General features: G+C 43.9%; 53 protein-coding genes (1 of these 53 running past the window's edge). 31 read left to right on the forward strand and 22 right to left on the reverse strand.

Annotated elements, in window-relative coordinates; all coding sequences use genetic code 11:
* Both ACYVGZ_RS10255 and ACYVGZ_RS10260 read left to right on the forward strand, forming a co-directional pair.
* On the forward strand, positions 1-412 hold a 412-nt coding region (locus tag ACYVGZ_RS10255), incomplete at its 5' end, for a methyl-accepting chemotaxis protein (RefSeq protein ID WP_460753758.1).
* Between the two features lie 269 nt (positions 413-681).
* Positions 682-2,571: a methyl-accepting chemotaxis protein gene (locus tag ACYVGZ_RS10260; RefSeq protein WP_460754900.1), complete on the forward strand. Its 1,890-nt coding sequence runs from the start codon at positions 682-684 to the stop codon at positions 2,569-2,571.
* A gap of 64 nt (positions 2,572-2,635) precedes the next feature.
* Here ACYVGZ_RS10260 and gltX read toward each other — a convergent pair whose 3' ends face one another.
* Together gltX and xni are read right to left on the reverse strand one after the other, a co-directional pair.
* On the reverse strand, positions 2,636-4,117 hold the full coding sequence (gltX, locus tag ACYVGZ_RS10265; protein WP_460754903.1) for a glutamate--tRNA ligase: 1,482 nt from the start codon (positions 4,115-4,117) through the stop codon (positions 2,636-2,638).
* 114 nt (positions 4,118-4,231) lie between these two features.
* Positions 4,232-5,014, reverse strand: coding sequence for a flap endonuclease Xni (gene xni, locus ACYVGZ_RS10270; RefSeq protein WP_460754906.1), 783 nt, complete (start codon positions 5,012-5,014; stop codon positions 4,232-4,234).
* 85 nt (positions 5,015-5,099) lie between these two features.
* Here xni and ACYVGZ_RS10275 point away from each other — a divergent pair, with 85 nt between their 5' ends.
* Both ACYVGZ_RS10275 and ACYVGZ_RS10280 read left to right on the forward strand, forming a co-directional pair.
* Positions 5,100-6,341, forward strand: a complete 1,242-nt coding sequence (locus ACYVGZ_RS10275; RefSeq protein WP_460754908.1) for a hypothetical protein — start codon at positions 5,100-5,102, stop codon at positions 6,339-6,341.
* A 173-nt stretch (positions 6,342-6,514) separates the two neighbouring features.
* The gene (locus ACYVGZ_RS10280) at positions 6,515-7,840 is read left to right on the forward strand and encodes a TolC family outer membrane protein (protein ID WP_460754912.1); all 1,326 of its coding nucleotides are present in this window, start codon (positions 6,515-6,517) and stop codon (positions 7,838-7,840) included.
* Positions 7,841-7,921: 81 nt separating this feature from the next.
* On the opposite strand, the gene ACYVGZ_RS10285 is transcribed toward ACYVGZ_RS10280, so the two are convergent.
* Positions 7,922-9,220, reverse strand: a complete 1,299-nt coding sequence (locus ACYVGZ_RS10285; RefSeq protein WP_460754915.1) for a M18 family aminopeptidase — start codon at positions 9,218-9,220, stop codon at positions 7,922-7,924.
* 124 nt (positions 9,221-9,344) lie between these two features.
* On the opposite strand from ACYVGZ_RS10285, the gene ACYVGZ_RS10290 reads away from it, so the two are divergent.
* The 5 genes from ACYVGZ_RS10290 (at position 9,345) to ACYVGZ_RS10310 (ending at position 14,497) form a co-directional block, all read left to right on the forward strand.
* On the forward strand, positions 9,345-11,378 hold the full coding sequence (locus ACYVGZ_RS10290; protein ID WP_460754918.1) for a carboxy terminal-processing peptidase: 2,034 nt from the start codon (positions 9,345-9,347) through the stop codon (positions 11,376-11,378).
* Between the two features lie 64 nt (positions 11,379-11,442).
* Positions 11,443-11,772 (forward strand): LexA regulated protein, encoded by a 330-nt coding sequence (gene ybfE, locus ACYVGZ_RS10295; RefSeq protein WP_460754921.1) that lies wholly within the window; start codon positions 11,443-11,445, stop codon positions 11,770-11,772.
* 39 nt (positions 11,773-11,811) lie between these two features.
* Positions 11,812-12,390 (forward strand): thymidine kinase, encoded by a 579-nt coding sequence (locus tag ACYVGZ_RS10300; protein ID WP_460754923.1) that lies wholly within the window; start codon positions 11,812-11,814, stop codon positions 12,388-12,390.
* Between the two features lie 2 nt (positions 12,391-12,392).
* The gene (locus ACYVGZ_RS10305; RefSeq protein WP_460754926.1) at positions 12,393-13,304 is read left to right on the forward strand and encodes a recombination-associated protein RdgC; all 912 of its coding nucleotides are present in this window, start codon (positions 12,393-12,395) and stop codon (positions 13,302-13,304) included.
* Between the two features lie 17 nt (positions 13,305-13,321).
* Positions 13,322-14,497, forward strand: coding sequence for a cation diffusion facilitator family transporter (locus ACYVGZ_RS10310; RefSeq protein ID WP_460754928.1), 1,176 nt, complete (start codon positions 13,322-13,324; stop codon positions 14,495-14,497).
* A 4-nt stretch (positions 14,498-14,501) separates the two neighbouring features.
* On the opposite strand, the gene ACYVGZ_RS10315 is transcribed toward ACYVGZ_RS10310, so the two are convergent.
* A complete protein-coding gene (locus ACYVGZ_RS10315; RefSeq protein WP_460754931.1) occupies positions 14,502-15,809 on the reverse strand; it encodes a DNA recombination protein RmuC in 1,308 nt (435 codons plus the stop codon).
* A gap of 61 nt (positions 15,810-15,870) precedes the next feature.
* Between ACYVGZ_RS10315 and ACYVGZ_RS10320 the strand changes: the two genes are divergently transcribed.
* The 4 genes from ACYVGZ_RS10320 (at position 15,871) to ACYVGZ_RS10335 (ending at position 21,826) form a co-directional block, all read left to right on the forward strand.
* Entirely contained in the window at positions 15,871-16,488 is a 618-nt protein-coding gene (locus ACYVGZ_RS10320) for a YigZ family protein (protein ID WP_460754934.1), read from the forward strand.
* On the forward strand, positions 16,481-19,318 hold the full coding sequence (gene rapA, locus ACYVGZ_RS10325) for an RNA polymerase-associated protein RapA (RefSeq protein WP_460754937.1): 2,838 nt from the start codon (positions 16,481-16,483) through the stop codon (positions 19,316-19,318). Before ACYVGZ_RS10320 ends, rapA begins: the two co-directional genes overlap by 8 nt.
* Positions 19,319-19,324: 6 nt before the next feature.
* Positions 19,325-19,981: an RluA family pseudouridine synthase gene (locus tag ACYVGZ_RS10330; RefSeq protein WP_460754939.1), complete on the forward strand. Its 657-nt coding sequence runs from the start codon at positions 19,325-19,327 to the stop codon at positions 19,979-19,981.
* A gap of 174 nt (positions 19,982-20,155) precedes the next feature.
* Positions 20,156-21,826, forward strand: a complete 1,671-nt coding sequence (locus ACYVGZ_RS10335) for a methyl-accepting chemotaxis protein (RefSeq protein WP_460754942.1) — start codon at positions 20,156-20,158, stop codon at positions 21,824-21,826.
* A gap of 49 nt (positions 21,827-21,875) precedes the next feature.
* Here ACYVGZ_RS10335 and ACYVGZ_RS10340 read toward each other — a convergent pair whose 3' ends face one another.
* Both ACYVGZ_RS10340 and ACYVGZ_RS10345 read right to left on the reverse strand, forming a co-directional pair.
* A complete protein-coding gene (locus ACYVGZ_RS10340; protein WP_460754945.1) occupies positions 21,876-22,802 on the reverse strand; it encodes a histone deacetylase family protein in 927 nt (308 codons plus the stop codon).
* Entirely contained in the window at positions 22,803-23,903 is a 1,101-nt protein-coding gene (locus ACYVGZ_RS10345) for an HD-GYP domain-containing protein (RefSeq protein WP_460754947.1), read from the reverse strand.
* A gap of 134 nt (positions 23,904-24,037) precedes the next feature.
* Between ACYVGZ_RS10345 and ACYVGZ_RS10350 the strand changes: the two genes are divergently transcribed.
* Complete coding sequence (locus ACYVGZ_RS10350) at positions 24,038-24,496, forward strand: EVE domain-containing protein (RefSeq protein WP_460754950.1); 459 nt, start codon at positions 24,038-24,040, stop codon at positions 24,494-24,496.
* A gap of 5 nt (positions 24,497-24,501) precedes the next feature.
* On the opposite strand, the gene ACYVGZ_RS10355 is transcribed toward ACYVGZ_RS10350, so the two are convergent.
* Positions 24,502-25,185 (reverse strand): hypothetical protein, encoded by a 684-nt coding sequence (locus tag ACYVGZ_RS10355; RefSeq protein WP_460754953.1) that lies wholly within the window; start codon positions 25,183-25,185, stop codon positions 24,502-24,504.
* Positions 25,186-25,398: 213 nt separating this feature from the next.
* Between ACYVGZ_RS10355 and miaB the strand changes: the two genes are divergently transcribed.
* Genes miaB through lnt form a run of 5 tightly spaced genes read left to right on the forward strand, consistent with a single transcriptional unit; the run spans position 25,399 to position 30,712 of the window.
* Entirely contained in the window at positions 25,399-26,754 is a 1,356-nt protein-coding gene (gene miaB, locus ACYVGZ_RS10360) for a tRNA (N6-isopentenyl adenosine(37)-C2)-methylthiotransferase MiaB (RefSeq protein WP_460754955.1), read from the forward strand.
* Between the two features lie 12 nt (positions 26,755-26,766).
* A complete protein-coding gene (locus ACYVGZ_RS10365; RefSeq protein ID WP_460754957.1) occupies positions 26,767-27,807 on the forward strand; it encodes a PhoH family protein in 1,041 nt (346 codons plus the stop codon).
* On the forward strand, positions 27,804-28,268 hold the full coding sequence (ybeY, locus tag ACYVGZ_RS10370; protein WP_460754960.1) for an rRNA maturation RNase YbeY: 465 nt from the start codon (positions 27,804-27,806) through the stop codon (positions 28,266-28,268). The genes ACYVGZ_RS10365 and ybeY overlap by 4 nt, the downstream gene beginning before the upstream one ends.
* Before the next feature lie 12 nt (positions 28,269-28,280).
* Positions 28,281-29,147: an HlyC/CorC family transporter gene (locus ACYVGZ_RS10375; protein ID WP_460754962.1), complete on the forward strand. Its 867-nt coding sequence runs from the start codon at positions 28,281-28,283 to the stop codon at positions 29,145-29,147.
* 5 nt (positions 29,148-29,152) lie between these two features.
* Entirely contained in the window at positions 29,153-30,712 is a 1,560-nt protein-coding gene (gene lnt / locus ACYVGZ_RS10380; protein ID WP_460754965.1) for an apolipoprotein N-acyltransferase, read from the forward strand.
* Here lnt and ACYVGZ_RS10385 read toward each other — a convergent pair.
* Positions 30,698-31,147, reverse strand: a complete 450-nt coding sequence (locus tag ACYVGZ_RS10385) for a zinc ribbon-containing protein (RefSeq protein WP_460754967.1) — start codon at positions 31,145-31,147, stop codon at positions 30,698-30,700. The two genes, lnt and ACYVGZ_RS10385, sit on opposite strands and share 15 nt — an antisense overlap.
* Before the next feature lie 136 nt (positions 31,148-31,283).
* On the opposite strand from ACYVGZ_RS10385, the gene leuS reads away from it, so the two are divergent.
* The 7 genes from leuS (at position 31,284) to ACYVGZ_RS10420 (ending at position 40,343) form a co-directional block, all read left to right on the forward strand.
* Complete coding sequence (gene leuS, locus ACYVGZ_RS10390) at positions 31,284-33,731, forward strand: leucine--tRNA ligase (RefSeq protein WP_460754970.1); 2,448 nt, start codon at positions 31,284-31,286, stop codon at positions 33,729-33,731.
* 59 nt (positions 33,732-33,790) lie between these two features.
* The gene (locus ACYVGZ_RS10395) at positions 33,791-34,303 is read left to right on the forward strand and encodes an LPS-assembly lipoprotein LptE (RefSeq protein WP_460754973.1); all 513 of its coding nucleotides are present in this window, start codon (positions 33,791-33,793) and stop codon (positions 34,301-34,303) included.
* Between the two features lie 2 nt (positions 34,304-34,305).
* Positions 34,306-35,343 carry a DNA polymerase III subunit delta gene (holA, locus tag ACYVGZ_RS10400; RefSeq protein ID WP_460754976.1) on the forward strand — a complete coding sequence of 346 codons (1,038 nt, stop codon included), beginning with the start codon at positions 34,306-34,308 and terminating at the stop codon, positions 35,341-35,343.
* 27 nt (positions 35,344-35,370) lie between these two features.
* Positions 35,371-36,024, forward strand: a complete 654-nt coding sequence (locus tag ACYVGZ_RS10405) for a TIGR02466 family protein (RefSeq protein ID WP_460754978.1) — start codon at positions 35,371-35,373, stop codon at positions 36,022-36,024.
* A 118-nt stretch (positions 36,025-36,142) separates the two neighbouring features.
* Complete coding sequence (locus ACYVGZ_RS10410; protein WP_460754981.1) at positions 36,143-36,751, forward strand: flavin reductase family protein; 609 nt, start codon at positions 36,143-36,145, stop codon at positions 36,749-36,751.
* 27 nt (positions 36,752-36,778) lie between these two features.
* Entirely contained in the window at positions 36,779-39,394 is a 2,616-nt protein-coding gene (locus tag ACYVGZ_RS10415) for a cyclic nucleotide-binding domain-containing protein (RefSeq protein WP_460754983.1), read from the forward strand.
* A 16-nt stretch (positions 39,395-39,410) separates the two neighbouring features.
* Positions 39,411-40,343, forward strand: coding sequence for an exopolyphosphatase (locus ACYVGZ_RS10420; RefSeq protein ID WP_460754986.1), 933 nt, complete (start codon positions 39,411-39,413; stop codon positions 40,341-40,343).
* Positions 40,344-40,416: 73 nt separating this feature from the next.
* Here ACYVGZ_RS10420 and ACYVGZ_RS10425 read toward each other — a convergent pair whose 3' ends face one another.
* On the reverse strand, positions 40,417-41,028 hold the full coding sequence (locus tag ACYVGZ_RS10425) for a LysE family translocator (RefSeq protein ID WP_460754989.1): 612 nt from the start codon (positions 41,026-41,028) through the stop codon (positions 40,417-40,419).
* Between the two features lie 321 nt (positions 41,029-41,349).
* Between ACYVGZ_RS10425 and dapA the strand changes: the two genes are divergently transcribed.
* Both dapA and ACYVGZ_RS10435 read left to right on the forward strand, forming a co-directional pair.
* Positions 41,350-42,222: a 4-hydroxy-tetrahydrodipicolinate synthase gene (gene dapA / locus ACYVGZ_RS10430; RefSeq protein WP_460754992.1), complete on the forward strand. Its 873-nt coding sequence runs from the start codon at positions 41,350-41,352 to the stop codon at positions 42,220-42,222.
* Positions 42,223-42,314: 92 nt separating this feature from the next.
* Entirely contained in the window at positions 42,315-43,001 is a 687-nt protein-coding gene (locus tag ACYVGZ_RS10435) for a P-loop NTPase family protein (protein ID WP_460754994.1), read from the forward strand.
* A gap of 61 nt (positions 43,002-43,062) precedes the next feature.
* Here ACYVGZ_RS10435 and ACYVGZ_RS10440 read toward each other — a convergent pair whose 3' ends face one another.
* On the reverse strand, positions 43,063-43,926 hold the full coding sequence (locus ACYVGZ_RS10440; RefSeq protein ID WP_460754998.1) for an isocitrate lyase/PEP mutase family protein: 864 nt from the start codon (positions 43,924-43,926) through the stop codon (positions 43,063-43,065).
* A gap of 409 nt (positions 43,927-44,335) precedes the next feature.
* On the opposite strand from ACYVGZ_RS10440, the gene ACYVGZ_RS10445 reads away from it, so the two are divergent.
* On the forward strand, positions 44,336-45,625 hold the full coding sequence (locus tag ACYVGZ_RS10445; RefSeq protein ID WP_460755001.1) for a cation:proton antiporter: 1,290 nt from the start codon (positions 44,336-44,338) through the stop codon (positions 45,623-45,625).
* A gap of 35 nt (positions 45,626-45,660) precedes the next feature.
* Here the strand turns inward: ACYVGZ_RS10445 and ACYVGZ_RS10450 are convergent, their stop codons facing one another.
* The 5 genes from ACYVGZ_RS10450 to ACYVGZ_RS10470 all read right to left on the reverse strand — a co-directional run bounded on the left by ACYVGZ_RS10450 (position 45,661) and on the right by ACYVGZ_RS10470 (position 50,267).
* Entirely contained in the window at positions 45,661-46,149 is a 489-nt protein-coding gene (locus tag ACYVGZ_RS10450; protein WP_460755004.1) for a CBS domain-containing protein, read from the reverse strand.
* Between the two features lie 37 nt (positions 46,150-46,186).
* Complete coding sequence (locus tag ACYVGZ_RS10455) at positions 46,187-46,804, reverse strand: PqiC family protein (protein WP_460755007.1); 618 nt, start codon at positions 46,802-46,804, stop codon at positions 46,187-46,189.
* Positions 46,801-48,438, reverse strand: a complete 1,638-nt coding sequence (gene pqiB, locus ACYVGZ_RS10460; protein WP_460755691.1) for an intermembrane transport protein PqiB — start codon at positions 48,436-48,438, stop codon at positions 46,801-46,803. The genes ACYVGZ_RS10455 and pqiB overlap by 4 nt, the downstream gene beginning before the upstream one ends.
* Position 48,439: 1 nt before the next feature.
* Positions 48,440-49,702: a PqiA/YebS family transporter subunit gene (locus tag ACYVGZ_RS10465; RefSeq protein WP_460755010.1), complete on the reverse strand. Its 1,263-nt coding sequence runs from the start codon at positions 49,700-49,702 to the stop codon at positions 48,440-48,442.
* Between the two features lie 103 nt (positions 49,703-49,805).
* Positions 49,806-50,267, reverse strand: a complete 462-nt coding sequence (locus tag ACYVGZ_RS10470) for an HPP family protein (RefSeq protein WP_460755013.1) — start codon at positions 50,265-50,267, stop codon at positions 49,806-49,808.
* A gap of 99 nt (positions 50,268-50,366) precedes the next feature.
* On the opposite strand from ACYVGZ_RS10470, the gene ACYVGZ_RS10475 reads away from it, so the two are divergent.
* Entirely contained in the window at positions 50,367-50,927 is a 561-nt protein-coding gene (locus tag ACYVGZ_RS10475) for a TetR/AcrR family transcriptional regulator (protein ID WP_460755016.1), read from the forward strand.
* A 67-nt stretch (positions 50,928-50,994) separates the two neighbouring features.
* On the forward strand, positions 50,995-51,825 hold the full coding sequence (locus ACYVGZ_RS10480; protein WP_460755019.1) for a mechanosensitive ion channel family protein: 831 nt from the start codon (positions 50,995-50,997) through the stop codon (positions 51,823-51,825).
* A gap of 115 nt (positions 51,826-51,940) precedes the next feature.
* On the opposite strand, the gene rluF is transcribed toward ACYVGZ_RS10480, so the two are convergent.
* The 7 genes from rluF to phnD all read right to left on the reverse strand — a co-directional run.
* Positions 51,941-52,981: a 23S rRNA pseudouridine(2604) synthase RluF gene (gene rluF / locus ACYVGZ_RS10485; RefSeq protein ID WP_460755021.1), complete on the reverse strand. Its 1,041-nt coding sequence runs from the start codon at positions 52,979-52,981 to the stop codon at positions 51,941-51,943.
* A gap of 149 nt (positions 52,982-53,130) precedes the next feature.
* Positions 53,131-53,490, reverse strand: a complete 360-nt coding sequence (locus ACYVGZ_RS10490) for a ribbon-helix-helix domain-containing protein (protein ID WP_460755024.1) — start codon at positions 53,488-53,490, stop codon at positions 53,131-53,133.
* Between the two features lie 113 nt (positions 53,491-53,603).
* Positions 53,604-54,170, reverse strand: a complete 567-nt coding sequence (locus tag ACYVGZ_RS10495; RefSeq protein WP_460755027.1) for a DJ-1/PfpI family protein — start codon at positions 54,168-54,170, stop codon at positions 53,604-53,606.
* A gap of 315 nt (positions 54,171-54,485) precedes the next feature.
* On the reverse strand, positions 54,486-55,286 hold the full coding sequence (phnE, locus tag ACYVGZ_RS10500; RefSeq protein WP_460755030.1) for a phosphonate ABC transporter, permease protein PhnE: 801 nt from the start codon (positions 55,284-55,286) through the stop codon (positions 54,486-54,488).
* A 17-nt stretch (positions 55,287-55,303) separates the two neighbouring features.
* The gene (gene phnE / locus ACYVGZ_RS10505; RefSeq protein WP_460755032.1) at positions 55,304-56,098 is read right to left on the reverse strand and encodes a phosphonate ABC transporter, permease protein PhnE; all 795 of its coding nucleotides are present in this window, start codon (positions 56,096-56,098) and stop codon (positions 55,304-55,306) included.
* Positions 56,086-56,859 (reverse strand): phosphonate ABC transporter ATP-binding protein, encoded by a 774-nt coding sequence (gene phnC / locus ACYVGZ_RS10510; RefSeq protein ID WP_445976741.1) that lies wholly within the window; start codon positions 56,857-56,859, stop codon positions 56,086-56,088. Before phnC ends, phnE (ACYVGZ_RS10505) begins: the two co-directional genes overlap by 13 nt.
* A 99-nt stretch (positions 56,860-56,958) precedes the next feature.
* Positions 56,959-57,671 carry the 3' portion of a phosphate/phosphite/phosphonate ABC transporter substrate-binding protein gene (gene phnD / locus ACYVGZ_RS10515; protein WP_460755035.1) on the reverse strand. The gene runs 325 nt beyond the window's last position, so 713 of the gene's 1,038 nt are visible here — the last part of the coding sequence; its start codon lies off the right edge, out of view; the stop codon is at positions 56,959-56,961.

The raw sequence follows: 57,671 nt of genomic DNA on the forward strand, positions 1-57,671 counted from the left end.
CTCAGTTGTTGCAGACGAAGTTCGTTCATTAGCAGAGAAAACGGTGGATGCAACAGGCAAAATCACCGACATCGTTAGCACTATCCAAACTTCAACCCAAACAGCAATCAGCACCATGAAAGAAGGCCAAGAAAGCTTACAAAATATTGAAGAGTATAGTGAAAAAGCTGACCTTGCTATCCAAGAAATTGAACAAAATGCACAGACTAGCTCTTCCTCTTCTGTAGAAATGGCCCGTTCAATTCAAGAAGTAGCAAAAACAGCCATTCACATGAGCGAAGAAATGGATAAAATTGCTCAGCAGCTTCAAAACGATAATAGCAGTATTAACAGTATTGAAGGCAACACTCGCCATATCCATGATCAGGTAAGCAGTTTAGACAGTAAAACCAACGTCTTTACAACCAAGTAAGCCCTCTACCCCATCACTAAAAAGCCCTTCATCTAATTAGGTGAAGGGCTTTTTAATGTTCATTCTAAAATGCTTTTGCTTCAATCTAGTGCAGTTTTAATATGCTTTTACAATGAATGACCTGTAAAATTCATCAAGACACATAATAAGCATGTAAAATTTAGTTCACTCCTTCTTATATTCAGAAAAAGCACTCTTATAAGTACTGGTATAGATTTTGCTTACAAAACACTACATTCATCATTATATTTAGTGTTTTAAGGTCTAACATGCTAAAAAACCTCAGCTTTCGAGCCAAGCTTCTACTGATTCTGTGCTCATCCATCATTGGCTTTATCGTCGTTAGCTTAATTGCTTTCAAGGGGCTGAATAGCCAAAACAGCGCTTTTGAGAAATTTCAAACTCTCAGTGAAGTAGATAAAAATCTAACTAACCTGACCCTATACATGGTTGAAAGCTATGAAAGCCTTAATCAAATAAACGATGCAAACAAGGAAACATTTGAAAACGAGCTTTTATCCACTAACAATAAACTGTTAACTGATCTAGTCCATTCCAGCCATGCTAGCCAGAGCCCTGAAGTCATTGAGGCCACCAAACAAGTTGAGGAAAACGTCCAGCAATACAACAATTCACTGATCGAACTCATTGATCAGACGAGCATTATTGGTTTTAACAACGACTCAGGTCTTAAAGGCCTGATTGCACAACTTAGTAACCAGGTGACGGAACAAATTGCTATCCTGTCTTTTATCAAAGAAGGCTTCGCTCCTTTAAGAGAAGCAGAAAAAAAATATCTTTTCGAACCGACTAGTGACCACTTCCAAGCTTTTGAAGCCAGCTTCGAAACTTTTTATAAACAAGTTACCGCTTTTCGTTTAGAAGACAAATTTGGCCCTTTATTAGATGAATATCAACAAAGCGTACAGCAGTTCAATAAGGCTAACCAAGCTTTAAGCGTCGCGACTGAACGTTTTTATACGCAAAAAGAAGCTTTAAAAAACAACCGCATCCTTGCCTCCGAGTTGATGCAAAAGATTATCGGCAATGCTCGATCGCAAGCTCAAGCACACTCTGAGCAAGCTAGTATTAGCTTAATTACAGGCAGTATTTTGGTCGCGATTTTGGTGGCTTTAAACATGCTTTGGGTCGGTAAAAGTGTAAATAGTACACTGGCTCAAATCATTCATGACCTCAATAAAGTTAAAAGTGGCGATCTCACGGCACTCTTGATGGTTAATCAAAAGCGTAATGACGAATTTGACTCTTTATGTACTTCGGTCAATGAAATGACCCAAGGACTTGGGTCCGTAATAAGCGACGTAGTCCATACCTCGAAAGAAGCCAATAAAATGGTAACCGAGCTAAATCAGTCCGTAGGAAATATTGCCGATAACAATCGGGCCGCAAGCGAGCAAACCACCTCTATCGCCACGGCAACAGAGGAAATTTCAGTTACAATCAGTAGTATATCCAATACAACGGAAGAGCTTAGTCAGCAATCCCAAAACACTTATGAATCGGCCAGAGTGGGTGCACAAACGATTAACAGCACGTTAACGAGCTTGGCAGATACCATCAACATTGTGACCAAAACAGGTCAGCAATTAGACACCCTTGGGCAACTATCAAAAGACATCGATAATGTGATTGGCATGATCAATGATTTAGCCAATCAAACCAATCTTTTGGCTTTAAATGCTGCCATTGAAGCGGCTCGTGCAGGGGAAGCGGGTAGAGGTTTTTCGGTTGTTGCAGATGAAGTTCGTTCTTTGGCTGAAAAAACCGTTGATGCCACCAGCAAAATCACACATATCGTTGACACCATTCAAACGTCGACTCAATCAGCCATCGCGACCATGAAAGAAGGACAAGATAGCCTACACAATATAGAGCAATTCAGCGAAAAAGCTGAGCTTGCCATAAAAGATATAGAACGTAATGCCCACACAAGTTCAACCTCTTCCATTGATATGGCCCGCTCCATACAAGAAGTCGCAAAAACGGCAGCTCATATGAGTGAAGACATGGATAAAATTGCCCAGCAATTGAAAACTGACAACTTAAACATTGAAAGCATTGCCAGAAATACCAACCTCATTCATAACCAGGTAGATGAGTTGGACCGCAAGACTCGTATTTTCAAGACCAGCAGCTAAGCTGTGAAAAATAGTAGGCTAAAAAAACCGCCATATGAGGCGGTTTTTTCTATAGAACCCAGGGTTACAAGGTTTGGTATTCTTTTTCCCAGCGCTTCGCTTCTTTTTTAGAAGGCCCACCTAATACGTTAACCGCTACACGTAACCTTGCTCGAGAAATATCAGACCCCAAAATAGCCATTGCATCAAACACTGAGACAGACGCACTGCTTCCAGATATAGCGACAAACAAAGGTGCAAAGAAGTCCTTCGGCTTAATTTCCATTGCCTGCGCTAGGGCTTTAAGCTCTGCAAATATGGCGTCTTTATTCCACTGATTAAGTGCTTCTAAACGCCACAAAGAAAACTGCATAGCCTTACGCAATGTCTCTTCTTCCATTTTTACCGATGAGAAATCCTCTTTAGTAATTGGCAACATCCCCTTCAAGAAGAAACCCGCCACATCAGCTACATCGGAAAAAGTTTCCACTCGTGGCATAACCAAAGGCAAAATCTGCATTAGGTATTCAGGGTTAAGAGCCCATTCAACGTATTTTTGCGCAAAGCTTTCAGGGCTAAGATTCTCACGAATCCACATGCCATTAAGCCAGCTAAGCTTCTCAACATCGAACACAGGCCCGCCAAGAGAAACTCGTTGGATATCAAAGTGTTCAATCATTTCGTCTAGGGAGAACTTTTCACGTTCATCCGGCATAGACCAGCCCATACGACCAAGGTAGTTAATTACCGCTTCTGACATGTATCCCATACGCTGATAGTACAGAATACTAGTTGGGTTTTTACGCTTAGACAGCTTGGATTTATCTGGATTACGCAACAACGGCATGTGACATAAAGTTGGCATATCCCAGCCGAAGTATTGATACAGCAGAATGTGCTTAGGCGCTGAGTTGATCCATTCTTCTCCGCGGATAACATGGGTGATCTTCATGAGGTGATCATCGACCACATTCGCTAGATGGTAAGTTGGCATACCATCAGCTTTAAGCAGAACCTGCATATCCACTTGAGCCCAATCGATTTCTATTGTGCCGCGTAGCATGTCTTGTACAACACAGACACCTTCTTCAGGCACTTTCATTCGAATTACATAAGGCTCATTAGCAGCAAGCTTTGCTTGTACTTCATCATCAGTTAATTTTAATGCGCGTCCATCATACTTTTGAGGCAAACCTTGCTCTTTTTGCTCAGCACGCATTTGATCCAATTCTTCTGGTGTTTCAAAAGCGTAGAAAGCATGTCCTTTTTCAACAAGTTCTTTAGCGTATTGAGCATAAATGTCACCCCGCTCGCTTTGACGGTAAGGCCCATATTCACCACCGACATCTGGGCCCTCTGCCCAATCTAGCCCTAACCAACGCAATGCATCTAAAATCATTTTTTCAGATTCTGGAGTACTACGAGTTTGGTCGGTATCTTCAATTCGTAGAATAAACTTACCGCCCATTTTACGCGCAAACGCCATGTTAAATAAGGCAATGTAAGCTGTTCCGACGTGGGGGTCACCCGTTGGAGATGGTGCGATTCGTGTTCTTACCTCAGACATATTTCTCTCATCTATCCGTTTTACAATTGGTGGGTATTATAGACGTCTCTCTGATTAGGAGTAAGGGGATAAGGCATTCTTTTAAGCTTTATTAGTCCTATATTATCCGCCTTGTTATTTTGCTTGGTACCTAAGTTGTGACAGTTTAATCCCAAGTTCTACATCTGTTCTTAGCGTGACAAGGTGGCGCGACTGCAGAGCTTGTTGCTGACCGCCATTAAGCAATTTTTGCAAACGCTCAGGAAAGTCAGTTAAGTGACCATAAATACCCTCAATGGTTGAATGTTGTTGCATAATATCGACGGCGGTTTTAGGTCCAATTCCTTTAACACCAGGAATACGATTCGTGGTGTCCCCAACTAACGCCCAATAATCATTTAGCTGCTCCGCTTGAACACCGTATTTTCCTGGCACCCAAGCGTTGTCATAACCAAGCTTTGCAAAATAATCATACTGTAATATCAAGGGGTTATGTAACAACTGGGTAAAGCCCTTATCTGTAGACACAACATAAGCTTTCACTCCATTACTGGCCGCTTTGACCGCTAAGGTCGCTATTAAATCATCGGCTTCCCAGCCAGCCATACGCAGACAGGGAAAGCCATTAAAACGAAACTGTTTGGCAAATGCTTCTAGGGAGTCAAGCAACACATCATCCATGGGAACTCGCCCCAATTTATATTCAGGATAAAGTTCATGACGCCAAGTCAACCCGCTGGAATCAAATACCACTACCGCATAGCTTGGAGAGAACTGCGTAGACAACTTGGCAAGGGCTTCAATGGTAATGCTTTGCGTGCGCTCAATTCTTCTTTCCGAGTCTTGTTCTGACTGCAAGGCAGCATATAGACGACGAATTAAATTTAAGCCGTCTACAATCAGTAGTTTTTTTTCCACGTATTACCCTTACATTTATCACAATGATTTGTTATTTAATGAAGTCATATTGGACACCCACTATTCTCAGATGTAAGGATGACATATGAAACCTACTCACTTTATCGCATTATTCGCCCTAAGTATTACCGCACCAGCTTTTGCGGCCCCCTTGCAGGCTGTCATTGGCCTAAACAGCAGCACCATTTTTGAACAAACAGTCAGTCAAACAGGCCCACAATTAAAGCCTATCCCAGCCAGTTTAGCTTCTTTGTCAGCCCAGCATACTGCCATAAGCCTACCACAAGATACTCCTTATCGTCCTTGGTTAGAGGCTTTGTTACAGAAGGTCAAAGTTGACCACAAGCAAGGTGACATAAGCTACCTAGGGAAACTCATCCATGTTGACAACCAATTAGCGCAGTTCTCTCTACAAACTGAACTGGGCACCATGCAGCTGCCAATCGCGGACTTTTATCTTTTACCTCTTGAGGGCAGTCAAAATAAACATCAGTCATCTTCTTATGGCCACTTCCCGGAGCAAGTTTATTACCAAACTAATCAACTTAGTTGGTCACCACAATTACGCTTAATCATTCAAGAGGATACGGTCACCATCTATCAAAACGCACTACTTCATAATAATTCAGACAAAAACATTATGATTGACCAAGGAATATTACATTTGTCTCATGACAATCCGATTCGACCCGTATCGCGTAAACTAGCCCTTGAATCAGCAGCAGACATGAGTCCGATACAATATTCAAATAATGAAATCAGCTATTCGTTGGAAACCAGTAAGCTCACGCTTGCAGCTTTCAGCGACCTAGTCTACCCATTACGAACCAGCCAAAATCCAATCACGGATAGACAACATAGAGCTCGTTTACCAGCCTATGGACAAAGAGGCTATAAACAGCCAATTCCTTTTAATAGTTATTTAACTGTCAGCCTTATAGAAGACACCATGCCTGGCGAGTATCAAACTTTTTGGCGCAGGGGAACACTACTGCTACCAGCTAACCACAATGTGTTATCGCATGCGCGCCAAGGCCAATCCATTGAAATTCAAACAGCTAAAAGCCAAGACATAAAAGGCACATTAACCTTAGTCGACAGCAGTTCAAATCGACTGCCCAGTACACAAACTTGGGAACTAGAGTTGACTAACCTTTCTGACCAACCTCAGCACTATGCCCTAACTCAGCAAACTCAAGGGGTTATTAAACAACTGATAGCAAAACAAGAGGTTAAAAAGCAGACCGCAAACAGTCTCAATCTCGAGGGAACTTTAAAGGCAAATGAGGTAAAACGAGTACGTTATAAAATCGAGCTAGAGCAATAAAAATGAAAAAATGTGGAAACCCCTTCACCCCAGCTCTAGAAAGGGTCAAATAAAGACAATCTGGGTTATGATATTGTCAATAATCATAACAGATATAGCTGGTTAATTAGTGCCGTGTACCCCGACTTCAGGGTATTATAACTTTAATTCATACTGAGAGCAGACAACTATCCATGAAAAAGCATATTATCGCATCACTAGTTTCGGCTTCCGCTGTACTAGGCAGTAGCGCTTCTCTAGCAGAAGGCTTATACGACGTATACAAACTAGCTAAAGCAAACGACCCAGGGCTTAGAGCTGCTGCTGCTACACTTGAAGCGGAGAAAGAAGGCGTTAATGTTTCTAAGGGCAACCTCTACCCTAGCATTACCTTTTCTGGAAGCTTAGGCTATGACAAAACGGATAGTCCTGCAGTAGACGACACTGGTGTCTCTAATTCCCTATCTCTTGATATGGATTATCCGATCTATTCCCCCGCTCTTAACTATGCAGTTGACGCCGTGGAGCTAATCTCTGAGAGCGCCTTCATTGATTACGAAAACACAGAAGAAGATTTAGCACTCACAACACTAACGGAGTACTTTGCCTTACTCACAGCTCAAGCCACATTAAAAACGACTCAAGCGCAAGTTAAAGCCACCGCAAGCCAACTTGACCGTGCTAAGAAACAATACGAAGTTGGTCTAGCTTCCATTACCGATTTACAAGACACCCAAGCTGAATATGATGCAGTACGAGTGACAGAGCTCAGCGCCCAATCTGATGTGGCCTACGCTCAGCAAGCCCTTTATCAGCGCACAGGTAAGGTCATCAGCAGCATTCCTGAGCTCGCTGATAACTTCCCTATTCAACTTGATCCAAACATGACAATTGAGTCTTTGCTTAACAAAGCACAACGTAACAACAAAGACTTACAGGTTTTAGATGTTGCCGTGAAGAGCGCTGAGAACAACATTAACATTCAAAAAGCCAGCGGTCGCACCCCCACAGTGGCCTTAACGGGTTCCCTATCAAGAACCAATTACGATTACAGCCCAAGTCGCACAGGGACAGATGGCGATACTAATTACGCATCCATTGCCTTAGGTGTTAGCATTCCTCTCTACAGTGGTGGTGCGATTGACGCATCGGTTCGTCAAGCGACGGCTTCCGCAACCTCAGCCAAGGAGCAAAGAGCGAGCGCCTTACAAGCAATTGAATTGAATGTTCGTTCCCTCTACCTTGACCTACAAACATCCGTTGCCCAAATTGCCGCTCAGCAGCAATTAATTGAATCCCGTAACAGTGCTCTAGAAGCGACCAAAGCCGGATATGATGTTGGAACACGCAACCTAGTAGAGCTGCTCGACGCCCAGTCTAATCTGTATGATGCGCAAAATACCTACGAAACCTTGCGCTACAACTTCTTAGTACAGCGTCTTAGCTTACTTGAAGCGATTGGCGAGTTAACCGAAGCGGAAATCAAAGATCTAGATCAATGGTTAGTCGCTAGCAATTAACCCTTAGTTCTTCACTAAAAAAATAGCCACTTCTTTGAAGTGGCTATTTTGTTTTAGACTTAGTTAGGCTAATCCATGCTTTTAGTGAGCAATGAGTTGCGCCCTCTGCGTAAAGCGTTTCAGGACTTTATAAAGTCCAAACGCATCTTCACTTCCTGCTAATTCTCTTATTGAGTGCATAGCAAACGTTGGCAAACCTATATCAATTGTCGGCACCCCAATTTCACCCGACGTAATAGGTCCAATCGTACTACCACAGCCCATATCACTTCGAACCACAAAACACTGTACCTGATAGTTTTCTTCGGCGGCAATATCTCGATAAATACTGGCTGTTTCGCTGTTGGTTGCGTAGCGCTGGTTTGCATTGACCTTAATAACCGCTCCTTGGTTGATCGTTGGAGCATGCAATTTATCGTGTTTAGATGCGTAATTTGGATGCAAGGCATGAGCATTGTCTGCCGAGACCAGCATAGACTTTTGTACCATTTGCACATATTGCTCGGGATTAGGGCAAAGACGGCGTAAAACATCATCTAAAAATGGGCCATTGGCACCACAAGCAGATAAACTGCCGATTTCTTCGTGGTCTGTACAAATCAGCAGGCTTGGTCGCTCAGCCGGAGCATCTAATAAAGCTTGTAGACCAACATAGCAGCTTAGCAGGTTATCTAAACGCGCCGAGCACAAATATTCCTCATTTAAACCAACCAGAGCGGGTGGTTGGGTATCGTAAAGGCTGATTTCAAAGTCCAAAACTTTATCCAATTCTAACTCTGGGTATTCCGTTAATAATTGCTTAGCCAATAACTCGTGCAATTCGAATTGATCATTGGCACCACTGATGATTGGCAATATTTCTTCTTGCGGATTGACCGAGAAGCCATCATTAACGCCGCGATTCAAATGAATAGCCAAATTAGGAATCACCGCTATGGGCGCTTTAAAATCGATTAGACGACTGCTTACGCTCCCTTTTTGTGTTTTATAGGTTACTCGTCCTGCTAAGGATAAATCACGATCCAACCAAGTGTGTAACAACACACCACCGTACACTTCCACACCTAATTGTTGATAACCAAAACGACTGACACTCGCATTAGGTTTGAGTTTTAAGCACGGGCTGTCCGTATGAGCACCAATCATGCGCATGCCAGTTTGGCTAAACTGAAGTTGCGGCGTAGTGAAAGCAATAATGGATGAGGCGTTACGAGTAACAAAATACTTGCCACCTTCTTCGATCACCCAATCATCTTGTTCAAACAGCTCCATATAGCCTGCTGCTAACAAGGCTTCACTCATGCTCTTAGTTGCATGAAAAGGCGTAGGAGAGTTTTGTAAAAAGGACAGTAAACCTTTATTAAAGCTTGAGTTATCCATAGTACCCTTATTGTCAATTTATTTAAAAAACATGACTTTCTTGTCAGTTCTGCTAGCTATCAGCCGCTGTGTCTAATATGATTTTACCTATGATTGATTCACAGACCAAGAGAACCCTTAACGGATGAAGTATAAACGTCTATTTATTTATCTTGTATCAGGCTATTTTTTTCTAACAACTCCCGCCTCTGCTTTTCAAGAATTACACCCTGATGCTGAATACGCCGATGTATCGAAAGAAGTTGTTGAGATGCTAGAAGGCATTCATTACAACAAGCCTCTAATTGATGATGCCATTTCTATACAGGCTTTTGATTATTATATCGACTCGTTAGATCCTACTAAGAGCTTTTTCTTGCAAAGTGACATTGACAATCTTTCTCAATACAAAGAGAAGCTCGATGACGCATTGCGCAGCGGCAATAGCGAAATAGCCTATACCATTTACAATCTTTATTTAGAACGAGTAGAAACTCGGCTCGAAAACATCGAAAGCCACCTACCTGAACTACTAGACAGCCTAGACTTTAGCCGAGATGAAACCATTAACCTTGACCCTGACTCAAGACAGTGGGCTCAAACTCAAGAAGAGCTAGACGATAACTGGCGCAAGCGTTTAAAAAATAGAGCCATTGTTTTAAAGCTTAACGGCGATACCGACGAAGAGATAGAAAAAGTCCTTACCAGTCGTTTCAAAAATCAGCTAAAACGAATTCATCAAACCAATGCCGTAGACGTATACCAAACCTTTGTTAATGCTATTGCGGCAGCCATTGACCCCCATACCACCTATTTTGCTCCACGGGCATCGGAAACCTTTAATATTAATATGAGTCTTTCCCTAGAAGGCATTGGTGCTGTATTACAAATGGAAGACGATTACACCAAAGTGGTACGTCTGATTCCAGGTGGCCCAGCCGACAAGCAAGGCATGTTAGCGCCTAATGATAAGATCGTTGGTGTCGGCCAAGAGGGTAAAGAGCCTGTTAATGTTATTGGTATGCGCCTTGACGACGTTGTGGACATGATACGAGGCGAACGCGGCACCACTGTCAATTTAGACATCATCCCTAGCAAGGGCTCCAGTCAGACCAAAAAGACCATCGAGATCGTTCGTGAAAAAGTAAAATTAGAAGACCAATCCGCCAAAAAAGAAATTGTAGAAGTAGAGCGTGGTGGAGAAACCTATAAGATTGGCGTCATTGAACTGCCTACCTTCTATTCAGACTTTGCCGCTTTACAAGCAGGCGATAAAGACTACAAAAGCTCCACCAGAGATACCAAACGCCTCATTGAGGAACTGCGTGAAGAAGGGATCGTTGCCCTCATATTGGACTTGAGAAATAACGGTGGTGGCTCACTTCAAGAAGCGAACAGTCTTACTGGACTGTTTATCCCGGCTGGCCCTACTGTGCAAATTCGAGATCAAAGTGGCCGAGTAACACCTTTAGGTGACCGTGACAGCAGTATTGTATACAGCGGCCCTATGGCGGTCCTAACCAACCGTATGAGCGCCTCTGCGTCTGAAATTGTCGCGGGAGCATTGCAAGATTATGGTCGAGCTTTGATTTTAGGAGACCAAACCTTTGGTAAGGGTACAGTGCAAGTACTGCAACCTGTAGACAAAGGCCAATTAAAAATCACTCAGGCAAAATTTTATCGAGTTTCAGGTGAAAGTACCCAGCATAAAGGAGTGGTTCCTGACATCAGTTTTCCATCCGCCATAGACAAAGATGAAGTCGGCGAAAGCGCGTTAGAGAACCCTCTGGTCTGGGATAAGATACATGAAACTCGTTACCCAGTGTATTGGGACATTCCAGCCTATCTTCCAATTTTAGAGCCACGCCACCAAGCTCGCATGGAGAAAGATCCGGATTTCATCGCCTTAGAAGGACAAATTCAATCTTTTAGTGAACAAGCTGAACGTTATAAAAACTTATCCTTAAACGAACAAGTTCGCCGTGCTGAACAAGAGCAGTTAGAACAACAAGAGCTTGACCGAGAAAACACACGCCGGGCGGCATTGGATCTTGAACCGATTGACTCCGTTGATGACATAGAGCCAACCGATAAACTGGTTTACTCTAAAGAAGCGGCTGAGATCTTGTTAGACTTCATTGCCACTAACCAGCACTTGGAACAAGAAAAAGCACAATAAGCATTCATTAACTGGCAGTATTCTCTATACTGCCAGTTTTTCATTTATCAGTAAGAAAGTTTTCATGGCTAAAGCGTCCTCAGACAGAAACACAATAGATCTATTTAATCGCCCAGTTGGGCGCCCTCGCAGTCAATCCTTACCAAGAAAAGATCAATTAAAGCGTAATAAAAGACTACAACGAGAGAAAGAAAAAGCACTGGGCCTACGTAGGCTTGAGTTACTAGTGGATCAAGAAACACTCGATAAACTTGATATGCTATGCGAGCAACAGGACATAAAGCGAGCTCAATGGGTCACTATGCAAGTTGCCTTAGCCTTCTCCAAACAACGGCTAAAAAAAGATCGTAAAAACACGAAAACGGCACCGCAAAAAAACGCCACTTTGTTATAATCTAGCGCTTTCATTTCTACTATGAGCAGCTTTTAAGCTATGGCTAAACTTTATTTTTATTATTCTGCCATGAATGCGGGCAAGTCTACTGTCTTATTGCAATCTGCCCACAACTATCAAGAGCGCGGTATGAACACCTTATTGATGACTGCTGCCTTAGACGATCGTTATGGACAAGGGCAAATTACCTCTCGTATTGGCATTCATGCTCCGGCCAGCTTATTTAATGCTGACACAAATATTCTAGCCATGGTAAAAGCAGAGCAAGCCAACAATCCGGTTCATTGCATTTTGCTCGACGAGGCTCAGTTCTTAACCAAGCAGCAGGTTTACGACTTATCCGAAGTGGTCGATCAACTGAATATTCCCGTATTAGCCTTTGGCATTCGAACGGACTTCCAAGGTGAGCTGTTTGCTGGTAGTCAAGCATTGCTGGCCTTGTCAGACAAGCTCATCGAACTCAAAACAGTATGCCATTGTGGTAGCAAAGCCACTATGGTCATTCGTTTAGATAGCCAAGGCGAACCGGTTAAAGAAGGCGCTCAAGTCGAAATTGGCGGCAATGATCGATACATTTCGGTATGCCGAAAACACTTTAAAGAAGCAGTGAGAACCTAATCATGTGGTTTACTAACGCGCAAATATTTCAGCTTAAAGATACAGAATCTCTGGATACCAACTTATTAGTAGATAGCTTGGCGAAATACCCACTAAAAGAATGTGGTTCCCAAGATGAATTTTCTTTTGGTTGGCTCCCCTTAATACGTAACAGCGAGCAATGGAGTTTAATAAACAACCGTTGCATACTGCTTCGTGCTGGTAAGGAAGAGAAAGTACTGCCTTCCGCCGTAGTACGAGAAGAACTGGAAAGCAAAATTGCTGAAATCGAATTGGTAGAAGGTCGCAAGGTCGGTCGTAAAGAAAAAAGCGATCTTAAAGACGAATTGGTTTTCACACTCCGCCCTAAGGCCTTTTCTAAGCGCACCGACATTTGGGCTTATCTTGATCTAGAAGCAAAAATCATGGTGCTCAATAGCACTAACGCCAGCATGACAGAGGCCCTTTTCAAGCATCTGCAAACAACCTTAGGCAGCTTTCAAATGACGCCGCTGCAAGCACAGGTTTCCCCAGGCGCTTTGATGACGGAATGGCTGGTTAACAACGAAGTTCCAGCCAGCTTAGAGACCGGTGATGAATGTGAAATCCAAGATGGCTCTGAAGACAAAGCCAAAATCCGTTTTAAATCGTTAGAGCCACTATCAGAAGATGTTACCCGCCACCTGGCGGATGGCATGACTGTTAAGAATTTAGCATTGCGCTGGGCTGACAAAATCAGCTTTGTACTCCATGAAGACCTGACACTGCGCAAAATAAAGTTCGACGACACCCTAAAAGACTCAGCCTTCAACGACTCGCAAGGTGGTGGTTTATCGGATATGGACGCTAATTTTGCCCTCATGTCATTAACGCTTAGAGAGTTATTTGCCAGTTACGCCCTCTGGTTTGAAATCAACACAAGTCAACATAACTAGCCCTAAATGGAAAGAACATGCCAGACTTAAAGCAAGAGCAACAGATCGCCCAACGTGTTACTTTAGTCGGCGCTGGTGCCGATGCAGCATTGGGTCTGGCTAAGATCTTAGCGGGTTACGCCTCTCATTCACAAGCCCTAATCGCTGATGGCATTCACTCCCTTTCAGACCTGGTGACGGATGTGTTTGTTTATATCGCGGCAAACAATGCTCGCCAAGGGCCCGATAAAAACCACCCTTACGGGCATTTAAGGTTTGAGACCTTAACCACTGTTCTATTAGGCATGGTGCTCATTCTAGTCGCGCTAGGCATTGGTTATGACGCCATTACCTCAGACAGTGAAGCTCAGTTCACCTGGTATGGCACCTTTGCTTTGGTGCTGACTATCTTAGTGAAAGAAGGCCTTTTCCATTACACCAAAAGAGCTGGTGAAAAAATCAGTAGCCCGCTACTTATTGCTAACGCCTGGCACAGCAGGACGGATGCTTTATCCTCTATCGCCGTATTAATAGGCTTAATAGGGGTATATTTTGGTGTCAGCTGGGCAGACACCCTAGCCTCTCTTGTTGTGGCTTTGCTTATAGGTAAAATGGCAATCAGCATGATGTGGGACAACCTAGCAGAATTAGTGGACACGGCCCCTGACCCAGAACTGATCGAACAGATCAAAGAAACCGCCAACAGTTTAAAAAACGTCGCCGCCCCCCACGATGTAAGGGCTCGCTCGATGGCGGGAAAAATTTATTTAGACATGCACATTCACGTTCCCAGCCACGGCAGTGTGAGTGAAGGGCACTATTTAAGCGACCTTGTGTCTTACACCATCAAACACGCCCACCCCCAAGTGGCAGACGTGATGATACATGTGGATACCGATGATAGAATCCAAAAAGATTCTATTGGACAAGAACAATCCACCAGCAAGCCTGATCACCTTAAGCTTCCAACAAGAGACCAGGTTCTAGCCGACTTTGGTTTTCTGTTAAGGCTACACAATGGTTATCTAGATTTACCTATGACCAAATTGCACTATCTTGGTAAACAGCTTTATGTAGAACTCATTGCAGACCCTGAACAGCTGCCATCTTCCCTCAGTATCAAACAGGCCACATACGCCATACAAACGGACCTACAAAGTGCCCACTATATTAGCCAAGTCGATGTATTCTGGCGCATTAAAGGCCAGATATAACATTCTATTCTGGGTCTTTATCTAGGGCATTTTCAAGGTGCGAAGGGGGCAAACTTTTATTCGTTTTCGCCCCCATTAACTTAAGTTTCTCTGCCCGGGCCATTAAGTTACCCCGCCCGACTGTTAGCTTCTTAACTGCGGCCTCATGAGTACGATTAACCGCATCTAACTTATTGCCAATGTCATCCATATCCTGCACAAAGCCCGCAAACTTATCGTACATAGCCCCTGCTTGGCGGGCTATCTCAATGGCATTTTGACTTTGTTTTTCATTGCGCCAAATATTCTGAATAGTACGCAAGGTAGCCAACAAGTTAGATGGTCCAACAATAATAATATTATGCTCAAATGCTTCACTAAAGAGCCCATTATCAGCTTGTAAGGCCAGACCGAACGCCGCTTCTATTGGTATAAACAGGAGTACAAAATCCAACGAAGTCACGCCCGGTATGTCATGGTAAGCCTTAGCGCTCAGGTCTTTCATATGACGCCGGACTGCATCAAGGTGTTGCTTTAAGGCTCGTGACTTATCCTCTTCTGTTTGCGCCTCCATATAAGCCAGGTAGCTCACCAGCACCATTTTTGAGTCAACAATGACTTGTTTTCCTTCAGGTAATTGGATAACCACATCAGGCTGAAGGCGGCGACCCGCTTCTGTTTGATAGGCTTCTTGCACCTGATATTCCTGCCCTTTCGTGAGCCCAGAGCGCTCTAAAATCCGCTCTAGAATAACTTCTCCCCAGCCACCTTGTAGCTTATTTTGCCCCTTTAAAGCCTGGGTTAGATTAAGGGCATCGTCACTTATTTTTTGGTTTAGCTGCTGTAACCCTTTAATCTCCTTCACCAACGAAAACCGTTCTCGCGCTTCCTCTTGGTAGCTTTTCTCTACACTTTCTTGGAATTTCTGAATTTGGCTTCCTAGCGGTGTTAACAAACTACCTAGTTGACGCTCATTTTCTTGTGCTAAGCGCGCTCCTTGCTGAGCCAATATTTCTTGAGCAAGTTGCTTAAACTCGGCCTCATTCTGGCGTTTTTGCGTCTGATATAAGGACTCTTTTTCTTGCCAAACTTGCTGGGCTGAGGAAAACTGCTGCTCTAAAATCAGCACTTCTTTCTCCAGTTCATGCTTGTGCTGGTTTACAGATTGAACAACTTGCTGCAATTGCTCCATTTCTTGCTGCATTTTTTGCTCTGCAAGGTGCCACTTACGGCGTATAGCCTGTACAATAAAGGCCGCTATGATGGCCAGTAATAGCGCACCAAAAGCAAAACCTGATAACACATAAACAGCTTGCCATTGCCAATCTATCATAGTTTCAAAACCCATTTTTATTAGTGAAATCAATCACTCTAGAAGAAAGTTACCAGTTTACATGGATTATTATCTAAGCCCAACACACACTCAACGCTTTGATCTAGAGATTAAGAACAGCCAATTTATAACCCATGTGGCACGCACCCAAGGCCGTGAACAGGCAAAAGCTTTTATCGAACAAATGAAACAACAATACCCCGACGCCAATCACAACTGCTGGGCTTTTGTGGCTGGTGTGCCTAACAACGCTCATTTATGGGATCAAAGCGACGACGGAGAGCCAAAAGGTACCGCCGGAAAGCCCATGCTTAATGTACTTCAGCATTCGGGTTTTGGAGAAACCTGTGTGGTGGTCACACGCTACTTCGGGGGCATAAAACTCGGGGCGGGAGGGCTAGTTAGAGCCTATAGCCAAGCGGTGCAGGAAGCATTAAGCCAAGTTAAATTTGAAAATATTTACCCTCGTACTGCCATTCAAATAAAAATTGCCTACTCTTTATTAGGTAAGGTGGAGTATTGGCTCGAACAGAGTGACATTGAAATAACCCACAAAGAATACAGTGACAGCATTATCTTAGATCTTGCTGTTATCGAACGCACTTGGCCCGAACATAAAACAAGTTTAACAAACCTCTGCCAAGGTAGCTTAACCATAATACAAGCGGACAATGAATAACATGTATACCACAGGACAACGATGGAGCAGCCGGAACGAACCCGATTTGGGAGTCGGCATTATTATTGAAACTCAGGGTAAGTCTTTCACCCTGCACTTTCCTGATACAGAAACAGATAGACAATACGCTAACACACAAACTAGCTTAGTAAGACGTACATTAACCGTCGGAGACCAACTCCACTACGACGAGGCAACTTACCAAGTATTGGAAGTTGAAGAAATTGCAGGCCTCATCGAATACCGCATCAGCGAAGACGATGACTGGCTTGAAGAGTCTATTATTCAGTTTCCTCGTAACGACAAAAACGAGTTAGACTCTATTTTAGCATTATCCCCTGCACGTAGAATGTGGTTCGACTTACGTAGACATACGTTAGAGCACCAGGCATCACATGCGGCAAGTGAAGTTCGTGGTCTTATGGGACTTAAGGCTGAACTACTGCCTCATCAAATATACCTAGCCCACGACATTGCTAACCGCCCTAAAGCCAGAGCCCTACTGTGTGATGAGGTGGGCATGGGTAAAACCTTAGAAGCCGGCTTAATCTTGCACCATAGGTTGCTCAATGGTTTAAGTAAGCGCGCTTTAATTCTTACTCCTACCAACCTTCAACACCAATGGCTGGTGGAAATGTTGCGCCGCTTCCATCAACCTTTCACCTTGATAAACGACACTGTTTATGAAGATTTCATGGAAGGAGATGACAACCCATTTGAACAACAGCCTTTTGTCATCGCACCAATCGATTGGGCCAGCCAGCACCCTCATGCTACCCGTCACATGCTAGAAGCGTCTTGGGATATGGTGATCGTTGACGAAGCCCATCACTTAAGCTGGAACCCAGATACACCAAGCATTGGCTACCAAGTTGTGGCCAAATTAGCCAGTGCCAGCGAGTCCTTGTTACTTCTTAGTGCTACGCCTGAGCAAACAGGAGAGAGAGAACACTTCTCCCGTTTACAGCTCATTGACCCAGACCATTACCATGATTTTGAACGCTATCAAGCTCAGCAACTTGAGTTTAAACAGGCTGCTGAACTGGCTGAGCATTTATTGCCGTTCACAGACGATCAAAGCCACTCAACTAAACAGGACTGGGCAACACTGTTCAACTGCTATTTAGACGAAGTCAAAGGGAAAGATTGGTATCACAACTTGCAAAGTGATCATTCCGAAGAGTTACAACAAGCGGCAAGCGAGGCCATCAGCTGGCTCATTGACCGCCACGGTACTGGTCGTGAGATGTTCCGTAACACTCGAGCTGCGGTGGGCGGTTTTCCAAACAGGCATTTACACAGCTACCCTCTTGATAACAATGAAATTTTCGCATCTGCTAGTCACCATGTATTACCTGAAGCGGAAGTTCAAGAAGGAAACTGGGAGCAAGATCCACGCTGGTTCTGGCTTAAAGAGTTTTTAGAATGCCAAGCCAATAAAGTCTTAGTGATTTGCCATACTGCTGATATGGCCCAATGGCTAAATGATCAACTGACTTTTGCTGGCTTTCAAAGTGCCGATTTCCATGAAAGAATGCCGCTCATTCATCGTGATCGTGCAGCGGCTTATTTTGCAGATGAAGAAGGCGCACAAATTCTTGTTTGTTCTGAAATTGGTAGCGAAGGCCGTAACTTCCAGTTCAGTCATCACCTAGTAATGTATGACCTACCAGAACACCCTGATTTACTTGAGCAACGCATTGGTCGACTTGACCGACTTGGCCAAATTAACGATGTGCAAATCCATGTCCCCTACTTGCAGGGCAGCGTGCAGCAACGCCTATTCCATTGGTATCACGATGGACTGAATGCTTTTTGTCGCACCACTGGCGCTGGCGATAAGGTAGAAGAAGCCTTTCGCGAGAGTCTACACGCTTATTTACATGGTCAAGATGATGATCAAACCTTGCTTGAAGAAGCCAACCTTTACCATGAAGCGCTCTTGAAGCAAATGGATGAGGGCCGTAACCGTCTCCTAGAAATGAGCTCTTGTCGCCCAGATAAAGCACAACAGTTGATCACACAAATCAACCAAGAAGCTACTCAAGGACTGCATCATTACATTGAACAAGTCACTCATGCTTTCAATATTTATGCGGATTGCATTTCAGACGACGAGCATAAAGCTGCTTGGTTTATCCGCCCTTCCAGCGACATGATGCTAGAAGCTCTGCCCGGGGTTGAAGAAGAAGGTAAAATGCTGATGCTTGACAGACGCCAAGCGAGTCAGCGCGAAGACGTCGCCTTTGCGACTTGGGAACATCCTTTAATCACCATGCTAATGGACGAAGTTCAAGGCTTTGATTCAGGCAAACTCACCTCTGCGATTCTACCTATCTCAGCCCTTCCCGAAGGAACTGTATTAGTGGAAAGCATGTTTGTTATTGAGGCTGCGGCACACCCAAGGCTGAAATTGGCCCAATCTCTACCTATGACACCTATGTGGCAACTGTCAGATTCAAATGGTAAGTTTTTACACCAACAATTTACCCCTGAAAAATGGGCAGAAAAACTTAAGGGCGTCCCTAATCGTGTGGCCGAACAATGGGTAGCAGCCTTGCGCAAGAATTTGATCGAGGTACTACAAGCTCACCAACTGAATGCTCAAGACCAAGCTCGCCCGATAGTACAAGCTGCGAAATCGTCTTATCAGCATCGTTGTCAAAGTGAAATTGAACGCCTAAGTGAACTTAAAACCTTCAACTCTGCGATCACAGAAGCTGACATTGAACGCTTAGAAACAAATATGCAAGAAGGCTTAGTGCGCATTGATGAGCATCAAATCCGCTTGGATGCGATCCGCATCATTCTCACTACGAAGCCGGAATAACCACTCGTGCCTACGCCATCACATAAACGAGCACCCAGTGGGACGCTAGAGATACTCTATGAAGACGACTGGTTTGTTGTGATCAACAAACCAGCGAATTGTTTGTCTGTGCCCGGTCGCGGCCCAGACAAACAAGATTCAATCTTGTATCGTGCTGAGCAAGAGTTTGGCGAAGCCTACGCCATCCACCGATTGGACGAAGCCACATCAGGGCTGATTCTGGTGGCAAAAACCCATGAATGCCAAAAGCGTATGTATGCGCATTTTCGTGAGCGTGAAGTCAAAAAAGAATACCGCGCCTTGTTGCGCGGTAAATTATTAGGACAGCGAGGTGAAGTGCGAAAACCGATGCGCTGTGACTGGCCTAATCGACCGAGACAAATCGTCTGCACTGATGAATGGAGTAAAGACTCTATCACTTTTTGGGAACCCATTGCCTATGAGGGCAACATTACCCGTGTTCGACTCACCCCTTACACAGGTCGCTCCCATCAACTGCGCGTACACATGCAAAGTATCGGTCACTCTATTATTGGCGATGAATTTTACGACCCAGATTACAGTGAAGCAGACCAAAGGCTGCTGCTACATGCCTATCGACTGGAGTTCCGCCACCCTTTCACTAAAGCTTGGCTCGCTTTTGTCGCTCCCTGCCCTTTTTAAGCCGAAGCATTTCAGGATTGTTTAATACAAAGACATATTCTTTACATTTCTTTATAATTCTTGGGCTCAAAAAATCCCTAATGAGATACACTCAAAAAGTGTTTTTCAATAATGTTCTATACAGACAAGCCCCAGCGAATCAGGATCACCTAAAAGGATAAAAGGCGACATACCATGTTTAAATCCCTAACCATTCGAATTTATTTATTAACCTTTTTACCGTTTTTGATCATTGCGGTCATTAGTGCATTGGTACAAACCAGCACCGTATCTCAAGTTAGCCAAGGGGTGTCAAGCGTCATTTCTGATGCCACTATTGAAATTGAACAGAAGCGTTTAAAATCAGTAATAGATACCTCAATGAGCCTGGTCGCTAAAGAACTTGCTCTACCTAACAAGGAAGGCATGGAAGAAGCACTTAACATTCTCAATGAGGTGCGCTTTGATCAGGGACAAGGCTACCTTTATGTTTATGACACCCAAGGCGTACGATTAATGCATGGTGCTGGCGCCCCTTTAGGTGGAAACTTTTGGGCTGCTAAAGACAAAGCAGGCAACCTATTTATTCAAGACATCATCAATAGCGCAGTGAAAGGAGATGGCTATAGCACCTTCTTTTTTCCTAAACCTGGTGAAACTCAAGCCTCAGAAAAGTACGGATACGGGCTTTATATTGATAAATGGGACCTTGTTGTGGGCACAGGATTCTACATTGATAGCACCAAACAAGTTATTTCTCGCATTGACCAATCAATTGGCGAAATTCAAAGCGAAAGCTTAATGGGAGATCTTATAATCTGCCTAATTGTACTTGCCGTACTCATTCCAACTGTTTTGATTTCAATCCGGAGCATTCTTAAACCGTTGCAATCACTGCAAGGTTCGGTGAACTTACTTGCAAAAGGTCAAGGCGACCTAACCACCACCTTACCTTCTAACAAAATTGATATTCTAAATAACATCGCTGTCGGCTTTAACACCTTTATTGGCTCAATGGCTGATGACATCCGCGCATTAAAATCATCAAGCAACGACCTCCACACTATCTCAGAAGTCGCTAACAATCAAAAAGACCAACTCGCTCAAGTTGCGAGCAAGCAAATTGATGAAACCAACATGGTCGCGGCTGCAATCGAAGAAATGGCATCCAACTCTATTGAAATTGCCCACAATGCTCAAATTACAAAGCAAACCGCCCAAGACACTGAAACTGAGATACAAGAAGTCGTTAACCAAGTACAACTTTCCAGTGAACAACTAACACACTTAAGCACCACCCTAGAAAAAGTAGAAAGCTCTGTGCTTTTAGTGGGTGAAAATGTCGAAGAAATTAACCTTGCCCTTGGTGTGATACAAAGTATCTCTGAGCAAACCAATTTACTTGCTCTAAATGCTGCCATTGAAGCAGCACGTGCTGGTGAGCAAGGACGAGGTTTTGCCGTTGTTGCCGACGAGGTACGAGGCTTAGCTCAGCGCAGCCAAGAAAGCACCATAGAAATCAAAGACATTCTAGATAAGCTTCAAGCCAGTGCATCACAGACTATCGATGATATGCAAAGCTCTATCTCGCAACGGGAAGAAGTAAATCAAGCGATGGCCAGAATTAATAGCATCATCGCTTCGAGCACGGAGTCAATTAAGTCACTCACTAGTATGAATGTGGAAGTCGCCAACTCAGCAAACGAGCAATCTGATGTTGCCAACAGCATTTCCAAAAACGTTTCCGGCATTGCTCACCTAGCCGAAGCCATTGGTAACGATACAAACAAAACGGCAGAACAAATGAACAACCTTAAACAACAATCTTCGCTGATCAAGAAGATTACCGATAAGTTTACGGTTTAATAAATGAGGCCAGCTTACCCAGAGCTGGCCTCATTTATTATGACAACCATTAACTATAACGCTTTTGCCACACAGCATGAGCGGCCTGATGTAAAAGGGAGTGTCGTTTCGCAACGTTAAGCTCTTGCCTATCATAGCCCCCACCAATTACACAGGCTATTGGAGCTTTGTATGACATGACAGTCTCAATTACATATTGATCTCGCTCAAATACACCTAGATCAGTCAGCTCTAAATAGCCCAACCTGTCGTCTTCATGCACATCCACACCAGCGTCATAAAAAACAAAATCAGGCTTATGCTCTTGCAATAGATTAGGCAAGGTTTTCTTTAACAGAGCTAAATAATCTTGATCATTGGTCCCTTTAGGGACGGGTATGTTTATCCCACTTGCTTGCTTAATACTTGGATAGTTTTCCTCGCAATGCCAAGACACAGGGATTATGTATTGGTTGTCAGCAAAAAAAGCGCAAGTGCCGTCCCCTTGATGCACATCGCAATCAAGAATCAGCACCTTCTTGGCTTTACCCGAATTTACCAAAGCCAACGCAGCCACCGCCAAATCATTAAAAATACAGAAACCCGCGCCATGGGAAGGATGCGCATGGTGCGTGCCTCCAGCAAGATGACACGCCAAACCATGCTGCAATGCTAATTCGCTGGTTAAAATAGTACCGGAGACAGCACGCAGTGTCCGCTCAACAAGCCATTCAGACCAAGGAAGCCCAATATCTTTTTGTTCTTGCTCAGTCAGCTGGCCGCGAATAAAACGTGATACATAATTTTTATCGTGAGCCTGCATTAGCACGCTAAGAGACAAGGGGCCAGGTCGATACTCGTTTTCTGAGGTGAGTATTCCTAATTCTTTTAAATGGCACGCAAGTAGAGCAAACTTTGCCATCGGAAAACGATGCCCTTGGGGAAATGGAATGCTGTAATGAGGGTGATACACTAAGGGCAGTTTATTTTTATGCATTTACGCGTTACTAAGCTCGTCTCCTGCCTTATGAACCAGCAATTGCTTGATTGCTCGGTTAAATCGATCAATTAAATAAGGAGGAAATGCCTTACCTCTTTCTAGATTAATGGCCTTAACAGCGTGCAAGGCACTACGGCTATATTCTTTACCTTGCTTACCACACACCATATCAATAAAAATGAGTGACATGGAAATAATAAAACTCCCTTGGGGGATGCTTTCACCTTTCTTTCCCAATGGAAATCCTGTGCCATCAAAACGCTCCTGATGACACAAAACAATGTCAGCCGCTTCCTGAAAGCCTGGATACCTTGCCAAAATATCAGCCCCTAATTTAGGGTACAGATGAACAGGGTATGACTGACTGCCCACTTGCTTTTTCAACACCACCGCATGCCCCATATTATGCATATAAACCGCGGCAGCCAATTGTGAGCTAGAAGCTTTTTCATCACAATAAGTATTAATTAGCAAACTTAGTTGAAGCAGTTTTTCATTGCGCTTGGGCGTATAACCAAGCAAAGGGTTTAACTTATAACTCAAAGCAATGAAAGAATCTAAGCTTGGATTTCGTACGTCACTGTCTTTATCCAAACTAGGCTCTTGGACCTTTACAGCCTGAAGGCTATCTCCCTTCAGATAACCCAGTAAATGTTGAGCATACCCAACCCTTACTGATTCTTGATCTTGCTTGAAGACGTGATCCAAGCCTTGCTTAATTTGGCTCAACACAGAAGAGTCTATAGCTTGTTCGTGGCGCACTTGCTGTAGCACAAAACCCAGCTGTTCCAGCACCAAGCTAGACAACTCAACATAACAGTCATCGTAACTTATGTGATCTTGCCGAATGGCATCAATAATTTCTTCCATACAGTGCAGAACATCAACAAAAGGATCTAAAAAACACACTGCACAATTGCCTTTGATACTATGCAACGTGCGAAAGAGCTGGTCTAGTATCTCTTTTGAAAAGCCATTATGTTTAATATGAACAATGACGGCCTCAACCTCTTGCTGAGCATCAACTAATGACTCAAGCATGTCACTTTTCAATTCGGCTTCAAGAGCCAGAAATTCATTACAAGCAATGTACGTCATAAATCCCTCACGACCTTCACCAAGCTCCCTCTCCAACTTCCTTGAGTGCGCTTGCTCTTTTTTTTTGCATTAGTTTAAAAGTAAAGACAATTACATTCTTTTACAAAATGCATACTAAGGCAAGTATTATATCCATGAAAAATTACTGGTTGATGAAATCGGAACCGGACGCCTTCTCTATTGATGACCTAGCAAGGATGAAAATATCACCTTGGGATGGGGTTCGTAATTACCAAGCAAGAAATTTTATGCAACAGATGGCGGTGGGTGACCTAATCCTGTTTTATCACTCCAGATGCAAAAAGGTGGGAATAGCAGGTACAGCTGAAGTTGTTAAATCCGCTTATCCAGACTACACCAGTTGGGATAGCACTTCGCCTTACTTTGACCCTAAATCTTCCCCGGAATCACCCCGTTGGTTTATGGTGGATATAGAGTTTCAAGAGAAATGGCCGCAAGTATTAACCTTAGCGGAGCTCAAACAACAACCAGAGCTAGAGGGTTTTGCTTTATTAAGGAAAGGCAACCGCTTATCCGTCATGCCCGTTAGTGAATCTGTATGGTTGAAAATTGAGCACCTAAGGCCGGTTTAAGTGCCTTAATGATATGCTCTATCACGATCTTGCAAGCTGTAGGCGTGATCAAAGTAATACTCTCCAACAATACCAAAGTAACTAAAGCGATTTCCTTTACGCCCTATTAAGCCAATACTAGCTCGCTGCTGAAATGACTCAGGCTGAAAATAACTCTCAATTCGCCACCCTTCCCTATCATCAAAGCGCTCTTTAAAAACAGACAACCTGTGATTTTCTGTCCAGTAGTAACCTAGCCCCAACTTGGTACTTGCCAAATTGCTTAAGGTACGATCAGCTGAAGTGTAATTGGCCATGACAGAAAAATCCTTAATAAAGAGATCTAAGAGAACTCGCCCAGTAACACTTCGTTCGGTCACTAAGCGCTCATTTTTAGGTTCCAGCTCTGTGACACCCAAACCTAGCCCGACACGACCGTATTCATTAAACAAAAACCAATTAGAAGCAAATTCAGATTGAGCAAAGCTGTCTTTATCAGAACCGGTAATATAGTAATTACTGTTCAGATACACTTGGGTAGCCGTATGCTCGCTTAGCGTCATGTTGATTTTAAAATCAATATTGAGCAAGGATTTTTGCTCTAACAGCCCATAACCTAAGCCAAACTCAAAATTAGCGGATTCAGGTTCCTCAGCAAAGGCTCCAACACTAGCAGTTAACATCAGCCAAATTACAATAAACCTACGCAAACCAGAACATCCCTTTTACTCGCCAGAAGACAACGTTTGCCTCCTATTGTGACGGCTTAACAAACAAAGCTCCAGACTTGCAGGTTAAAAACACCAATTAAGACTTTTTTTAGATAAAAGGCAGGTTAACAAAGACAAGTCTGGGCTTCACACGAAAAGCCAAATATAATACCCCCAAAGTCATAAAGACAATTTTTTAGGTAATAGAGTTAAATGACAAAGAAATTATTTATACAAACTCATGGCTGCCAGATGAATGAGTATGACTCATCACGCATGGCCGACTTACTAGGTGAAAGCCATGAGATGGAAATAACTGACAATGCAGACGAAGCAGATGTACTACTTTTAAACACCTGCTCCATTCGAGAGAAAGCACAAGATAAAGTATTTCATCAGCTGGGTCGTTGGAAAAAACTAAAGCAGAAAAATCCCGACCTTGTGATTGGCGTTGGTGGTTGTGTAGCCAGCCAAGAAGGCGATACTATTCGTAAGCGTGCCAAGCACGTCGATATGATTTTTGGGCCTCAAACCCTGCATAAGCTACCAGAAATGGTTAACGCAGCGGCACAACACATCCCGATCACAGACGTCACTTTTCCGGAGATTGAGAAGTTTGACCACCTTCCTGCGCCGCGCGTTGAAGGGGCAGAAGCATTTGTTTCTGTCATGGAAGGTTGCAGTAAATACTGTACTTTCTGTGTTGTACCTTACACACGAGGTGAAGAAGTCAGCCGTCCATTCGACAGCATTATTACTGAAGTTGCCCAACTGGCAGAACAAGGCGTTCGTGAGATCCATTTACTAGGGCAAAACGTAAACGCCTACCGCGGTGAGACGGAGTCGGGTGATGAAGCTGACCTAGCAGATATTATCCACGCCGTAGCACTGATTGATGGCGTTGAAAGAATTCGTTTCACCACGTCGCACCCTGTTGAATTTACCGACAGTTTAATCGAGGCGTTTAGAACCGAACCTAAACTGGTAAGCCATTTACACTTACCCGTTCAAAGTGGTGCCGACACGGTTTTAGCCAATATGAAACGTGGCCACGATCGTCAATACTATATTGATAAGATTAATCGAATTAAAGAAGCTCGCCCAGGTATTAGTTTGTCCTCTGATTTCATCATAGGTTTCCCAGGTGAAACCGATGACGACTTTATTGATACCATGAATCTGATTAAAGAAATTGGTTTTGATCATTCATTCAGCTTTGTTTATAGCCAACGACCAGGTACACCTGCGGCCAACCTAGAAGACGACACCCCTGAAGAGGTGAAAAAAGAGCGTCTAGCTATTCTACAACGTCGAATCAGCCAACAAGCCTATGACATCAGTTTAGCAATGGTAGGCAATATAGAGCGTATCCTCATTAGTGGTTACTCGCCCAGAGACCCAGGACAACTGCAGGGACGTACCGAAAACAACCGCATTGTAAACTTCAGCGCCATTGATCCCCAGCTTATCGGTAAATTTGCCGATGTAGTGATCACAGATGCCTACCCTAACTCCTTGTTAGGTGAATTGATTAGCTCTGAGCTTGATTCTGACTTTGTACTTCATTAAGTAAGGTAACTTTTGGAAACGACAATTACTTCTCAACAAATCCGCCTTTCTCCCGCTGACGCAAATGCGTTAGCGGCTTTATGCGGCCAACTGGACGAAAACCTCAAACTAATCGAAAAAAGACTTGAGGTAAACATTCAATATCGTGGCGAGTTATTCGACATTAGCGGTGAAAGCACTGATTACGTAGCAGCCAGCAAGATCTTGTTGGAGAACTTGTACCGTGAAGCGCAAGCAGGCACCGCCATTACACCTGAGACCATTCACCTGTATTTACAAGAGTCCACCATTGAGTCCTTAACAGAAAACCATAAGGGCAAACACGACCAGCTGGTGATCAAAACGCGTAAAGCCTTTATTAAACCTAAAGGCAAAAATCAGCAGAACTATGTAAAACAAGTTCGCAAACACGATATTAACTTTGGTATTGGCCCTGCTGGTACGGGCAAAACTTATTTGGCCGTGGCTTGTGCTGTAGAAGCCTTAGAAGCGGATCGCGTTGAGCGTATTATGTTGGTTCGTCCTGCGGTTGAAGCAGGAGAAAAACTAGGCTTCTTGCCGGGGGATTTATCCCAAAAAATCGACCCTTACTTACGTCCTTTGTACGATGCATTGTATGAAATGCTTGGCTTTGAATTAGTCGACAAACTGATTGAAAAGAACGTGATTGAAATCGCCCCTCTTGCTTTCATGCGCGGTCGCACGCTCAACAACTCTTTCATAATTCTTGACGAAAGCCAGAACACCACTCGTGAGCAGATGAAGATGTTCCTAACTCGTATCGGGTTTGGCTCCACCGCAGTCATTACGGGTGACACTACCCAAATTGACTTACCACGGGGCACCTCTTCCGGCCTTGCTCACGCCATGCACGTTCTAAAAAATGTAAATGGCATCAGCATGACACACTTTAGTTCCGCTGATGTGGTTCGTCACCCATTAGTACAACGGATTGTTGAAGCTTACGACCAATTCGATATTGAAGCCGAGCAAGAAAAGAAAGCTCGTATTCAGGCGCGCCTTAACTCAGAGAAAGCGGAAAGCAAAGCGTGAGCCTTTTAGACCTTGACTTACAAATAGCTTGCGAGAATACCGAGCGCCTTCCTAGCCTAGATGATTTTCAGCTCTGGGCTGAGCAGGCTCTCCCAGACGGTGATACCTCTTATGAGGTGACCATTCGTTTGGTCGATGTAGAAGAAAGCCATGAGCTAAATCACCAATATCGAGGAAAAGACAAACCAACCAACGTTTTGTCCTTTCCTTTTGAAGTCCCAGAAGGCATTGAACTGCCACTACTAGGCGATTTAGTCGTTTGCAAACAAGTGGTGGAAGAAGAAGCCATTGCTCAACAAAAAAACCTCCTGCATCATTGGGCCCATATGATCATTCACGGCATCTTGCATTTACGTGGTTATGATCATATAAAGGAAGATGAAGCAGAAGAAATGGAAGGCATTGAAACCCAGCTACTTGCTGAGTTGTCTATTCCAGACCCCTATACGATAAAAGAGTGAGTCCCAAACCTAATGAGTGAAGACCGATCGAGTAGCTCCAACGATCAGCAAAAATCCTGGTTCGAGCGCCTAACACAAGCCTTCAATGATGAACCTCGAAGTCGTAACGACATAGTCGAGTTGCTTGAAACAGCTGTAGACTCTGAAATAATTGATCAAGATGCCTCTAAAATCGCCCAAGGTGCCCTAGAAGTATCTGAGGTCCAGGCTCGCGACATCATGATTCCCCCTTCGCAGATGGTGATAATTAAGTCTGAAGACGACCCTAAAACATCGATCCGAAAAGTCATTGAATCTTCCCATTCGCGCTTTCCCGTGGTTGGGGAAGATTCTGACGAAATCCTTGGGGTGCTCTTAGCAAAAGATTTACTGCCTTTACTGTTTAAAGAAGGTGACCTCACTATTGACGACCTATTAAGCCGCCTGCGCCCTGCTAACTTTATTCCAGAGAGCAAGCGCCTCAACGTCCTATTAAACGAGTTCCGCACTAAACGCTATCATATGGCAATAGTACTAGACGAATATGGCAGTGTGTCTGGCTTGGTTACCATTGAAGATGTACTGGAACAGATCGTTGGTGAAATCGAAGATGAAACAGACCGTTTAGACAGCAAAGACATTCAAAGCACCGAGAACCCTGGCATATACTCTGTTTCCGCTTTATGTAGCGTAGAAGATTTCAATGAATTTTTTAAAGTCTCATTAAGTGAAGAAGAGTTCGACACCATTGGCGGCATCTTAGTCCAACAGTTTGGCCGAGTACCATTACGTGACGAAGCCATAAGCTTTGAAGGGTTGCACTTCTTGGTCATCAAATCAGATGGACGACGTGTAAAAACCATACAAGTTTCTCACTCTCCGCTCCAAGCCGAAGGCTAACAAAGATGCATTCCGCCCCCGACTTAACGCCTCACCATAAGCTGGGGCGAGTCAATTTACTCGCCAAAGGGTTCGTGCACCTTCCAAAACCCATCCAGCTACTATGTACACTTTTACTTGGTGCCTTTGGTGTATTAAGCTTTGCTCCATTCCACTTTTGGCCAGCTCTTCTGGTTACTCTAATGGCCTTTTTTGTCCTACTAGAAACCAGCGCTCACGCCAAACAAGCTTTTTGGCGAAGCTTCTGTATTGGGCTGGGATTCTTTGGTGCAGGTGTGTCATGGATCTTTATCAGTATTGATGAATATGGCCAAACAGGCTCTGTGCTTGCAGCTATTATCACATTCGCTTTTGTTAGTCTATTAGCCTTGTTTTGGGGAGTTGCTGGTTCACTTTCTCACATAGTGACTGGCAAAGTTAAGAGCCTACCCAGAGCTCTACTTGCGCCTCTCGCTTTACTATTAGCTGAATATACACGCAGTCATATCTTTACCGGTTTTCCTTGGCTCCTTGCAGGGTACGGCACCCAACACACCTGGTTATTCGAGTTATTACCCATAGGCGGTATCTGGTTAGTCAGTATTGTTTACACCCTAAGCGCAGCAGTGATGGCTCATTTTTTAATGGGTCGCCATTTTATAAAACCACTAACAGGCATTCTTATTATCATTTGGCTTACCAGTGGATACTTAAATTACCAACACCAAGAGTTGGTAACTCAAACGGGGGAACTAAAAGCCACTTTAATTCAAGGCAATGTAAAACAAGATGAAAAATGGCTTGCAGACACAGCCCGCACATCCTTAGCCTACTATCAACAAGAAACCATTGCCCATTTAGACAGCGATTTAGTGGTTTGGCCAGAAACAGCCATTACTTATCTGTACCCACAAATACAACCTCACCTAACCAGCTTTAGCCAAGAGCTTGCCGAGCACAACACCACCTTAATCACAGGCATACCAGATCAAGACCCAGCCACAGGCCAATACTTCAATGCCATTTGGGCGACAGGAGATGGCTTTGGCCTCTATTATAAGCAGCGGCTAGTACCCTTCGGCGAATACATCCCATTGGCTTCCTTGGTTGGCCCTCTATTGGACATTTTTAACATGCCCATTTCTGGTTTCGTACCAGGTGATGACAATCAGCCTGCTCTACAAGTACGAGAGTGGGCCGCCGCGCCTTTTATTTGTTATGAGATCGTCTATTCAGAACAGGTGCGTAATATGGTGCGAGACAGTGATTTTTTAATCACCATTAGTAATGACGGCTGGTTCGGAGCTTCCATTGGACCTTGGCAACATTTACAAATAGCTCAATTTAGGGCTAAAGAAGCCGGGCGTTATGTCGTAAGAGCCACCAACACAGGCTTAACGGCAATTATCAACGAGCAAGGCCTAATTGATGCCCAAGCCCCTCAATTTAAGCAAACAAGCCTGACAGCCCAAGTAAAAACCTTCACGGGCCTTACACCCTACGTGCAATGGGGCAATTACGTCAGCCTTGTATTGCTGCTATTCTGCTTGCTTGTTTGTCAATTGAACTTTTTAATACGCCGCTGAATTGTCGGCCAAGTCATGACTCGATAAAATACCAAAGTGGCACACAGCACAGGCTGGCAAGTCCTGCGGTTCATTTAAAGTCATCTCATAGCCACAAGAAAGGCAATGATACTCTCCCTGCTCTACAAGTTCTCCTACCGTATGACAATTTTCTAAAGGCACGGGGTTGTTGTTAGCATGGTTTATTAACCACAATAAAGCTTGATCTTCTTTGTCATCTAATTCATCTAACCACTCTTCTCCTCCCTCTAACACCAGATGCCAGTTGGCATCTACCCAAGCTTCCATATACCCCATTTTATCATGCCAATACGCTCCCATTAGAGCCACATCCTCTAACAACCAGTCTTTAGCGCCGACAAGTGTTTTCTTTGCCTCGTCGAGTAAATCTTTGTCTGTTGACCGCTTAGATGAAACTTTTTTCATTGTTTTCATAACTCCTCCAACAAGTACCTTCTCATTAGGGCCGCATCTATATAAAATAGCGTATATTTTCTTTTAAACTCAGCTTGAGTTAAAAATTTTAACAAGATCGGCCAACACAACGCCACTTATGGGACCAATACAAAGCATGCAAGAACAATATAACCCGCAGCAAATAGAACAGTCTGCACAATCTTTTTGGGATGAAAACCAAGTTTTTAAAGCCGTTGCTGATACCAACAAAGAAAAATTCTACTGCCTCTCAATGTTCCCATACCCAAGTGGACGCCTTCACATGGGGCACGTTCGTAACTACACCATTGGCGATGTCATTTCTCGTTATCAAAGAATGCAGGGTAAAAATGTACTTCAACCTATGGGCTGGGACGCCTTCGGTATGCCTGCTGAAAATGCGGCTATCAAGAACAAAACTGCGCCAGCCAAATGGACCGATGAAAATGTCGCCTACATGAAAGGTCAGCTAAAGAAATTAGGCTTTGCTTACGATTGGGAACGTGAAATCGCGACTTGTAAGCCAGAATATTACAAGTGGGAGCAATGGTTCTTCACTCAACTTGTCGAAAAAGGGCTAGCATACAAGAAAACCGCTGCCGTTAACTGGGACCCTGTAGATCAAACTGTATTGGCCAACGAACAAGTTATTGATGGCTGTGGCTGGCGTTCTGGCGCACCTGTCGTACGCAAAGAAATTCCACAGTGGTTCATCAAAATCACGGATTATGCTGAAGAGTTATTGAATGACCTTGATCAGCTTGATGGCTGGCCTGAGCACGTGAAAGCCATGCAACGAAACTGGATTGGCCGTTCAGAAGGTCTTGAATTCAGCTTTGAAGTGGTAGGCAAAACTGAACGTTTATCTGTTTACACTACGCGCCCAGACACACTTATGGGCGTTACTTATGTGGCCGTTGCCGCTACTCACCCTCTTGCCTTAGAAGCGGCTCAAAACAATACCGAGCTTGCAGCCTTTATTGAAGAAAGCAAACAGACTTCAACCACCGAAGCAGATCTTGCTACCGTTGAGAAAAAAGGCATGGATACGGGCTTTAAAGCCATTCACCCGGTCACCGGTGAAAGTGTTCCTGTTTACACCGCTAACTTTGTATTAATGGAATACGGCTCAGGTGCTGTGATGTCAGTACCCGCTCACGACCAGCGCGATTACGAGTTTGCCACCAAGTACAACTTACCAATTAAGCAAGTATTACAACCCGCTGGCGACGAGACCATTAATCTAGAAAAAGAGGCTTTCACAGCAAAAGGCGTGCTGTGTAACTCAGCACAATTTGATGGTTTGGATTTTGATAAAGCATTCGATGCCATTGCCACTTTCATGACTGACAAAGGCATTGGCGAGCGCAAAGTTAACTACCGCCTGCGTGACTGGGGTGTGAGCCGCCAGCGTTACTGGGGAACCCCTATTCCAACCATTAACCTACAAGATGGCTCAGTCGTCACTGTCCCTGCAGATCAACTACCTGTTGAATTGCCAACCGATGTTGTAATGGACGGAGTAAACTCCCCGATCAAAAACAACCCCGAGTTTTCGGCTATTGAATTTAATGGTGAAGCGGCTGAGCGTGAAACCGACACCTTTGACACCTTCATGGAATCCTCTTGGTATTTCGCTCGTTACTGTTGCCCAGATGCTACCGACAGCATGTTAACAGAAGAAGCCAACTATTGGCTTCCAGTAGACCAGTACATTGGCGGTGTTGAGCACGCGATTCTGCACTTACTTTACTCGCGTTTCTTCCACAAACTATTGCGTGATGCTGGCCTAGTCACCTCTGACGAGCCATTCAAACGTTTGTTAACCCAAGGTATGGTTAACAAAGATGGCACTAAGATGTCTAAATCCAAAGGCAACACGGTTGATCCACAAGAAATGATTGAACGCTACGGCGCGGATACCGTTCGTCTGTTCATCATGTTTACTGCACCGCCAGAGCAATCCCTTGAGTGGAACGATGCGGGTGTTGACGGTGCTTCACGTTTCTTACGCCGCCTATGGGCCTTGGCGCACCGTCATGTGAATGCAGGCGAAGCAGCACCTTTAAATGTAGACAACCTTAACGGAGCACAAAAATCTCTTCGTCGTAAAACCCACGAGACCATTCAAAAGGTAACGGACGATATCGAACGCCGTCAGACATTCAACACAGCCATCGCGGCGGTCATGGAACTGTGCAACGAAATCAGCAAGTTCGAAGACACCTCTGCTGCAGGCCTAGCGGTAGAAAAAGAAGCCCTTGAAGCGGCGGTTCTGCTGTTGTCTCCTATTGTGCCGCATATTGCTCACCAGCTTTGGGGTGAACTTGGTCATACTGACAATGTAGTCGACACAGCTTGGCCTGTACTGGATGAAGCCGCACTGATTAAAGATGAGCTGACCATTGTGGTACAAGTGCTAGGCAAGAAACGTGCTGAGTTAACCGTTTCTGCTAGTGCAGATAACAAAACGATTGAAGCGGAAGCGTTAGCGCATCCTAACGTACAAAAATTCATTGCCGACAAAACCGTCCGCAAAGTCATTGTTGTACCTGGCCGCTTAGTAAACATTGTGGCCAACTAAAAGGTCATCACATAAGGGTGGCTTTGCCACCCTTTTCTTTTAGATAGTAGGATTTTCTTATGTCTGCGTTTTTTGCTCCCTTTCGCTTTGCGACTATACTCATGCTGATGCTTGGTCTTAGTGCTTGTGGATTCCACTTACGTGGCTTAGTTAATATGCCAGCCAACCTACAGACCTTGACCCTCGACTCACAAAGTGGCTCAACCAGCTTTGATAGAGAACTGCGAATCGCCCTAAAACGCGCCGATGTAACGATCGTTGACAAACTCAATGCCCTACCTAGTACGCGGGAATTAAAGGTTAATGCCATTACGACTCAAGACACAGTATTAGCACGCAACACGGATAACGAGATAACGCAAATAGAAAGGCGCTTAAACTTGGTGTACTTTATTCGCAATGAAACAGGCAAAGCACTATATGGTCCAAGAACGGTCAGTACCTCCCAAGTACTCGCCAACCAAAATGCCGAAGAAAGCACCAAGGCCGCTTACAACGCCCAACAAACAGACCGCATGAATGAAGATTTAGCGACACAATTGCTGAGCGATTTAAGCTACGCACCTTTGTAACCATGAAAGTAAAAGCAGAGCAGCTATCACAACAATTAACGACACTGGCCCCGATTTACATCATTTCAGGGGATGAGGTGTTGTTATGCCAAGAAGCCGCCGACCAAGTACGTAAAGCTTGCCTTGCCCAAGGCGTCAGTGAAAGGCTGCGCTTTGTCGCTGACGCACAATTCGACTGGCAAGACGTTATTAATGAGAATCAAAGCCTTTCATTATTCTCTGAACGGCGCTTGTTTGATATCCAAATTGATAAGATGTCCGAAAAGCACAGTAAAGCCCTCGCGCAACTTGGCCAGAGCCTTACTCAAGACAACATCATTTTGCTCAGTTTGCCAAAAGTGGATGCGCGAACCCAAAAGGCCAAATGGTTCAGTCAAATTGAATCCCAAGGTGTATTCACTCAAGTATGGCCAATTGAGGGAAGACGCTTGCCACAGTGGGTACAAAACCGAGCTCAAGCAAACCAAATTAGTTTATCGAGCGAGGCTGCAGGGCTCATTTGTGAACGAGGTGAAGGCAACCTATTAGCCCTCGCACAGGAAATAGAAAAGCTGGCTTTATCTTTTGGAACAGGCACTCACATTGATGTAGAGCAAGTCATGGATGCAGTGTCAGACAGCAGTCGCTATTCTGTCTACGATTTAAGCGATCGTATTTTAATGGGTCAAGCCAAACACGCTCTACATTGTCTAGATCAGCTACTCGCAGAAGGCATTGAGGCCAACATCATTCTTTGGCTTCTCAATCGCGAAACTCAAACCTTAACCAGTTTATTGGCTGCCAGCGAAAAGATGTCATTCCGGCAAGCTTGTCAGGCCCAGAGAATTTGGGACAAACGCGTACCCTTTTATCAAAGCGCGATGTCACGACATAACCAAGTCACCTTGCCTTATATGCAAAGCTATCTAGCGTTACTTGATAAAAGCATCAAGGGTCTAGAAGGGCCAGACCCTTTATTGGGCTTGCGCAATCTAGTCATGATGTTTTGTGGTTTTAAGCCCGTTATGACCGAACTAGACCTACCCACAGAATTCCATTAACCCCACACCTGTATCCAAGAGAAGATTATGAACGAGACGTCAATTGAAAGCATGAACGTTTGGACCACCCCTCTTTTCGTTGCCCAACTTGGCGATCATGAATTTCTTAAAGACGCACTACTGGAACAGGTTTACCAAGCAAAGAGCCAGCAAGCTGCCCCCATAGACAGCCAGATCGCTCTTTCAGCCAAACATGCCTTACACGAAAGCACATTGGACTTTTTGGACCTAGAAGACGCCAACGTGATGGAGCTCAAGCGGCAACTTGAAGAAACCACACAAGCGGTAGTGTGCGAACTTAACCAAGCTTATTGGCCTGACGACATACAAGTCAGTGCCGAAATTATTGAGTCTTGGTATCATGTCACCCAAACTGGCGGCTACCATGATGTTCATTCTCACCCGAACTGCTCTTGGTGCGGTATTTATTATTTGGCACCCGGTGACGCCAATGCTGGCGGCATTAACCGCTTTTATGACCCTCGCCATAACGCTGAGCATTTTGCCGATCTTGGCACCGCATACCTAGGAGGCCAAGGGGTTTGGGACTTCACACCACAAGAAGGACAAATCATTCTATTTCCCTCTTATTTAAAGCACTCTGCTCTACCCTATTTTGGCAAGCAAGATCGTGTTGTCATTGCTTTTAACTGTGTTATTGATGGTTTTTATGAAAATTAACTAACACGAGCATCTCCTTTATTTTTAAAGGAAAAATCACGCAACTAGCCTCAAGTATTCGCAATCAACTGGCACTTGTAGTAATTTAACCAGTATCATGATTTTTTGAGGTGTTGCTATGCAATTTCAGTTTGATCAGCTATCCGCTAACCAACGCTACCACCTGATCACGCAAACCGTTACTCCTAGACCCATTGCTTGGATCTTAACTCAAAACGAACAAGACTCCTTTAACCTAGCACCCTTCTCCTATTTCGCCGCGTTGTCATCTGACCCAGCACTGTTGGTGGTTGCCATCGGCAATAAAAGCGATCAGCAAGCAAAAGACACCAAATACAATTTACTCAACAAAAAGGAATGTGTTTTGCATATTCCTAGCAGCCAGTTAGCCCCCCAAGTTAACCAAAGTGCGGCTAACTTGCCTTATGGCGAATCCGAGCTTAATGAAGCCGATTTATCATTGGCCCCATTTGTTGAGAGTTTACCGAGAATCGAGCAGGCCAAAGTGGCTTTGCATTGTCGTCTTTATGATGTTCATGACTTAGGAGAGGCACCGACTCAAGCCCTCTATTTAGAAGTCTTGGCAATGCATGTGGATGACGAAATAACCGAACAACATGATGGCCGTACCTACATTGACGCTAAGCAATTAGATTCGCTTGGCCGATTAGGAGGCAACCATTACGCTACGTTAGGCGATATCATTACGCTCAAACGACCAAATTAACGCCACACAGAATTGAGGTTTTTTATCATGAGTTTGTCAAAACAAATTGCCGCGTTTCCTTTTATGTCTGGCTGCAGTGAAGAGTTAACTCAAGCTATTGAAGAAATGGCTTCACCCCGCTCATTAAAAGCAGGGGAGGTCCTTGCTGAACAGTTCCAAATTGGCCACTACTTATACTTTCTAGTGTCCGGCGAAATTGCTATTTCATTACCCCTTAGGGAAGCTTCTCAGTCCTATAATGTGGGTACTATTAACACGCCTCAAGCGCCAATTGGCTGGTCAGCTTTTCGCCATCCTTCACGCTATGCGACCACATTTATTGCCACCAAAACATCTAAACTTTTGGCATTTCCAATCTTAGCTCTGCAAAAATTGCTCAATGAAAACCTTGAGTTTGCAAATCGCTTCTTACAATTTGTGTATCAAGAATCTCTGCCGGTACTGACCAACATACAGAACCAAACGCGCCCATTTTTCTCAAATGAGACCATGTCTTTTGAAGAAACACGGCCTTTAACAGAGCCGCAGCTCTATGATGTGTCCATTAAAGAAGCGTCGTCTATTTTGTCTTACGCGCCCTTTTGTGACTCATTCACCCAAGCGGAAATACACAGCTTTGCCAAAGCCTCTAAAATTATTCTTGCTCACCGAGGCGATCTATTATCGCAACAAGACCAATTATCAAACGGGCTCTATATCCTTATAAAGGGTAAAGTTGTCGTTAATTACCAAACCGATTCTGGCGAGCAAATCACTACCCGCTCCATATCCCGTTCTGGCACCATCTTAGCTTGGTGCACCCATTCAGAAGACAGCAAGAACCGTACTTCGATTATTTCTTCCAGAGACAGTAGCGTACTCTTTATTCCTCGTGCTGATCTGCTGGAAATTTTTGCAGACAATCCGAAACTGTCAGCGAAGTATCAACACCGACTCATTTGGCTTATTGGTACTCACTTATTAGCCGCCAGAATGCGCTACTTATCACAAATCGCTAAAGACGAAATTTTAGCGGTTAACAATGTTATCGACCAAAACGCTGCTCTACTGCCAGTTAGCTCACCTTTATATAAGGTCAGTCTGCTATTAAAAAGTGCCATCACCACTGATGAGGCTTTCGGCATACTCTATAAATGCCTACATTTTGGTAGCGCCCTTGAAAGAACCATCTCGGGTATGTGCTTAGACATCCTAAAAGACTTACAACGAGAAAATGCTTTCTACCGTCACCTACAAAATGCTTACGACAACATTAATAACTTGCCTTTAGAAACACCGCCTCTTGATGCACGACGCCAAGGAACGGAGCAGTTTAAGCTGGCCTTCCAACAGGTACCTTATGTTATTAAAGGGCTGGAAAACTTACCTAAACGAGCGGGTAGTGTGTTCATTTATAATCATCTGCTTGGCTCACCAACCAACCAGCTTCCGAACGGTTTCCGCTTCTCAATGGATGCCCAGTTCATTGGTTCTATGATTATTGACAATGAGTATGGTATTTCAGGGCAACGGGTGGTGCGCCGCAGTAAAAACAGTGAGTTTTGGCGTGACAATTTTTACCAAAAATTTGGCAATATCTTTGTACCTAGCTGGGATACCCTAGAGCAAGGCACCAAAGAGTATGATGAGTTCATTCAGCAGTCTCAAGAAACACTAAAAAGCAACTTCCCTCTCATGATCTCCCCCGAAGGTCAAAGCTATAGCACACACCAGTCACCTGGTAGCTTTCTTCCTTTTGCGTTTGATATTGCCGCCTCAATGGGTGCGGAAGAGCCTTGGATCGTTCCAATTGCCGTGGCAAACTTTGATAAGCGTGCTGACCACAATATCTACAGTGCCATTATAAAGCCCGCTTTCAAGCTCTCAGATCGTGTAGACCTTAACGACCCACAAGCACTACAAGCATTTTTGGTTGAATACCAAGCGGAATACGCTGGATATGTTGAAGAAGCGATGGCTCTTGCCAGAGAAATTCGTCAATACCCTACTTTCAGCCGTAAAGTCGGTTACCGCTCAAATGTATTGAGTTTAAACCAATTAGATATTGAATTTGAATCCGATGTACGTGAACTGGAATACCAGCAAACTCGACGCCATTACCAAACTCGCCCTGTCGCCTTTTACGGCTCATCAAGCATACGTTTGTGGGGTGATGTAGCCGAACACTTTAATCAGCCCGATGCCATTAACCTCGGCTTTGGGGCCGCAACATTAGAAGCTTGCGTGTACTACTTCGAACGTTTAGTGCTGCCACACAATCCAAGGTCTCTGGTGCTGTACGCCGGTGATAACGACATAGGTAATGCCAATGATGCAAATAAAGTTGTGGAACTCTACATTGAGTTACTACAAAAAATCGATCAGCACCTAGCCGGCATTCCTGTTACTCTAATTAGCATTAAATGCAGCCCTGCACGTAGTCGTTTTAGAAAAACCATTGAGGCAGCAAATACGCAAATTCAACGTTTAGCGAATACTCGTCCTAATACTCAGTATGTGGACCTTTTTACACCATTATTAGATTCAGACAAGGAAGTAAAAAGCAGTTTTTTTGAAGACGACCAACTGCATCTCAACAAAAAAGGCTATGATATATGGTTAAAAGGCTTACAACCCCATATCGATTTCATTTTTAAAAAATAAGAGAGTAGGTTTCCTTATGACTACCAATAAATTTCGTTTAGTCACTCGTAGCGACTTTGATGGCTTGGTTTGTGCTGTTTTGCTAAAAGATTTGGGCATGATCGATGATATTTTGTTTGTGCACCCCAAAGATATGCAAGATGGCAAAGTCGCGATTGGCCCTAACGACATCACGACCAACCTTCCTTATGTAGAGGGTTGCCACCTTGCTTTTGACCACCATTTAAGCGAAACCGTTCGCAATAAAGAAGGCATAGACAACCATATTATTGACCCTGAAGCGCCTTCAGCAGCCCGTGTGGTATACGACTATTACGGCGCAGCAGATAAGTTTCCTAATATCTCGGTCGATATGATGGACGCCGTGGACAAGGGCGATTCGGCGCAATTTTCTAAAGACGAAATCCTCAACCCTAACGATTGGGTTTTGCTCAATTTCATTATGGATGCTCGTACGGGCCTGGGTCGATTTAGAGAGTTCCGAGTATCAAACTATCAACTCATGATGCAACTCATTGATTGCTGCCGAGACTACAGTATTGACCAAATTCTCGCATTAGAAGATGTACAAGAAAGGATCAAACTGTATCAAGAGCACGACGCCCTCGCAAAACAGCAAATTCAGCGCTGTGCTCAAGTCCACAAGAATTTAGTGGTTCTTGACTTAACCGCTGAAGAGACCATCTACACCACTAACCGTTTTGTGATCTATGCTCTTTACCCAGATTGCAATATTTCCATTCACAAAATGTGGGGATTGAAGCAACAAAATACGGTATTTGCGGTGGGTAAATCCATCACCAATCGCTCGTCCAACACCAATGTTGGAGAACTGTGCTTAAGCTATGGTGGCGGTGGTCACATGAATGCAGGAACCTGCCAAGTGGCCAATGACCAGGCCGACAGTGTGCTAAGCGAATTGATTGAAAAAATCAATCAAGACGGTTAACTGTCTGCTGATCCGCTAATACGAGTAAAAACGAGAGTAAGAGTGTGAACAACACTCTTACTCTTATTCGCTACTATATAAGAATAATTCGTACGCCTAGCAGTATTAACAAACTTCCCATCCCTCTATCCACCCACAATGAATGTCGGCGCAACCAAGGCAGTACCGGCCCAGAAACTAGTAACAAGGCCACCAGCAGATACCAACTGGTATCAACCACCACAACAGTGCTCCAAAATTGCCATTTAACCAAGCTAGTCATGTGTTCAGTAATAAACTGACTAAACAGAGCCAGAAAAAACAAGGCCGCTTTTGGGTTAAACAAAGCAACAAGTAAGCCTTCTTTCGCACTGGTTAAAAGTGACGATTGAGCTGCCTGGGTATTGATATCAGCACTGTTGCCAGCAAAACGAATTGCTTTAAAGCCCAACCAAGCCAAATACAAGCCTCCTAATTGCGTTAGCACATGAAAAGCTTGTTCATACTCTGCAATCAATATGGCCAAGCCTTGCAAGGATAATAAAGCCCAAAAACCGATTCCCAAACCATGGGCGACTGCTGCGCAAGCCCCATGTAAAGGGCTACGGGAAATAGACACCCTTAAAATAACCGCTAAACTCGGCCCTGGTGAGATCGCACCTAAAACACACACAACCAGTAAAGACAGCCAACTGCTTAAATCCATTTACCATTCCTATATCCGGATAAAATCGAGGCATTACTTTACTTGAGAAATAAATGAAAGAAAACATACGCTTACTTAGCAATAAAAGATTGACCTTAAAAGCATTACAAGGCAGGATTAATAACACTGTAAATGAATGTATAAAAAAATATTTATGAACCCTGTAATTTCTAACAAACACAACGGCGATAAACGTAAGGCTAAGAAGCTTTGCGGTGCTGACGTGCAAGTATAGATTTTTCACTTCCCGGCAGCATTCTTGCTGACGGGCACACCCAAATTTCAGCAGAATGCATACCGGCCAAACTAAAAGGCAAAAGTATGTTTCAAGGTGCAATCACAGCGTTAATCACCCCATTTCGTAATGGTCAACTGGATGAAGAAGCATTGCGTAAACTGGTTAGGTGGCAAATAGACCAAGGCATTCATGGCCTAGTACCCGTTGGCACCACTGGCGAATCCCCGACATTAAGTGAAGCGGAACATAAACGTGTCATTGAAATTACAGTACAGGAAACTCAAAAAGCCGTTCCTGTCATGGCGGGCGCTGGGTCAAATAACCCAATTGAAGCGGTTAACTATTCTGAATATGCTTATCAAGCTGGTGCCGACGCCACTCTTCATGTGGCTGGCTATTACAACCGCCCCAATCAGACAGGACTCTACGAGCACTTTAAATACGTGCACGACAATAGCAAGCTACCAGTGATTTTATATAACATTCCCCCTCGTTCAGTGGTGGGGTTAGATGTTGAAACAGTCGCTGAGCTGGCCAAACTGCCTCGCATTATCGGCATTAAAGATGCTACGGGAGACCTAACACGCCCCATTCGTGAACGAGCATTAATCTCAAAAGACTTTGACTACCTAAGTGGCGACGATGTGACAAGCGTGGCTTACAATGTTGGTGGTGGACAAGGCTGTATTTCCGTTAGTGCCAATGTGGCCCCCCACTTGATCGTCAAGCTACATCAACTTTGCCAGCAAGGCGACTATCAGGCCGCTGCCGCTCTGCAAGATCAATTGTTTGACCTTCACAGTGCACTCTTTTTAGAGCCGAACCCTGCTGGTGCAAAATACGCCCTTTCTTTACTTGGAATATGCTCTGAAGAATGCCGTTTACCTATCGTAAAATTACATGAGTCTTCTAAAGTGCGTATTAAAGAAGCCATGGTGAAACTTGGCTTAATTTAAAAGCGATTTTTTCATGAATTAGCAACATCTAGGTAAGAAAATTGCTTTAGTATTAATAACCTTAAAGCAATTTTCAGAACAGGGAGATATCAATGCGTCAGGTTCATTTTATTGGTGGTGAAAAAGGTGGCGTCGGAAAATCTATGACGGCCCGTTTATTGGCTCAATATTACATAGATAAAGACATGCCTTTTTTAGGTTTTGATTGCGATGCCTCCCACAGCACCTTTTCACGCTTCTATCAAGAATATGCCAGCCCAATTATTGTTGGTGAAGAGGACAGCCTAGATGGCATGTTAGCCGCCTTGGAAGAACAACCTGATAAAGACTTGATCATCGACTTAGCAGCGCAAGCCGCACAGCCATTAGGTCAATGGATTGAGGACACGGATGTGTTTGGCCTGCTGGATGAACTCGGCTATCAGGTATGCTTATGGCATGTTATGGATGACGGCGCAGATTCTGTTCTGTTACTAGATAAGCTACTAACGCGCTATCCGCAAGAGTCTGTTGATTTTGTTGTGGTGAAAAACTTTGGGCGAGGAAAGGACTTTTCTCGTTTCGAGAAATCCCAAGCTCATAAACATGCTCAGGAAAGAGGCGCCTTGATTATCGAGCTGCCACAATTACAAACAAAGTTGACTCAAAAAATTGACTTTAACAACAGCAGTTTTTGGTCGGTGGCCAACAACCGTAATATTATGAATATTGCTGAACGCCAACGCATGAAAGTATGGCTACGTAATGCCTACTCAGAATTGTCTAAATTAAACCAGTAAAAGCATTCTTAGGCTTTTACTGGTTTAAGTCGATATCAATTAATCTAAATGGGCGTGCAAATTACTCTTGCACGTCCATATATTTATTTGCCCACTCACGGTTTTCATCCAACGTAGAGTAACGAGTTGAAAGCTCAGACGCACTCAGCGTTCCCTCTTCAATGCCGCGCTGCTCTCTTAGGCAATCGTATGTTGCCTTGATTGCCGCGAAATAGGCTCCATGACCATTCACCACAATACGCACACCATTGCGAGCGAGACGTTGGCGGTCTCTAAGTTCAGGGTTATCGTAAGCAACCAGCATAATTGGAATAGAAATATGCTGAGCAATTTCTTCCAAGTGCGCAAAATCCTTAATACCTACCATACAGATACCATCCACCCCTACGGCTTGGTAAGCTTTTACCCTAGCAATGGTTTCTTCAACACTTAACTGACCCGCGTTAGTGCGAGCAATAATACTCATACTTGGGTCAATACGAGCATCTATCGCTGCTTTTAACTTACCTACGGCCTCCTCGACTGGAATCAAGTCAGTGGATTTATGACCGTATTTGGCAGGTAATAGCGTGTCTTCAATGGTTAACGCTGCCACCCCTGCTCTTTCTAATTCGACTATGGTACGAATAACATTGAGGGCATTTCCGTAACCATGGTCGGCATCAGCAATAATAGGCAATCGTGCCACACGACCAATTCTGGTGGCTTGTTCCGTAAATTCACTTAACGTAATTAAAGCAAAATCTGGCGCCGCAAGCACTTGCAAGGAAGCGACAGAGCCACCTAGTATGCCAACTTCAAAGCCAAGATCAGCGGCGATGCGTGCAGACATAGGGTCAAAGGTTGATGCGGTATAAAAACAGTTGTCGGTCGCGAGTAAAGCGCGAAAATCGTTGCGTAAATCGTGTTGTGATGGAGTTGCCATATTCTGATCTCTAGTTTCTTTAATTACTACCAAATGAATAGGGCTAATTATACCTTTGAAGTGCATTTACAGCACGCGCTTTGGGGCGTTCTGAGCACCTTTAATTTGTAAAATACTCTATCAAAACGACCACTCTTTTTGCACTTTTAAATAAAAGGGTAATTTTGAAAAAATAAAGTCATACTAATAACATAAATTTTTCTAATACTATTTTTGGCACTTTCAAACCATTACATACAATTAAAATGTAAAGTTTTCGTCAGTGTTTTATCCCCCTCATAATTGCGCCTTATTCTTATTAAAATACGACATTGGACCAATATTTTTAATAAAATTAAGCCGTGACACCTTTTTAAGTTAGCGTTAGAATTTGCTCACTTTTTCTCCCCCCCGAAAAATTAGGCAAACTATGGACGCTTGGTATTTAATCTGCTTTCTCTCAGTGTTGGCGGTCGTCATCGCTTTCACCAATCAATATATTCTAAAAATGCAAACCACTATCGCAATCACGACTGGCTCTGTAGCCCTGTCATTGCTACTCATTGTTGCAGTCAAGCTGCTTGGTGATAGTACCGCGCTTTATATTACGCAAGTGGTTTCTGAAATCGACTTTAATCAGCTGCTATTAAAAGGCATGTTAGGCTTTTTGTTATTTGCAGGGGCACTTGAGATTGATCTAACAGCACTTCGTAAACAACGTTGGGAAATCACCATTCTAGTGCTCTTTTCCACCTTGGTGTCTACCTTTATCGTCGGCTATTTAAGCTATCAAGCGTTTGCTCTTTTTCATTTAAATGTACCGTTTATTTATTGTTTATTATTTGGTGCCTTAATCAGCCCTACGGACCCTATTGCTGTGCTGGCAATAATTAAACAAATGAATGCACCGCAAGGCATTTCTATTCAAGTTGAAGGTGAGTCATTATTTAATGACGGAGTTGGCTTGGTCATTTTCACCACCATTTTTGCCGTCGCCTTTTACGGTACAGAAGCGAATTTTACGGATGTGGCTGAGCTCTTTTTAGTGGATGCCATTGGCGGTATTATATTCGGGCTTGCCATCGCGGTTCTGGGTCACTTTATTATTATCAACTGTCGAGATATGAATCTTAGACTCTTGGTGACACTCACCATCCCATCAGCAGGGTTCGCTCTGGCTAATATTTGGGAAATTTCTGGTGCTCTTGCCATGGTTACCAGCGGTATATTACTCGGCAACATTACCCGTGCTAAAGCTTCCCAGCGTCGTGGTCCTGATGGCACTCGTTATGTGAAAGATTTTTGGCACGCTACGGATAGCTTTTTAAACGCCCTACTCTTCTTAATTATCGGCATGCTGGTTGTCACCATGCCATTAACTTGGGAATTAATTGGTTTTGGCCTATTAATGGTTCCTATCGTGTTACTGGCGCGCTTTATCAGCATAGGTAGCCCCTACATGATATTTAAGCGCTTTCGAGAATACGACAAGCACTCAGTAAAGATTCTCACTTGGGGTGGTTTACGGGGTGGTTTGGCCCTTGCTATGGCAGCAGCGATTCCATCAGAACGTTTCATGATTGAGTCATATGATTTGCATGACCTGATCGTCATCATAACCTATGTGGTCGTGATCTTTTCTATCATCGTTCAAGGCTTAACCATTTCGCCTTTAATCAAAAAGAGCATCTTGGCCGCACAAGAAAAAGAAATAGACTAACAAAACCAATTACGGCACCCATGGGTGCCGTTATATTAAGTTAGGTTCTCAGTGGTTTGCGCGTCCAACGCCTGGTCATTCAAATCGTCTTCACAAAATTCTTGTGTTTTCTTACTCTGTTCTGGGCGCTTAATAGCCCTTAACAAATCTCGCCAACTTATAATGCCAACCAGCTTTTGTTGTTCGTCTAACACAGGTAAGCAAGAAATCTTGTTATCTAAGAGCAGATCTACTGCCTTGTAGAGGCTGTCCATCTTTCCAATACAAATAGGTTTGCGAGACATTATTTGATGAACTTTCTTATTCAATGTCGCAAGGTCACTGTCTTTTTCCGCGGCCGTCCCTAACTTTGGACTCAAGGCTTTTAACAGATCTCGGTCAGATAAGACCCCTAACAACTTACTATCTTCAACCACTAAAAGATGATGAAAGTGCGTGTTTCTGAAAATTTCATCCACAACAGCCAAGCTGTCATCCAGCTCAACCGTCACAACGGGAGACGACATAATATCATTGATTTTCATAATGCACCCTCCTACTAGTGTGTTAACTCTACCAATACTAATTGGCTTCTAATGCTATTTCTTGCGCAATATCGTTTATGACACTATCTAACCAATAATGGGATAAGGCCGCAACCATTTCTTGGTAACCGTCACCCAGCAGTGGCTCAGTCACCTGAAAAGTACGAACCTGATTGAGCTCTCGACTAGGTGAAATAAATTGCCAACGGCCACTAATGTGCACCTGCCCTTCTAAATCGGCATAAAAGGCATCCAGCTCAATATTTAAGCGATGAACACTGTCTAGGGGCAAGCTTTGATTCCCATACCAGGTCACATCCGGTAATTTAGCCTCAAAGCGCTGTAGCGCCAGTCGTGTTAGCTGAGGAGACAAAGGCTCAGCCCATAAATGATACTGGGCCCGGTGTACCTGCCCACGAGCAGACACCAGAGCAATTTTATTTCCTAATAAAAAAGACGCTACTGCGACAGGCTCAAGTTGGATCGCGATCTTCTTAGTGGCTAGGCTCGTTTGCTCCGCGCCCTGATCAAATAAAAGGTACTCCTTGGTTTGCGGTGTTGGCGTTGAGCTACACGCACTAAGGAGAACCGCCAATACTAGCCAACTCATTTTAGAGCCAACATGACTCATTACACTGGTCATCTTATCAATCATTGGGCTGCCCTTGGTTGTATTTCCGCTCTTGGTTTTGGATCAAAAATAATCGTATTAGGTTGCTCTCGTAATTGTCTTAAGAGAGGTTGCAGTTCATTTAGAGTGCGCTCTAAGGCCACCATATTCGCTCGTAATGGTCGGCCTATTTGGCCATCAGCCTGAAAGCCCAACAAAGTTTTATTCAGCTCAGCCATCACGTCTGAGATATCTTGAGGCAAAGCCTGAGTGGAGGATTGATCAATAAAGCTTTGCAAACTCTCACTTAAAGATTGCAATTGCTGCAAGGTGTTGCTGGCCTCAGAGACCGTCTGGTTTAAATTCACAAAAGTCTCTTCAATGGGTGCTTTCGCAAAATTATCCAGCATGGCAGAAAATTTACCTTCAATATTGCCAAAAAAGTCAGGCCCTGTGGGAAAGATACGATAGCCGTCAAAGTGTCTGATACCTGGAGCTGGTGGATTATCCATAAAGTCCAAACTAATGAGCTTAGCTGCGTTTAAATAATTACCAATAATAATAGATGCCCGCAAACCTTGGTCGATACGTTCTTCTAGCAACGCTTCCCACTGGGCTAAAGAACCTATTTCAGCAAGATCTTTAGGGTTTATGCGCTGCGGCTCAATACGTGCTAATACTGGAATAACAGGAGCCTCAAACTGAGCCAGTTGGGTTGTCGTCAGCCCCGTAAAAGGCACTTCCATAACCGTACCAATACGAATACCTCGGTACTCCACCGGTGCACCAGCAACCAGTCCAGTTAAGTTCGCATCAAACAGAAAAACATAGTCAATAAATTCTTGATATTGATTCTCTTGGGCCTCTCCTTCAGAAGGGTATAAATCAAATTCTGTCATATCTATAACAGCATGACCTGGCTGGCGATTTTCAGGTAACCCAAAAGTAATCCCCCCAGATAAGAAGGTTTCTAAGGAGTCTAAACTCACTTCAAAACCACTGGCCGAGCTTTTAAAAGAGAGAGCTGATGTTACCCAAAACTGAACCTCGCTATTGACCAGGGCATCATAAGGGGAGTGAATCACAACACGATAAGTAATTTCCCCACGTTTAGGGTCAAAGCCCACTTCTTCCACATGGCCAACTTCATAACCGCGAAAATGCACCAAGGCACCTACTTCTAACTTAGCGGCATCGTTACTGCGCAGTAATAATCGTAAGCCTTCCCCTTGTAGAGACAAAGGGGGCTGATTTAACACATCAAACTGGCTTTGAATGTCGCCATTTTCACCAGGTGACATATTAATATAAGCCCCTGATAACAAGGTGCCTAAGCCACTGACGCCTTCTTTACCGATACGAGGTTTGACGACCCAAAACTCAGCGTCTTCCTTTAGCATGTTATCGGTTCCATAGTTCATACGTACTTTAATGATCGCCTTATTAAAGTCCTCACTTAAACTAATATCGATCACTCGCCCTACGTCCACATTGCGGGCTTTTAGGGTCGTTTGTCCGGCTTCTAACCCCTCAGCATTACTGGCAATTAACGTGATCACTGGCCCTTGACTTGCCCAGTTTTGATACAGCATCCAGCCGGCCACAATGATCGCAATCAAAGGCACTAACCAGATTGTATTAAAATGCACTTTTTTCAAATTTTCGACCTTAGCCTTCATCTCACCCAAGTTGCTTCTCCTGAGATAAAATTCGTTTTGTTTCGTCTTTGTCCCAGATGAGCCTGGGGTCAAACACCATAGCGGCCATCATGGTAAATATAACCACTGTCGCAAAAGACATCGCTGCAATACCAGGCTGAATCGACATCAGATTACCCAGTTGAACTAGGCTTGCCAAAACGGCCACCACAAAAATATCGATCATTGACCAACGCCCCACTAACTCAGTCAAGCGGTACAGCTTCATTTTAGACTGGGTGCTTCTTTCTGTAGAGGAATGACATTGCCAGCACAACCAAGCCAGTGACAATATTTTAGCCAGGGGTATCACCACACTGGCTAGAAAAATAATCAAAGCCACAGGGTACGAGCCAATAGACCAAAGCAACAACACTCCTCCCATAATGGTGGAAGGCTCTGTTACGCCTAAAAAAGTCGTTTCCATTATTGGGAAGACATTAGCCGGAACGTACATCACCAAACTGGCAATTAAATACGCCAAGGTCTTTTGCAGACTCTTAGGGCGGCGACTATGCACAGAATGACCGCAGCGAGTACAGTATTTGGCTGATTGAGGTAGAGTTGCACCACAAAAATGACACCCCAGTAACCCCTGCTGCCTTGCCGAGGCCGGTAAGAAATGTTTATACCGCGGCCCAGGCCCAGCCACCTGATGCCAAAACCACTTTCGATCCACTACCGACACAGTTTTTACTAGCAGTACCACGTAGCCACAAAACGCCCAAAAAGACAGGCCCAATTGGACATCAGCAAGGCTGGTTAGCTTAACTAATGCCACTAGCACCCCAACTAAAAACACATCGGCCATGAGCCAAGGCTCAATCACAATAAACCAACGGGCTAAATAGCGTTGTACAAACGGCACTTTACGACGCCACTTTAGCGACCATGAAAGTTGGAAAACACACACTAAATACAGCACGGGTAAAACAATTAAAAGCAAACACACCAAGCTTCCTAACAATAGGAAGTTGTCCAGTAACAAAATAGAAATAACATCGAATAAAGACATCTCCCTTTCTGCGCCATTGCTCGAAAAGCCCAGAAAAGGAAATAAAAAAGACATGGCCAGCATAAGCATTGCCGACAAACTGAAGCCAAAAATACGTGCTTTTGCATGCTTATGAAGACTGATTAACACATGGTCACAGCGCTGACATTTTAAGCGTTCGCCGCGTACTAAAGGGGGAACACTGTTAACCCAGTCACACTCGTCACATACCAAGGTGGTTTCTTGCAGCACGCAAATCCCTATCGTTTCGCCAGTTCAATCATTACAAAAGCTAGGCCGTCATTGTAACAGATTGATAAGACGCTTTTATGAAAATAATGCGCCCCTGAGCCAGTTAAAATTTTCCACGCTGTTGAAGGTAAAAATACAACTTACCGATAACAACAAGACTACACGAACCTACCAGCACAGGCGAGAACAAAAAACTCCAATCTGCCAAGCTCATCATGATCAGTATAGGGTTGGCTCCTGCTGGTGGATGAGTCGTATTGGTGAGCAACATCAGCATCACACCTAACCCTGTCGCACAGGCGATTGTAATGGGGGTCACTTCATAAAACTGAACAAATGCAAGTCCTATAAAAGCGGTAATAACATGCCCAAATATAACATTTTTCGGTTTTGCCAGCGGACTGTTTGGCACGCCAAAAATCAGCACCGCACTGGCTCCAAACGGCGCCATTAGCCAAATAAGATTAGACTCTAGAGTTTGTAAATACCCCAGCGCAGCAATGGCTAACGCACTCCCAAGGCCGGCTAAAAATGCTGTTTTAAATGATTGAATAGATATTGACATAGTTCCTCCATAATATTGTAGACCAACTTGTCTACTTTTGCGCAATAGTAGACAAATTGGTCTACCTATGTCAATCTACTTCCATGACAGGAGCCCATCATGCAAGACAAACGCACGCAACTCATTGAATGCGCCTTACCTCTTTTTTATAAGAGAGGCATTAATCAGGTAGGTATTAACGAAATCTTATCTGCTTCAGGCATTGCCAAAAAAACCCTGTACCATCACTTTGCCAACAAAGAAGCACTCATTGTGGCCTGCTTGGAATACCGACACCAAGTTTTTATGGCATGGTTAGAACGTTCGCTCGCCCCAGCTAACTCACCGCAAGAAGCAGTGCACTTACTAGTGCAAGCTTATGACGATTGGTTTAACAACAAGGCAAAAGCACTACGAGCCTTTAAAGGATGCTTATTTATTAATACCGCAGGACAAGTTGAAGGCGATAGCTCAGAAATTTTTAAGCAGTGCAAAAATCATAAGCTTGCACTGAGGGAATTATTAGAAGAAAAACTCGCCTTAAATAACGCTTCTAGGTTAGACGCAGTTTGTATTTTAATGGACGGAGCGATAACCAACGCTTATTTATATCAAGACCTGCAAGCTTCGAAAAAATGCTTATTCACTTTATTGGATCTTTGCCAACAAAATACTACATAAAAACAACATTATTATTTAATAAATAAAATTAGCATTTCACTTTCTAATAACCCTTTAAGGAAAGTTTATGTCAGAGTTATTCGAACAACTGGATGCTAATCAGTATTTTCCCGTTGCAATAGCATGGGCAACCAATTTATTACTCGCTATTGTGATTTTGCTAGTTGGCTTTTGGGTAGCCAGCAGTGTCAATAAACTCATCATCAAACTCAGCAAGAAACACAATCAGCTAGACGACACCCTATTTCGCTTTCTTGGTAGTATGGCAAGGTACATTATTCTGGCTTTCGTCATCATTGCTGTACTAAACCGCTTTGGGGTTCAAACTGCATCGATTGTGGCTTTATTAGGTGCCGCAGGCTTGGCCGTCGGCTTAGCACTACAAGGGGCCATGTCCAACCTAGCCGCTGGCGTTATGCTGTTATTATTTCGCCCTTACAAGGTTGGGGATTTTATTGATGCGGCGGGACGCTTTGGTAATGTCACAGAAATAGACATGTTCACCACCGTCTTACAAACTTTTGATAACCAACAAATCATCATCCCAAATAGCCAGATTTGGGGGCAGCAGATTATTAACCACTCTCACTATACTGAACGTGGTGTGGATATGAGATTTGGTGTCGCATACGATGAAGATACAGATAAAACTCGCGCCGTCATTGAAGAAGTACTGGCTAATCACCCTCACGTATTAAAAACACCCGCTCCTTTTATTGAGGTGGAAACCTTAAATGACAGTTCGGTCGACTTTATTGTTCGCCCCTTCTGTAAAGGAGAACATTACTTCAACATTTTATACAGTGTGCCAGAGCAGGTGAAAAAAGCCCTTGATCAAAACGGCATTGAAATTCCTTTCCCACACCGCAAGGTCATTGTTGTTAACGAGAAAGACTAGGCCCCACTGAAAGCTTCTAGTTTCCCTAGAAGCTTTCATTCTTTACTGAGTGATTTGAATACCCGCCCGTAGCGGATCAATAATAACTGATGCTATTGCTCGAAACTAAGCGCCATTAACGCTTACCGCTCGGCTTCTTGTGAGGCTTTTTATTCGTATCAGGGCGTCTGCTTCCTGGTTTACCCTGCCCACCTTTGCTAAAGGGGCGCTTATCACCTGAATGAGAGGATTTGCCATTAGGTGATTTACCATTTGCAGGCCGTTTAGCGGACGGCTTACCCCGCCCCGCCTCACCTTTCTTAGGGTATGACTGAGAAGCCCGACTCTTGTTGTTTCTTGTGTTAGAGCCAGTCCCATTTTTGGTGGTATTTTTTCCCGCTGGGCGTTGAGAGTGAGTCGTTTTTCTACGGGGCTGCTTTTGCGGACTCGCTTCAGAAGAGGACTCTTCCACGGATTTTAACAGCACAGCAAGCTCTTTTTGAGTAAGATCTCGCCACTCTCCCACTGGTAAGCCTTTTAAATCCACATTCATAATGCGGGTTCGTTCAAGCTTCACCACATCGTAGCCAAAATGCTCACACATACGGCGAATTTGTCGGTTTAAGCCTTGCACTAAGGTAATGTTGAACACATAAGTAGAGACCTTTTTAACTGGGCACTTTTTGGTCATAGTGCCAAGTATCGGCACACCGCCTCCGAGCCCTGCGATAAACCCATCGGTAATCGGCTTATTTACGGTAACTAGGTATTCCTTCTCATGGTTATTACCGGCACGCAGGATCTTATTCACCAGGTCGCCGTTATTAGTAAGAAAAATCAGCCCTTGAGAATCTTTATCTAAACGACCAATCGGAAAAATACGCACCCCGTGGCCAACGAATCGAACAATATTATGCCTTTCACTGCTTTCTGTGGTGCTGACAATACCAACAGGTTTATTTAAGGCAATAAAAACAAAATCTTCTGCATCTTGAGGTTCAATAATCTGTCCATTCACTCGAACCGTATCCCCCGGGCTCACTTGATCGCCAACCTTGGCTCGCTTGCCATTAATAAACACATTGCCCTGCTCAATGAACCGATCTGCATCTCGGCGTGAACAGATACCACTTTCACTAATGTATTTATTTAATCGAGTTGTGCTTGGGCCAAACATAATTTTCCATCGTTTACTGTATCGGACTCAGATGAGAACACCTCACCTATTAAAGGGGGTCTAGTATATAGGAAAGCGCCCATGCCTTTTAGAAGCAAAGCAAGATAATTACGAATAGATCAAACAATTAAACAGAGAGCGAAGGCAAGTTAATGCTGTGAGTCTCGATAATACTGCTCTTGCTGTAGAATTTTGTCGGCATTAAGAGAAGCGATACTCACATCAGCAGAATTAGGGAGAATCCCTAAGGTTTGTAAATGCAGATAGCGCATGGCGCAGACACGCAAAAAAGAGGTAAAGTTCCCCAGATCATGCCCCGCATCTAAGGCTTCATGGTTTAATTTAGCGATCATTGAGGCCAAGCTCATATCATCCCGCTGGGCGATCTCTTCTAAGGTAAACCAAAAATAGCTTTCCAAGCGTATACTGGTAACCATACCGTCTATGCGAATTGAACGGGTAACGTTTTCCCAAAGTTCAGGGTTAGAGCCGACAAATAATTTACACATAGAGCCACACCATCAAGATTATTATTTTTGTTGAAGACACAAGGTTAACAGCAACTATAGCACAGTAGAAATGAACAACAGGGTAAAGAGCCCTTCTTTACCCTGTTAGTTGCTTAGTCTAATAATAGGTAAAATTGAGCTAACCAGTTTGGATGAGCAGGCCAGGCAGGTGCAGTCACGAGATTACCGTCGGTAACCGCCTGATCAACAGGAATATCCGCATAAACGCCTTGTGCCAACTCAACCTCTGGCTGGCAAGCAGGATAAGCAGAACAGGTTCTACCTGCTAACACCTTGGCCGCGGCTAATAGCTGAGCCCCATGGCAGATCGCCGCAACAGGTTTATTTTCGTTAAAGAAATGCTGCACCATGGCAATGACTTTTTTGTTCAAACGTAAGTACTCTGGTGCTCGGCCACCTGGCACAACAAGGGCATCGTACTCTTCCACATTAATATCGTCGAACGTGGCATTTAAGGTGAACCTATGGCCTAATTTTTCCGTATAGGTTTGGTCACCTTCAAAGTCGTGAATGGCGGTAGCGACAAAATCCCCAGCTTTTTTATCAGGACAAACAGCATCAACAGTATGTCCCACGCTGACCAGAGCCTGAAAAGGCACCATAGTCTCGTAATCTTCCGTAAAATCACCTGTAATCATTAAAATCTTTTTATTTTTCATTACCCATTCCTCGTTCTTAAAATAAGTACAAGGAAGTTGTACCAGTTATTGAAATTGCATAGGTATTAATGGGTTATTACAAATAAAAAATGAGCTGATGGGCTCAGCTCATAAGGTAGGAACAATGCTCAAAGCAATAAACTCAGCTTTATTAACTTGGGGCTCACCAGCTATCTTACCAACAAAAATAAGCCTACTCCTCTAAACGTGTCAGCCAAGAGACTTTCAACACAACGGAGATAAAAAGCTATATGGATTACCCGTACATGTCGGCTAATTTAGTTATTTTACTGAGCATTGTTTTTTTAATGAAACCTATATTAACTTTTTACGAATATTCACCACTAAAATCTCAGCTAAAATTACCACGACAAAAATAGCCAATAAAGCAATGGAAACTCTTTGCCATTGAAATAAGTTCATGGAGTCACTGAGTACGACACCGATACCACCTGCACCAACTAACCCCAGTACAGCAGATTCACGAACATTTATATCCCAGCGAAAGAGCACAATACTAAAGAAAGCAGGTAATACTTGAGGCCAATAGCCTTTCAATAAAATAGTTGTTGGAGAAGCTCCTGTGGCACGTATTGCCTCGACGGAACCCATGTTTACTTCTTCCAAAGCCTCAGCTAAAAGTTTACCGACAAAGCCGACCGAACGAAATGCAATAGCTAAAACACCAGCAATGACCCCTGGTCCAAAGATAGCCACGAACAACAGTGCCCAAACCAATGAGTTAACGGATCGGGAGGATACTAAGAAGAAACGAGCAACCCATTGGCTCCAAACGGAACTAGTAATGTTGTTGGCATTCATTAAAGCAAGAGGAACAGCGATAACAAGGGTTAGCAAGGTGCCGATCGTTGCGATGTTCAAGGTTTCAATAATAGCGTCATGAACCGAAAGCGGGTAATAACTCCATTCTATAGGCCACATGCGGCTAAACATATCCGCCATTTGCTCTGGCGCGTCATAGAAAAATTCAGGGATGACTTCCACATTTTGCACAGACTGCACCAGTGCTATAACTAATACTAAATACACACTGTAACGAGAGAGCTTTTGTTTAAATGTGAAACGTTGCCAATGATGGTTAATACTTGTTTGCATAATACTCTCCTTCACACCTAGCTAAAAATACGGCGCACAATGTTAGATAAAAACTCACCCACCATGATGATTGCAATAATCGTGATAAGAATCGCTGCGACAAAATCATAGTCAAAGCGTTGAAACGCCGAAAATAACGTACCACCAAGGCCTCCGGCACCCACAATACCGACCATGGTGGAGTTGCGAAGATTAGAGTCGAGTTGGTAGGTAGAAAAACCTATAAAGCGGGCAAAAACTTGTGGCATGACAGAGAACAAAATCACACTAATAAAGCCTGCTCCGGTAGCACGTACAGCCTCTACTTGCTTTAAAGATATTTCTTCAATCGCTTCTGCAAAAAGCTTGGCGATAAAGCCAATGGAGGCTACAACCAAGGTGAGAATCCCTGCGAGGGCGCCAAATCCAACACTTTTAACAAATAAAATCGCAATGATCACAGGGTGAAAAGTACGACATAAAGCGATGAGGCCACGCATAGGTATGCTGATCCAATTTGGCATTAAGTTTCGGGCAGAAAATAAACCAAAGAATAGCGAGAGCACGATACCTGTAATACTAGCGATCACCGCAATCTCTAAGCTCTCAGCAAGACCACTTAAGAGCAGCTCCCAGCGAGAAAAGTTAGGTGGAAACATACGATCCAATAGGGTTCCTGCCTGGCCTAAACCTTGCTGAATTCGTTCCCACTCTAACCCCATAGCGTTGAAGGAGTAAGCTAGATAAGCAGCGACGCTTAGCCAGGCGAAGCGGATCAACCAACTTGTTTTAAATGGGTCTTCATATTGGTTATTGGGCGTTAAACGAGCCATGATTCACCTCCATAAATTTGTTTTAGGTGATCATCCGTAATGCCTTCTGGAGCGCCATCATAAATAACAACGCCATTACTCATACCTATCATACGTTTTGCATAACGTCGTGCTAGGTTTACATCATGTATATTGACGAGAGCAGGCATGTTTTTCTCTTCAGCAAAACGCTCTAATAGCTCCATGATCTCGACGGCTGTTTTCGGATCTAGTGAAGACGTTGGCTCATCAGCTAGTAGCAGACGTGGGTTTTGCATGACCGCTCTAGCGATACCCACACGCTGCCTCTGTCCGCCGGATAAGCTGTCAGCTCGCTTCTTCGCATGTTCTGCAAGGCCCACGGCTTCCAATAGTTGAAACGCGGTATTTATGTCTTCTTGCGAAAATTTGCGGCGCCAAGCATCCCACGCTGACATATAGCCTAATCGACCCGTTAACACATTTTCTATAACCGTTAAGCGCTCAACCAAATTGTATTCTTGGAAAACCATACCTATTTTACGGCGTAATGTTCTAAGCTGCTTGCCACTGGCTTGCGACAAATCCTCTTGTTCTAATAAAATTTGTCCTTGTGTTGGATCGATTAGGCGGTTAATACAACGTAACAAGGTACTTTTACCTGTACCGGAAGGGCCAATAATGGCGATAATACCTTGTTCTTCTATATCGATATCAATCCCTTTTAAAATCGCATTACCAGCAACGTATTCCTTGTGTAAGCCGCGAATGGAAAGTAGAGAGTTGGGTGCAGTTGTTTGCATAATAAGTTCCTAAAGACGAGCAAGGCTATGCAATGTGATTTTCACCATCACATAGCCTTTTAATTAAGATCAAAAGTTAAATGGGGTTAGGTAAGGTAGCTAACCGTTTTGTTTAGCCAGTTCTGCTGCTCGTTTTTTAGCGGCCTTTTCTGCTTCTTTTTCCGCGAGTTTTTGTAAACCAGTTTTTGTGTACGCTGTACCTGTTGCGTGTGCGATATCACGAATAACAGCCCAGTCTTCTTTGTAAGTAATAGGGAAAAATCTATCTGCGCCACCGAAGGTGTCTTGCATTTCTTTAGAGAAACGGAAAGTAAAGAAAGCATCTTTAATTTTTTCAACCAGCTCTGGGTTCAAATCATGAGCGTAGCCAAATGCAGAAGTAGGAAAACGTGGACTGGTATAAATAATACGGAAGTCTTCCGCTTTAATACGTCCTGCATCAACCATGCGCTTAAATACATCGGAAGCGACTGGGGCGGCATCGTAATCACCAGATAGTACACCCATGATGGATTGATCATGCTTACCTGAGTATTTCACTTGGTAGTCTTTATCTGGTGTGATACCTAAATTTGGGAATAAGGCTCGGGGAGCAAGGTTACCCGAATTAGAAGAGGCTGAGGTATGAGCAACCACTTTCCCTTTGAGATCATCAACCGTTTCAATACCACTGTCAGGCTTGGTTACAATGATTAGGTTATAGCCTTGGAAAGCTTCTGCTGTACCTTTTACTGCGATAGGAACATAACCACCTAAGTTTACAGCATAACCAGTAGGGCCTGTTGAAAAGCCAGCAATATGTAAACGGCCAG

This window comes from Marinomonas epiphytica, from assembly GCF_054780655.1.

What these genes read in the sequence shown, in the direction of transcription:
- ACYVGZ_RS10260 (WP_460754900.1), top strand. Translation starts at nt 682, where the DNA reads ATGCTAAAAAACCTCAGCTTTCGAGCCAAGCTTCTACTGATTCTGTGC.
- gltX (WP_460754903.1), bottom strand. Translation starts at nt 4,117, where the DNA reads ATGTCTGAGGTAAGAACACGAATCGCACCATCTCCAACGGGTGACCCC.
- ACYVGZ_RS10275 (WP_460754908.1), top strand. Translation starts at nt 5,100, where the DNA reads ATGAAACCTACTCACTTTATCGCATTATTCGCCCTAAGTATTACCGCA.
- ACYVGZ_RS10280 (WP_460754912.1), top strand. Translation starts at nt 6,515, where the DNA reads ATGAAAAAGCATATTATCGCATCACTAGTTTCGGCTTCCGCTGTACTA.
- ACYVGZ_RS10285 (WP_460754915.1), bottom strand. Translation starts at nt 9,220, where the DNA reads ATGGATAACTCAAGCTTTAATAAAGGTTTACTGTCCTTTTTACAAAAC.
- ACYVGZ_RS10290 (WP_460754918.1), top strand. Translation starts at nt 9,345, where the DNA reads ATGAAGTATAAACGTCTATTTATTTATCTTGTATCAGGCTATTTTTTT.
- ybfE (WP_460754921.1), top strand. Translation starts at nt 11,443, where the DNA reads ATGGCTAAAGCGTCCTCAGACAGAAACACAATAGATCTATTTAATCGC.
- ACYVGZ_RS10300 (WP_460754923.1), top strand. Translation starts at nt 11,812, where the DNA reads ATGGCTAAACTTTATTTTTATTATTCTGCCATGAATGCGGGCAAGTCT.
- ACYVGZ_RS10305 (WP_460754926.1), top strand. Translation starts at nt 12,393, where the DNA reads ATGTGGTTTACTAACGCGCAAATATTTCAGCTTAAAGATACAGAATCT.
- ACYVGZ_RS10310 (WP_460754928.1), top strand. Translation starts at nt 13,322, where the DNA reads ATGCCAGACTTAAAGCAAGAGCAACAGATCGCCCAACGTGTTACTTTA.
- ACYVGZ_RS10315 (WP_460754931.1), bottom strand. Translation starts at nt 15,809, where the DNA reads ATGATAGATTGGCAATGGCAAGCTGTTTATGTGTTATCAGGTTTTGCT.
- ACYVGZ_RS10320 (WP_460754934.1), top strand. Translation starts at nt 15,871, where the DNA reads ATGGATTATTATCTAAGCCCAACACACACTCAACGCTTTGATCTAGAG.
- rapA (WP_460754937.1), top strand. Translation starts at nt 16,481, where the DNA reads ATGAATAACATGTATACCACAGGACAACGATGGAGCAGCCGGAACGAA.
- ACYVGZ_RS10335 (WP_460754942.1), top strand. Translation starts at nt 20,156, where the DNA reads ATGTTTAAATCCCTAACCATTCGAATTTATTTATTAACCTTTTTACCG.
- ACYVGZ_RS10340 (WP_460754945.1), bottom strand. Translation starts at nt 22,802, where the DNA reads ATGCATAAAAATAAACTGCCCTTAGTGTATCACCCTCATTACAGCATT.
- ACYVGZ_RS10345 (WP_460754947.1), bottom strand. Translation starts at nt 23,903, where the DNA reads ATGACGTACATTGCTTGTAATGAATTTCTGGCTCTTGAAGCCGAATTG.
- ACYVGZ_RS10350 (WP_460754950.1), top strand. Translation starts at nt 24,038, where the DNA reads ATGAAAAATTACTGGTTGATGAAATCGGAACCGGACGCCTTCTCTATT.
- miaB (WP_460754955.1), top strand. Translation starts at nt 25,399, where the DNA reads ATGACAAAGAAATTATTTATACAAACTCATGGCTGCCAGATGAATGAG.
- ACYVGZ_RS10375 (WP_460754962.1), top strand. Translation starts at nt 28,281, where the DNA reads ATGAGTGAAGACCGATCGAGTAGCTCCAACGATCAGCAAAAATCCTGG.
- lnt (WP_460754965.1), top strand. Translation starts at nt 29,153, where the DNA reads ATGCATTCCGCCCCCGACTTAACGCCTCACCATAAGCTGGGGCGAGTC.
- ACYVGZ_RS10385 (WP_460754967.1), bottom strand. Translation starts at nt 31,147, where the DNA reads ATGAAAACAATGAAAAAAGTTTCATCTAAGCGGTCAACAGACAAAGAT.
- leuS (WP_460754970.1), top strand. Translation starts at nt 31,284, where the DNA reads ATGCAAGAACAATATAACCCGCAGCAAATAGAACAGTCTGCACAATCT.
- ACYVGZ_RS10395 (WP_460754973.1), top strand. Translation starts at nt 33,791, where the DNA reads ATGTCTGCGTTTTTTGCTCCCTTTCGCTTTGCGACTATACTCATGCTG.
- holA (WP_460754976.1), top strand. Translation starts at nt 34,306, where the DNA reads ATGAAAGTAAAAGCAGAGCAGCTATCACAACAATTAACGACACTGGCC.
- ACYVGZ_RS10405 (WP_460754978.1), top strand. Translation starts at nt 35,371, where the DNA reads ATGAACGAGACGTCAATTGAAAGCATGAACGTTTGGACCACCCCTCTT.
- ACYVGZ_RS10410 (WP_460754981.1), top strand. Translation starts at nt 36,143, where the DNA reads ATGCAATTTCAGTTTGATCAGCTATCCGCTAACCAACGCTACCACCTG.
- ACYVGZ_RS10415 (WP_460754983.1), top strand. Translation starts at nt 36,779, where the DNA reads ATGAGTTTGTCAAAACAAATTGCCGCGTTTCCTTTTATGTCTGGCTGC.
- ACYVGZ_RS10420 (WP_460754986.1), top strand. Translation starts at nt 39,411, where the DNA reads ATGACTACCAATAAATTTCGTTTAGTCACTCGTAGCGACTTTGATGGC.
- ACYVGZ_RS10425 (WP_460754989.1), bottom strand. Translation starts at nt 41,028, where the DNA reads ATGGATTTAAGCAGTTGGCTGTCTTTACTGGTTGTGTGTGTTTTAGGT.
- dapA (WP_460754992.1), top strand. Translation starts at nt 41,350, where the DNA reads ATGTTTCAAGGTGCAATCACAGCGTTAATCACCCCATTTCGTAATGGT.
- ACYVGZ_RS10435 (WP_460754994.1), top strand. Translation starts at nt 42,315, where the DNA reads ATGCGTCAGGTTCATTTTATTGGTGGTGAAAAAGGTGGCGTCGGAAAA.
- ACYVGZ_RS10440 (WP_460754998.1), bottom strand. Translation starts at nt 43,926, where the DNA reads ATGGCAACTCCATCACAACACGATTTACGCAACGATTTTCGCGCTTTA.
- ACYVGZ_RS10445 (WP_460755001.1), top strand. Translation starts at nt 44,336, where the DNA reads ATGGACGCTTGGTATTTAATCTGCTTTCTCTCAGTGTTGGCGGTCGTC.
- ACYVGZ_RS10450 (WP_460755004.1), bottom strand. Translation starts at nt 46,149, where the DNA reads ATGAAAATCAATGATATTATGTCGTCTCCCGTTGTGACGGTTGAGCTG.
- ACYVGZ_RS10455 (WP_460755007.1), bottom strand. Translation starts at nt 46,804, where the DNA reads ATGATTGATAAGATGACCAGTGTAATGAGTCATGTTGGCTCTAAAATG.
- pqiB (WP_460755691.1), bottom strand. Translation starts at nt 48,438, where the DNA reads ATGAAGGCTAAGGTCGAAAATTTGAAAAAAGTGCATTTTAATACAATC.
- ACYVGZ_RS10470 (WP_460755013.1), bottom strand. Translation starts at nt 50,267, where the DNA reads ATGTCAATATCTATTCAATCATTTAAAACAGCATTTTTAGCCGGCCTT.
- ACYVGZ_RS10475 (WP_460755016.1), top strand. Translation starts at nt 50,367, where the DNA reads ATGCAAGACAAACGCACGCAACTCATTGAATGCGCCTTACCTCTTTTT.
- ACYVGZ_RS10480 (WP_460755019.1), top strand. Translation starts at nt 50,995, where the DNA reads ATGTCAGAGTTATTCGAACAACTGGATGCTAATCAGTATTTTCCCGTT.
- rluF (WP_460755021.1), bottom strand. Translation starts at nt 52,981, where the DNA reads ATGTTTGGCCCAAGCACAACTCGATTAAATAAATACATTAGTGAAAGT.
- ACYVGZ_RS10490 (WP_460755024.1), bottom strand. Translation starts at nt 53,490, where the DNA reads ATGTGTAAATTATTTGTCGGCTCTAACCCTGAACTTTGGGAAAACGTT.
- ACYVGZ_RS10495 (WP_460755027.1), bottom strand. Translation starts at nt 54,170, where the DNA reads ATGAAAAATAAAAAGATTTTAATGATTACAGGTGATTTTACGGAAGAT.
- phnE (WP_460755030.1), bottom strand. Translation starts at nt 55,286, where the DNA reads ATGCAAACAAGTATTAACCATCATTGGCAACGTTTCACATTTAAACAA.
- phnE (WP_460755032.1), bottom strand. Translation starts at nt 56,098, where the DNA reads ATGGCTCGTTTAACGCCCAATAACCAATATGAAGACCCATTTAAAACA.
- phnC (WP_445976741.1), bottom strand. Translation starts at nt 56,859, where the DNA reads ATGCAAACAACTGCACCCAACTCTCTACTTTCCATTCGCGGCTTACAC.